We start from the raw sequence: 56108 nt of genomic DNA, 5'->3' as shown, positions 1-56108 counted from the left end.
GCTGGTGGCGGCAAGGCCTATGGCTTTATGGGCATCATCGTGCAGATCGCCATCATCGATATCATCTTCTCCCTGGACTCGGTAATCACCGCGGTTGGGCTGGTGGATAACGTGCCGGTGATGGTCGCGGCCATCGTCATCTCGGTGATCGTGATGATGCTTTCGGCCGGCACCATCAGCGACTTTATCGACAAGCACCCGAGCCTGAAGATGCTCGCCCTGTCGTTCCTGATCGTGGTGGGTACCGTGTTGATCGCCGAAGCCTTCGATGTGCATGTACCCAAGGGCTACGTGTACTTCGCCATGGCCTTCTCGTTGGCGGTGGAAGCCATCAATATCCGCCTGCGCACGGCCCGTGCCCGGGCGCGCAAGGAAGAGATGGATCCGGTGCAATTGCGCAAGGGTTCGCCGGACTGATTAGCAGGCTGGGCGAGTAACCCAACAAGGGGTAGGCTACGTGGCCTACCCCTTTTTTTGATCTTTTTATCGACCTGTCTGAGGTATCGCCGTGGCACTGGAAACTTGGCTCGCGTTCTTCGTCGCCTGTTGGATCATCAGCCTGTCGCCAGGTGCCGGGGCGATTGCCTCGATGTCCGCAGGGTTGCAGTACGGTTTTCTGCGCGGCTACTGGAACGCTCTGGGCCTGCAGCTGGGGCTGGCTTTGCAGATCGTTATCGTCGCCGCCGGTGTCGGGGCGATTCTCGCCGCTTCGGAGCTGGCCTTTAGCCTGATCAAATGGTTCGGCGTGGTCTATCTGGTGTACCTCGGCTATCGCCAGTGGCAGGCGCTGCCCAGCGACATGGCGGCACCCGCCGAGCGGCCTATCGGTCGGCCGCTGACCCTGGTGCTGCGCGGTTTTCTGGTTAACTTCAGCAACCCCAAGGCCATTGTCTTTATGCTCGCGGTGCTGCCGCAGTTCCTCAACCCGCAGGCCCCGCTGCTAAGCCAGTATCTGGTGATGGGCGTGACCATGATCTGCGTCGACCTGATCGTCATGGCCGGCTACACCGGCCTGGCCGCGCGGCTGCTGCGGGCGCTGCGTTCGCCACGTCAGCAGCGTCTGATGAATCGCACCTTCGGCGCGCTATTTATTGGTGCGGCGGCATTGCTGGCCACGGTGCGCCGCGCGCCGGTGTGAGTGGGAGTGCTTGGTTGTGAATGAGCAAAGCGCGCCGCTGCGGGTATGGATAGATGCCGACGCCTGCCCCAGGGCGGCCAAGGATCAGGTGGTCAAGTTCGCCCTCAAGCGCCGCTTCGAGGTGCTGCTGGTGGCTGGCCAGGCCCAGGTCAAACCGGCCTACAGCTGTGTGCGGCTTATTGTGGTGCCCAGCGGCCCGGACGCTGCCGACGATTATCTGGTGGAACACGCCCTGCCCGGCGAACTGGTGATCTGCAGCGATGTGCCCCTGGCCGATCGCCTGGTGAAAAAGGGCGTGGCTGCCCTCGATCCGCGCGGACGCGAGTTCGATGAACGCAATATGGGCGACAAGCTGGCGGTGCGAAACCTATTTACCGAGCTGCGCGAGCAGGGCCAGGTCGGTGGCGGTCAGCCGCCTTATAACGAGCGCGACAAGCAGACCTTTGCCAATGCCCTGGATCGTATTCTGACCCGCTTGCAGCGTCAGGCTGGCGGCTAACGCCTAGCCGCATAGATAGGTGCCGGTACCCACCGCCACCAGGGTGCCATCGTCGCTGTGCAATTCGCTGCGTACCACCGCCACCTTGTTGCCCGAGCGCAGCAGCACCGCCGTGGCGGTAAAGCGCTGGCCGCGGCCGGGGCGCAGGTAGTCGATGCGCAGGTCGATGGTGCCGAGCTTGGACAGCCGCGTCATGCGCTCGGCACTGGACAGGTGCTGGTGCTTGTCGAACGCGCCGATCAGCGCCATGGCACCGCCGGCCACATCCAGCAGCGAGGAGATCACCCCGCCATGCAGGATGCCGTGAACGAAGTTGCCGATCAGCTCGGGCTTCATCGGCAGGTGCATGGTGACCCGCTCCAGGCTCAGTTCATCCAGCTCGATACCGAGCATCTGATTGAAGGGGATGCGTTGGAAGAAGCCGGCCACGGCCTGCTGCAGTTCCGGGTCGAAGGCGGGTGTGGTGCTCATGCGGGCGACATCCTGGGAGGGAGGCAGTCAAACTGCCGCAGTGCGCAGCGCTTGGCCAGGGTCGCGGCGGGAGTGCCGCGACCATTGGCGTAAACAGCTTGCTAGAACGTGTTTACGATCTCGCGAGCTAGAGTCCTACAAGGCAAAAACAGGCGAGGACGCGGAGTTTACGAGCTGTAAATGAGCAGTCCGAGTCTGTTTTTAACGCAGTAGGGCCGACGCGCAGCAGATCGTAAGCGTGTTCTTAGTCGTGGTGAGCCAGCTCCAGCACTCGATCAACCAGCTTATTGATGCCCGAGGCCGCTTCGCTGATCGACTGGGCGAGCATATAGGCCGGGGTACTGACCAGTTTGCGCGCAGGGTCTTCAATGATGTCGCTGACTTCGCACTCATGGTGGACCGCGCCCATCTGGGTCATGGCCGCGGCGGTGTCGTGGTCGTTGCCGATGGTGCAGATCACCCCGTTGCCGAAGATTTTCGCCGCCAGGGCCGGCGCGATGCAGATCAGGCCGACTGGCTTGCCAGCCTTGACGAAGGCCTGGGCGGCGCTTAGCACGTCGGCTTGCACCGTGCAGTTGGCTCCGCTGATGGCGAAGTCGGAGAGGTTCTTCGCCACGCCAAAACCTCCGGGCAGGATCAGTGCGTCGAAATCGCCGACATGCAGCTCCTTGACGTCCTTGATCTTGCCGCGGGCGATGCGCGCCGACTCCACCAGCACGTTGCGCGTCTCGTCCATCTCGTCGCCGCTGTAATGGTCGACCACGTGCAGTTGCGCCACGTTGGGGGCATAGCACTGCACCTGGGCACCGCGCTGGTCGAGACGCAGCAGGGTGATCACGCTTTCATGGATTTCCGCGCCATCGTAGACGCCACAGCCGGAAAGAATCACCGCAACCTTTTTGTTCATTAAATGCTCCTGAATTGCCGAGTCGTAGCGGATTGAATGGGGTTGTTGTCTGTCGCCATATGCCACCCAGGTTGGCATGGTGCGCCGCGAAGCAGATGTGGCGCTCGGCTAGGATTCTCTTAGCAATCCTAGCTGCACATCGATATGGCGACACTATGAATTACATCCTCTACGCCGTACCTTTTTTCTTTGTACTGATCGCCCTGGAACTGCTGGCTGATCGCTGGCGTGGGGTCAGCAGTTATCGTCTGGCCGACGCTATCAACAGCCTTAGCGCCGGTGTGTTGTCGACCACCGCGGGCCTGCTGACCAGAACCATTGGCCTGCTTATCTATACCCTGGCCTGGCAGCAGCTGGCAGTTTTCGAGCTGTCCGCCGAACCGCTCTGGGTTTGGCTGCTGGCCTTCGTCTTCTACGACTTCTGTTATTACTGGAACCACCGCCTGGGCCACGAGCGCAATGTGCTTTGGGCGGCCCACTCGGTGCATCACCAGAGTGAGGACTACAACCTCTCCACCGCTCTGCGCCAGACCAGCACCGGGTTTATCTTCGGCTGGATTTTCTACCTGCCCATGGCCGTAGCCGGCGTGCCGCCGCTGGTGTTTCTGACGGTGGCGGCGCTCAACCTGCTTTACCAGTTCTGGGTGCATACCCGGCATATTCCCAAGCTGGGCTGGTTCGAGTGGCTGTTTGTCTCGCCGTCCAACCACCGCGTGCACCATGCGCAGAATGCTGTGTATATGGATCGCAACTACGGTGGAGTGTTCATTCTCTGGGACAGGTTATTCGGCACCTTTCAGGAAGAGCTGGATGAGCAGCCGGTAATCTTCGGCGTGACCACGCCGCTGGCCAGCTGGAACCCGCTGTGGGCCAATGCGCAGTTCTATGTGGCGCTATGGCGCGATGCGCAGCGGGCCGAGTCCTGGTGGGACAGGCTGCGCATCTGGTTTATGCCCACCGGCTGGCGGCCAGCCGATGTGGCGGCCAAGTATCCGCAGGCAAAGCCGGACCTCAGTCAGTTCGTCAAATTCGACGTGCCGCTGAGCCGTGGCCAGCAAGTGTATGCCGCGACCCAGTTCAGCCTCTATGTGCTCGCCGGCACCGGCCTGCTGGCGTTGGCTGCCGAGCTGAGCACGGCGGCATTGCTATTGGGGCTGGCCTGGATGGCCGGTGGCCTGTACGTGATCGGCACCTGGCTGGAGAACCGCCCGACGGCCAGGCGTCTGGAGCTGCTGCGTCTGGCGCTCAACCTGCCGGTGGTATGGCTGGCGCTGCAACTCGGTCTGTTGCCGGAGCTGCCGCTGCTCTGGCCGTTGCTGCTGGGCTACAGCCTGCTCAGCCTGGTGGCGTTGTACTACACGCCAGGTGAACGGAGCACGGTAGCAGTCCGTTGAAAAACTACCTGCGTTGGCAATACTGCGTTAAAAACGGCCCGGGACGCGGCGTCTCGGAATGCTCATTTACAGCCAGTAAACTCGTGTGCGAGCTCAGTCCGCTTCCTCGGCCGTTTTTGTGGGGCCGCCATCGGTATTGTCTTGCCCGCCTCGCCTACATTTTTCAACGGCCTGCTAGCGGCCTGAGCTTGAGGTGTTGAGTGCGGCCTGCCAGGGGCCGGACTGCTGAAATAAAGACGCTGCCCGCGGCGTGCCGCACTATGCCGCGGTTTTTTCGCCCGCTATCCTGAGCCTGCTTGCGGCAAGCGGTCGCAGCGCTGTCGTGTGCTGTCATACTTTGGTCATAATGGCCGCTTATAACTGTCACACTCGCCCGTCGATCCGGGCTCTGGAGCCTGTCGTGAGCTTTACCCCCGCCAACCGTCTGTTCCCCGCCACCCGCCTGCGTCGCAACCGCCGTGATGAGTTTTCCCGGCGACTGGTGCGTGAGCATCGTTTGAGCGTTGATGACCTGATTTTGCCGGTATTTGTCCTCGATGGTGAAAACCGCCGCGAAGCGATTGCCTCGATGCCGGGCGTCGAGCGCCTGTCCATCGACCTGCTGCTGCAGGAAGCGGAGAAGTGGGTGGCTCTGGGCATTCCCGCCCTGGCGCTGTTCCCTGTGACGCCGCTGGAGAACAAATCCCTGCTCGGCGAGGAGGCCTGGAACCCTGAGGGCATCGCCCAGCGCGCGATCCGTGCCCTGCGCGGCAAGTTCCCCGAGTTGGGGGTGATCAGCGATGTGGCTCTCGATCCGTTTACCACCCACGGTCAGGACGGCATCCTCGACGAAGATGGCTATGTGCAGAACGACATCACCGTCGATGCCCTAGTCAAGCAGGCCCTGTCCCATGCCGCCGCTGGTGCCCAGGTGGTCGCGCCCTCTGACATGATGGACGGCCGCGTGCAGGCGATTCGCGAGGCCCTGGAACTGGCTGATCACAGCAATGTGCGGATCATGGCCTATTCGGCCAAGTACGCCAGCGCCTACTACGGCCCGTTCCGCGACGCGGTGGGTTCGGCGGCGAATCTGGGCAAGGCCAACAAGGCCAGCTACCAGATGGACCCGGCCAACGGCGACGAAGCCCTGCATGAAGTGGCGGCGGATCTGGCCGAAGGCGCAGACATGGTTATGGTCAAGCCGGGCATGCCCTATCTGGACATCCTCTGGCGGGTCAAGGCGGAATTCAAGGTGCCGACCTTTGTCTATCAGGTCAGCGGCGAGTACGCCATGCATATGGCCGCAATCCAGAACGGTTGGCTGGGCGAGGCGGTGATCCTCGAATCGCTGACCGCCTTCAAACGCGCGGGTGCCGATGGCATCCTGACTTATTTCGCCGTACGTGCGGCAGAACTGCTTAAGCAGGGGCAATGACGCCCCCGGGACATTTGTGATGAACACCGAAGGACTCAGTAACAGCGAATTGCAGGACGCCCAGCCGGTCGTCGACGAGACCGTAGCCGCGGAGGCCCCGCCGGTCGACGTGGTGGTACCTGCGCCTGTGCCGGCCCCGCCACCGCCAGTGGCGATTCCGAATCTGGACGACAGCAGCCTGTATATCCACCGCGAGCTGTCGCAGCTGAAGTTCAATATCCGCGTGCTGGAGCAGGCGCTGGACGAGTCCTATCCGTTGCTGGAGCGGCTGAAGTTTCTGCTGATCTTCTCCAGTAACCTCGACGAGTTCTTCGAGATCCGCGTTGCCGGGCTGAAGAAGCAGATCAACTTCGCCCGCGAGCAGGCCGGTGCCGATGGCCTGCAACCGCACCAGGCGCTGGCACGGATTGCCGAGCTGGTGCACGAGCAGGTGGATCGCCAGTACGCGATTCTCAACGACAACCTGTTCCCGGCGCTGGCCAAGCACAACGTCAACTTTATCCGTCGCCGCTTCTGGACGGCCAAGCACAAGGCCTGGGTACGTCGCTATTTCCGCGACGAAATCGCGCCGATCATCACTCCGATCGGCCTCGACCCGACACACCCGTTCCCGCTGTTGGTGAACAAGAGCCTGAACTTTATCGTCGAGCTGGAAGGCATCGACGCCTTTGGCCGCGACTCGGGTCTGGCGATCATCCCGGCTCCGCGTCTGCTGCCACGCATCATCAAGGTGCCGGAGGATGTCGGCGGCCCCGGTGCCAACTTCGTGTTCCTTTCCTCGATGATCCATGCCCACGCCGATGATCTGTTCCAGGGCATGAAGGTCAAGGGTTGCTACCAGTTCCGCCTGACCCGTAACGCCGACCTGTCGGTGGATACCGAGGACGTCGAAGACCTGGCCCGCGCCCTGCGCGGCGAGCTGTTCAGCCGCCGTTATGGCGATGCGGTTCGCCTGGAAGTGGTCGACACCTGCCCACGGCCGCTGTTGGATTACCTGCTCAAGCAGTTCAACCTCAGCGAGAGCGAGCTGTACCGGGTCAACGGCCCGGTCAACCTGACCCGCCTGTTCAGCATCACCGGCCTGGACAGTCACCCGGAGCTGCAATACAAGCCCTTCACCCCGGTGATCCCCAAGCTGCTGCAGAACGCCGAGAACATCTTCAGTGTGGTCAGCAAGCAGGACATCCTCCTGTTGCACCCTTTCGAGTCGTTTACCCCAGTGGTCGACCTGCTGCGTCAGGCGGCAAAAGACCCGCACGTGCTGGCGATCAAGCAGACCCTGTACCGCAGCGGGGCCAACTCGGAAATCGTCGACGCCCTGGTGGAAGCGGCACGCAACGGCAAGGAGGTCACCGCGGTGATCGAGCTGCGTGCGCGTTTCGATGAAGAGTCCAACCTGGCTCTGGCCAGCCGCCTGCAGGCTGCCGGTGCGGTGGTGATCTATGGTGTGGTGGGCTACAAGACCCACGCCAAGATGATGCTGATTTTGCGCCGCGAGAGCGGCGATATCGTTCGCTATGCGCACCTCGGCACCGGCAACTACCACGCTGGCAACGCCAGGCTGTACACCGACTACAGCCTGCTCACCGCCGACGTGGCGCTGTGCGAGGACGTGTCCAAACTGTTCAGCCAGCTGATCGGTATGGGCAAGACCCTGCGCATGAAGAAGCTGCTGCACGCACCCTTCACCCTGAAAAAGACCCTGCTCGATATGATCGCCAAGGAGACCGCCCTGGCGGCCGACGGCAAGCCGGCGCATATCATTGCCAAGTTCAACTCGCTGACCGATCCGAAGATCATCCGCGCGCTGTACAAGGCCAGCCAGACTGGGGTGAAGATCGACCTGGTGGTGCGCGGTATGTGCTGCCTGCGTCCGGGCATTGCCGGGGTCTCGCACAATATCCAGGTGCGTTCGATCATCGGCCGCTTCCTTGAGCACACGCGGGTGTTCTACTTCCTTAATGGCGGCGAAGAGAAGATCTACCTCTCCAGCGCCGACTGGATGGAGCGCAACCTCGACAAGCGCGTCGAGACCTGCTTCCCGGTGGAAGGCAAGAAACTGATCCTGCGGGTGAAGAAGGAGCTGGAGGTTTACCTGACCGACAACACCCACGCCTGGCTGCTGCAGCCGGATGGGCGCTATGTACGTCTGCAGCCCACCGGTAATCAGAACCCGCGCAGCGCCCAGGCCGGGCTGCTGGACAAGCTGACGGTGCCGCTGGTCAGCGTACGATAAGAAATAGCCGGGCGCTATTGTCAACGTCGCATGGCGACGGCCCGTAGGGTGCTCGCCATGGAGGGTGGGCCACAAAGGCTGCTGCAGCTTCTCCTGTTTAGGGCGGTACGCCCTAGTGGAGAGGGTGCCCGAAGGGCGGGAGCGTCAGCGTACGCTCAGTTCGATATCGATGCGCTTGAGCCATTCCGCTTCCTGGGTGAAGTCCGCCTGGGTCAGCGGGTTGGCGGCTAGCCAATCCTGCGGAAAGGCGATTTCCAGGCGCTGCTGGCTGGCCTTGAGTTCCACCTGGGGCATTTCCTGAGTCCCACGGATATGGTGGAACAGGATGGCGAAGCGCAGCAGCACGCACAGGCGCATCAGTTTGACGCCTTCCTCGCCGAAGGCAGCGAACTTGTCCTTGGGAATATTGCGTCGATGGCCGCGCACCAGCAGCGCCAGCATCTGCTGGTCCTGGCGGGAGAAACCGGACAGGTCGGAGTGCTCGACCAGGTAGGCTCCGTGCTTGTGGTACTGGTAGTGGGCAATGTCCAGGCCGACCTCGTGTACCTTGGCTGCCCAGCTGAGCAGTTCGCGGTGCCAGTCGTCGTTCAGCTCCCAGTCGTCTGCGACCTTGTCGAGAGCCGAGAGCGCCTTGCTTTCCACCCGTGCGGCCTGTTCCAGGTCGACGTGGTAACGCTCCATCAGTGAGCTGAGGGTGCGTTCGCGCACGTCCTCATGCTGATGGCGGCCAAGCAGGTCATACAGCACGCCTTCACGCAGCGCCCCTTCGGAATGGCTCATGCGCTGGATATCGCAGGCATCGAAGATCGCTTCGAGAATCGCCAGGCCGGCGGGGAAGATGCTGCGGCGATCCGGCTTGATGCCGTCGAGGTCGAGCTTGTCGGCCTCACCCATCTTGAATATTTTGCGTTTCAGCCAGGCCAGACCTTCGGCATTGACCTCGCCGCTGCCGAGACCGGCGGCCTGGATGGTCAGGCCGATGGCCTTGATGGTGCCCGAGGCCCCCACCGCATCTTCCCAGCCCAGGCGGCGCAGGCCGTGCTCGATGCCCATGATCTCCAGCCGCGCCGCGGTGTAGGCCTGGGCGTAGCGAGCCGGGGTGATCTTGCCGTCCTTGAAGAAGCGCTGGGTAAAGCTCACGCAGCCCATCTGCAGGCTTTCGCGCAGCAGCGGTTCAAAGCGCTGGCCAATGACGAATTCGGTACTGCCGCCGCCGATATCGGCGACCAGGCGTTTGCCCGGGGTGTCGGCGATGCTGTGTGACACGCCGAGGTAGATCAGCCGCGCTTCCTCGCGTCCGGAGATCACTTCAACCGGGTGACCGAGGATGGCCTCCGCGCGCTGGATAAATACATCGCGGTTGCGCGCCTCGCGCAGGGCATTGGTGCCGACGATGCGCACCGCACCCTCGGGCAGGCTGGCGGTCAGCTGGGCAAAGCGGCGCAGGCAGTCGAGCCCGCGCTGCATGGCTTCTTCGCTAAGCAGGCGCTGCTCGTCGATTCCGGCGGCCAGCTGCACCTTGTCGCCGAGGCGTTCGAGGATGCGGATTTCGCCATGGTCGGCTTTGGCCAGCACCATATGGAAGCTGTTGGAGCCCAGGTCGATGGCTGCAATCAAGGGGAAGGACTCTGCAGGGGTATGCGGCATGACGGAGACATCTCAATGCGGAACCCGGCCATCCTGCCACGATAGCCCGGCCTCGCCAACGCATACTGATGTCGCAGGCCCTGCGCGTGTCCCTGAAAAAGCCTCGACGCTCTGCTGCGGACTGCTGCTCAAGGCGCATATCGGCCGTTCGTCGCGGGCGCATCACGCTTAGCTTGAGCGCGCCATCAGGCGGGTAAAAGGCTGGATTTACAGGTTCACCGAGCCGATAAACTGGCGTAGCTCTGCAGTCTGCGGCTCGGCGAACAGCAGCTTGGGATCGCCGACCTCATGCACCTTGCCCTGGTGCATAAACACCAGTTTGTCGCCGACCTCGCGGGCGAAGCGCATTTCGTGGGTGACCATAATCAGGGTCATGCCCTCGCTGGCCAGTTGCTTGACCACCGCCAGTACCTCGTTGACCAGCTCCGGGTCGAGCGCCGAGGTGATCTCGTCACACAGCAGCACCCGGGGCGACATGGCCAGGGCGCGGGCAATCGCCACCCGCTGTTGCTGGCCGCCGGACAACCGCTCCGGGTAGGCGTTGAATTTCTCGCCCAGTCCGACCCGTTCGAGCATTTGCCGCGCCAGTTGTTGCGCGTCGTCGCGGCCCATCTTCTTCACCACCTGGGGTGCCAGCATAATGTTCTCGCCAACGCTCAGGTGGGGGAACAGGTTGAACTGCTGAAACACCATGCCGACCTTCTGCCGCAGGCTGCGCAGGTCCGCGCGGGCGGCGTCGATATAGTCGCCATCAACCTCGATAACCCCGTCGTTGATCGATTCCAGGCCGTTGAGGGTGCGCAGCAGGGTGCTCTTGCCCGAACCGCTGCGGCCGATGATGGCGACCACTTCGCCTTCCTCGACCTTCAGATCGATGCCTTTGAGCACATGGTTGTCGCCGTAGTACTTGTGCAGGGCGGTGACGTTAAGCAGTGACATTCAGCCTCCTTTCCAGGCGGTATGCGGCAAGCGACAAGGGGTAACAGAGCAGGAAGTAGCCGAGCGCCACCAGGCCGTAGACCATGAATGGTTCGAAAGTGGCGTTGGCCAGCATGCCGCCGGTCTTGGTCAGTTCGGTAAAGCCGATGATCGAGGTCACTGCGGTGCCTTTCACCACCTGCACCGAGAAACCCACGGTGGGCGCGATGGCGATGCGCATGGCCTGCGGCAGCACCACGTGACGCAGCACTTCGAGGCGGCTCATGGCCAGGCTTTCGGCGGCTTCCCACTGGCCATGGCTGATCGACTCGACGCAGCCGCGCCAGATCTCGGCGAGAAAGGCGCTGGTGAATAGGGTCAGGGCGCAGGCCGCCGCCAGCCAGGGCGAGACGTCGATGCCGAGCAGGGCGATGCCGAAGAACACCATAAACAGCTGCATCAGCAGCGGCGTGCCCTGGAACAGCTCGATATAGCCGCGCGCCAGAACTCGCAGCGGTTGCAGCGGTGAAATCCGTGCCAGCAGAAGCAGCAATCCGGCTACGCCGCCGCAGGCGAAGGCCACCAGCGACAGCAACAGGGTCCACTGCAGGCCCACCAGCAGGTTGCGCAGGATGTCCCAGAAGGTGAAGTCCATCAGCGGCCTCCGACAACAAAGCGGCGGCCGACCCAGGCCAGCAGCTGGCGGATCAGAATCGCCATGGCCAGATAGAGCAAGGTGGTCACCAGGTAGGTTTCAAAGGCGCGGAAGTTGCGCGACTGGATAAAGTTGGCGGCGAACGACAGCTCCTCGGTGGAAATCTGCGAACACACCGCCGAGCCGAGCATGACGATGATGATCTGGCTCGACAGCGCCGGCCAGACCTTGGCCAGGGCCGGGCGTAGCACCACGTGGCGGAAGATCTCGATGCGGTTCATGGCCAGGGCCGCAGCGGCTTCCAGTTGCCCGCCAGGGATGGCTTGAATGCCGGCGCGGATGATCTCGGTGGAGTAGGCCCCCAGGTTGATCACCATCGCCAGCACCGCCGCCTCCCACTCGTTCATCCGTACGCCCAGGGCCGGCAGGCCGAAGAAGATAAAGAACAGCTGAACGATAAAGGGCGTGTTGCGGATCAGTTCGACATACAGGCCAAACAGCTGGTTGAAGGGCTTGATCCGCCAGGCGCGCATCACCGCACCGATGATGCCCAGGCCAACCCCCAGCAGGGTGCCGACGGCGGTCAGGCTCAGGGTGAAGAATGCGCCTTGCAGCAACAGGTCAACGTTCTGCAGAACCGGAATGAAGTCGAACTGATACGCCATCGTTACGCGCCTCCTGGCTGTGCGGGGTTACAGGCCAGCCGGCAGGGGTTGGTGCAGCCACTTTTCACTGATGGCGCTGAGGGTGCCATCGGCCTTGCCTGCGCTGAGGATGGCGTTGACCTTCTCCAGCAGGGCGGTTTCGTTCTTGTTCACGCCGACATAGACCGGGGAGTCTTTCAGCTTGATCTTCATCGCTGGCACGCGCTTCGGGTTGCGCTCGGCGATGGCCACCATGACCACGTTGCCGCTGGCGATCAGGTCAACCTGGTTGGAAAGGTAAGCGGCGATGGTCGAGTTGTTGTCCTCGAAGCGCTTGAGCGTTGCGCCCTTGGGGGCCACCTTGCTCAGTTCGATATCCTCGATCGAGCCGCGGGTCACGCTGATGGTCTTGCCATCCAGATCGGCGAGGCTGCTCACGGCGGCATCTTCCGGGCCGAATACGCCGAGGTAGAAGGGCGCGTAGGCGGCGGAGAAATCGATCACCGCTTCACGCTCGGGGTTCTTGCCCAGGCTGGAGATCACCAGGTCGACCTTGCCGGTGGTAAGGAAGGGGATGCGGTTGGTGCTGTTGACCGGGGTCAGTTCCAGTTTGACCGCCAGTTGGTCGGCCAGTAGCTGGGCGGTGTCGATATCCAGGCCGCGCGGCTGCATGTCTGGGCCGACTGAGCCGAAGGGCGGGAAGTCCTGCGGTACGGCGACTTTCAGCACGCCGCGCTCGGTGACGTCGCTAAGGCCGTCGGCGAAGGCGCTGGGCAGACCCAGGGCCAGGCCGGCGATAAACAGGTTGAGTAGGTGGCGCTGAATCTTGTGCATGGCGTGCTCCCGTTGGGTAATTAAAAACCGATAGGTTTGGTTGGTTGCCAGATTGCATTGCTCATGCCAATTTCATTTGATTCATGCACTTAGGCTTATTGCTTTTGTAAAACAAGGTCTTACTGGTATGAACAGTTGTAAAGCTGACTCGCTGGTCAATTGCGATGCTGCGCCATTCGGGTGCAAGGCCGTGAAATGGGCTTCAAAATGGCGCAATGCTTGCCTGCAAGGCCGCTCTGGCCGTACAAAGAGCACCTTTACTGGACCGACTGGCCTGAACAGTTATGCATGCTCCCGCTCCCCGCGCCGTCCCCGAATACGCCCTGCAGGCGATCCGCAAGTTGATCGCCGACGAGGACTATCGCCCAGGCGACGCCTTGCCTTCGCAACGCGACCTGGCTGAGCGCCTGGGGGTCAGCCGCACCTCCCTGCGTGAAGCGCTGTCATCCCTGAGTGCCCTGGGCATGATCAGCGTGCAGCCGGGCAAAGGCGTGTTCGTCCAGGCCACCTCCGCCCAGGCCACGGCCCCGACGGGCTTCTCCTGGCCCTTCGCCGAGCAGGTGTCGGCGGCGGATACCTTTCAATTGCGCTTCGCTCTGGAAGGTTTTGCCTGTGGTCTAGCGGCAGCCACCCTGACTGCGGCAGAGCTGGATGCGCTGCAGGACAATGTCGAGCAGATGCGCCTGGCCCTGCGCGGCGGTGATTTCGAGGGCGCTTCACGCCTGGATTTCGACTTTCATCGGCGCATCCTGCTGGCCAGTGGCAACCAGGCCATGTGCGGCATCGTCACCTCCAGTGCGGATATTTTTCTGGAAAGTCAGAAACTACCGTTTATCCGCCCGGAGCGCGCAATGGAGACCTGGCAGGAGCACCGCAAGATCCTCAAGGCCCTGGGCCGGCACGCCTCGGGGCCGGCGCAGAAGGCCATGCAGCAGCATATCCGCGCGGCTGCCCTGCGCACCGGCATCGCTTTTGTCACCCTCGGCGACTAGCTGCGAGGTAAATTCTTTGCGAGCCTCTTTTGCGAGGCCATAGAGAAGCTCAATTGCGCCCGCCTTCCTGTGCCGGGAAAGCCGGGCTATGATGTCGACCATCTTTTGCTTCCGAACACGGAGACTTCCATGAGCGAATTCATCACCAATGTCAGCGACGCCAGTTTCGACCAGGACGTCATTCAGGCCGAGGGTCCGGTGCTGGTCGACTACTGGGCTGAGTGGTGCGGTCCGTGCAAGATGATTGCCCCCGTACTCGATGAGATTGCCCAGACCTACCAGGGCAAGCTGAAAGTCTGCAAGCTGAACATCGACGAAAACCAGGACACCCCGCCCAAGTACGGCGTGCGTGGCATCCCGACCCTGATGCTGTTCAAGAACGGCAATGTCGAAGCCACCAAGGTCGGCGCGCTGTCGAAGTCGCAGCTGGCGGCCTTCCTCGACAGCAATATCTAACGACTGTGCTGTTGAATAAGCCCTGCAAATAGCGGGGCTTTTTTCTGCCCGGCGCGAAGCGCCTCCCTCATCCGGCGCTTCGCGCCACCTTCTCCCAGAGGGAGAAGGTCATCAGAAGGCGTCGCTGCGCGACTTTCGCCCTAGGGGCTGGACGTGCCGCTAAAACCGGTGTTACATTCGGCCTCGCTGCATTTCCTATGCCGCCCCCTGCAAGCCGTCGTCGACGCATTCCTACGCGAATACCTTCGAAGCACGCTAGCGATCCAATCGCCTTTATAGCGGCACGGCTTCCCAAGCTGAATAGCTTATTTCCCCCTCCTTCATGATTACGTCATTCCCTATGAATCTGACCGAACTCAAGCAAAAGCCGATCACCGAACTGCTGGAAATCGCCGAACAGATGGGCCTGGAAAACATGGCCCGTTCGCGCAAGCAGGACGTGATTTTCTCCCTGTTGAAAAAACACGCTAAAAGCGGTGAGGAAATCTCCGGTGATGGCGTGCTGGAGATTCTCCAGGACGGTTTCGGCTTTCTCCGCTCCGCGGATGCCTCGTACCTCGCTGGCCCCGATGACATCTACGTCTCGCCGAGCCAGATCCGCCGCTTCAACCTGCGTACCGGCGACACCATTGTCGGCAAGATCCGCCCGCCGAAAGAAGGCGAGCGCTATTTTGCCCTGCTCAAAGTTGACACCATCAACTATGACCGCCCGGAAAACGCCAAGAACAAGATTCTGTTCGAAAACCTGACGCCGCTGTTCCCCACCAAGCGTCTGGTCATGGAAGCCGGTAACGGCTCCACCGAAGACATCACCGGCCGCGTTATCGACCTCTGCGCGCCGATCGGCAAGGGCCAGCGCGGCCTGATCGTCGCACCGCCGAAAGCCGGTAAGACCATCATGCTGCAGAACATTGCGGCCAACATCACCCGCAACAACCCCGAGTGCCACCTGATCGTTCTGCTGATCGACGAGCGCCCGGAAGAAGTGACCGAAATGCAGCGCACCGTGCGCGGCGAAGTGGTTGCATCGACCTTCGACGAACCGCCGACCCGCCACGTGCAGGTTGCCGAAATGGTCATCGAAAAGGCTAAGCGCCTGGTCGAGCACAAGAAGGACGTGGTCATTCTGCTCGACTCCATCACCCGTCTGGCGCGTGCCTACAACACCGTGATCCCGAGCTCCGGCAAGGTACTCACCGGTGGTGTCGACGCCCACGCCCTGGAGAAGCCAAAGCGCTTTTTCGGTGCCGCGCGTAACATCGAGGAAGGCGGTTCGCTGACCATCATCGCCACCGCGCTGGTGGAAACCGGCTCGAAGATGGACGAAGTGATCTACGAAGAATTCAAGGGTACCGGCAACATGGAGCTGCCCCTGGATCGTCGTATCGCCGAGAAGCGCGTGTTCCCCGCGATCAACATCAACCGCTCCGGCACCCGCCGCGAAGAGTTGCTGACCGCCGAAGACGAGTTGCAGCGCATGTGGATTCTGCGCAAGCTGCTGCACCCGATGGACGAAATTGCCGCCATCGAGTTCCTCATCGACAAGCTGAAAGCGACCAAGACCAACGAAGAGTTCTTTATGTCGATGAAGCGTAAGTAAGAGGATCTACTGCGCTCGGTGATGCTGCGTTAAAAACAGACTCAGAATGCTCATGTACAAAAGCACGTAGGATGGGTGATAACCCATCGGCCAATGATGGGTTATCACCCATCCTACGGCTTCAGGTGCAAAGAATGCCGCTTCCCTGGTAAGGGGAAGCGGCATTTTTATTAAGTCCACGGCATTGGCTAAGCCCGGCTTTTGTGTTCCAGGGTATTGGCTTTCCCTTCTGAAAGACCGAGTTCGGCGCTAAACTTTGCGCCCTTATTTGGCCCGCTCGACACGAGGCTCGAACATGCAGTATCGCGACCTGCGCGACTTTATCCGCGGTCTGGAACAGCGCGGCGAACTCAAGCGCATCCAGGTGCCGGTTTCCCCTGTGCTGGAAATGACCGAAGTCTGTGACCGCACCCTGCGTAAGGGCGGGCCGGCGCTGCTGTTCGAGAACCCCACGGGCTTCGATATGCCGGTGCTCGGCAACTTGTTCGGCACGCCCAAGCGCGTGGCCTTAGGGATGGGCGCGGAAGAAGTCAGCGAGCTGCGCGAAATCGGCAAGCTGCTGGCGTTCCTGAAAGAGCCGGAGCCGCCGAAAGGCCTGAAAGACGCCTGGAACAAGCTGCCGATTTTCCGCAAGGTGCTGGCCATGGCCCCCAAGGTGCTGAAAGACGCGCCGTGTCAGGAAGTGATCGAGGAAGGCGACGACGTCGACCTGAGCAAACTGCCGGTGCAGACCTGCTGGCCAGGCGATGTCGGTCCGCTGATTACCTGGGGCCTGACCATTACCAAGGGCCCGAACAAGGAGCGGCAGAACCTCGGTATCTATCGCCAGCAGGTGATCGGCCGCAACAAGCTGATCATGCGCTGGCTCAGCCACCGCGGCGGTGCCCTGGATTTCCGTGAGTGGTGCCAGAAGTATCCGGATCGTCCCTACCCGGTGTGCGTCGCCCTCGGTGCCGACCCTGCGACCATTCTCGGCGCGGTCACTCCGGTGCCCGATAGCCTCTCCGAATATGCTTTTGCCGGCCTATTACGCGGTCATCGCACCGAGCTGATCAAAGCCCGTGGCAGCGACCTGCAGGTGCCGGCCAGTGCTGAAATCGTCCTCGAAGGGGTGATTCATCCGGGCGAGACCGCACCGGAAGGTCCGTACGGCGACCACACCGGCTACTACAACGAGGTCGATACCTTCCCGGTGTTTACCGTCGAGCGCATCACCCGTCGGCAAAAACCGATCTATCACAGCACCTATACCGGCCGTCCGCCGGATGAGCCGGCGATTCTCGGTGTGGCGCTCAATGAAGTCTTCGTGCCGATCCTGCAGAAGCAGTTTCCGGAGATCACTGACTTCTATCTGCCGCCGGAAGGTTGCTCCTACCGCTTGGCGGTGGTGACCATCAAGAAGCAGTACCCCGGCCACGCCAAGCGGGTAATGCTCGGTGTCTGGTCGTTTTTGCGACAGTTTATGTACACCAAGTTCGTTATCGTCACCGACGACGACATCAACGCACGGGACTGGAACGACGTGATCTGGGCGATTACCACGCGCATGGACCCCAAGCGCGACACGGTGCTGATCGACAACACGCCGATCGACTACCTCGACTTTGCCTCGCCGATCTCCGGCCTGGGCTCGAAGATGGGCCTGGACGCCACCCATAAATGGCCGGGCGAAACCACCCGCGAGTGGGGCCGGGCTATCGTTCAGGATGAGGCGGTCAAGCAGCGCGTCGATGCGCTGTGGTCTGAGTTGGGAATCGATTGATGAAAGTCACCCTGAATCCTTCGGGTGCTGTGCTGGAAGTACAGGCCGGCGAGCGCATCCTCGATGCCGCACGACGTCTGGGTTATGACTGCCCGCAGAGCTGTCGCAATGGCAACTGCCATATCTGTGCGGCGCTGCTGGTGGAGGGCCGCGTGCAGCAGGGCGCGAGCACGCTGGACCATGGTGAACTGTTCACCTGCCTGGCCGAGCCGCTGGAAGACTGTGTGCTGCACTGGGACGGCGTGCTGGCCCCCGGCGAGCTGCCGGTGCGCGAGTTGGCCTGCCAGGTTGTTGCGTGCGATGAGCTGGGCGGTGATGTGTTCCGCCTGCGCCTCAACGCCCCGGCCGGCAAGGTGCCGCGCTACCACGCTGGCCAGTATTTATTGCTACGGCGCGAGGATGACGATTACGCCGCTTTCTCCCTGGCCTCGGCACCCCACTGTGGGCGTGAGCTGGAGCTGCATATCCTGGCCCGTGACGAAGGCACCGTGAAGCTCATCGCACAGCTGCGCAGCCAGGGCCTGGCGCGGGTGAAAATGCCCTTCGGCGATACCCACCTGGCCGAGCTGCCGGATGGCCCGCTGGTGCTGATCGCGGCCGGTACCGGCATGGCGCAGATGCACAGCCTGATCGAGCACTGTCGCGCTGCTGGCTTTAGCCATCCGGTGCATCTGTACTGGGGCGCTCGCCGCCCGGAGGATTTCTACGCGCTGGAGCACTGGGCGCAGTGGCAGCAGGTACCCAATCTGTTTCTGCATCAGGTGGTCAGCGACCCGTGCGGTTGGCAAGGCCGCTGCGGCCTGCTGCACGAAGCCGTGCGCGAAGACTTCGCCGACCTCAAGGCGCTGCACCTGTACGCCAGCGGCTCGCCGGCCATGGTCTACGCGACCCTGGATGCGCTGGTGGACGCCGGCATGGACGCCCATCAGATGCGCGCCGATGTGTTTGCTTACGCGCCGCGTGGCTGAATGAAAGAAGCCGCTCTGGGGCGGCTTCGTAGGGTGGATCACGCTTCACCGATCCACCAATTTGGGCGTGAGTGGTGGATGAATAAGGCGTCATCCACCCTACATTTACCGCACCTGCACCACCACCTTGCCCACGGCCTTGCGCTGGCCCAGGGTGTCGATGGCTGCGCCGGCCTGTTCCAGTGGGAAGGTCTGCGACACCAGGGGCTTGAGCTTGCCTTCGGCATGCCAGGCGAACAGCTGCTGGAAATTGCTGGCGTTGTCCTGGGGCTGGCGCTGGGCGAAGGAGCCCCAGAATACGCCGACCACTGCCGCGCCCTTGAGCAGGGCGAGGTTGACCGGCAGCTCGGGGATGCGTCCGCTGGCGAAGCCCACCACCAGCAGGCGGCCGTTCCAGGCGATGCAGCGGATAGCGGCATCGAACAGGTCGCCACCCACCGGGTCGTAGATCACGTCCGCGCCCTGGCCGCCGGTCAGGCGTTTGACTTCGTCCTTGAGGCTGCCTTCGCTGTAGTTGATCAGCTCGTCGGCACCGGCCGCCCGGGCCACTTCCAGCTTTTCGGCGCTGCTCGCTGCGGCGATCACCCTGGCACCCATGGCCTTGCCGATTTCCACCGCCGCCAGGCCGACACCGCCGGATGCGCCGAGCACCAGCAGGGTTTCACCCGGTTGCAGATTGGCGCGCTGCTTGAGGGCGTGCATCGAGGTGCCGTAGGTCATACCGAAGGCGGCAGCGCTGGCAAAATCCATGCTCGCCGGGATCGGCATGACGTTATAGCCGGGTACCGCCACTTCTTCGGCAAAGCTGCCCCAGCCGGTCAGGGCCATGACCCGGTCGCCGACTTTCAGGTGGCTGACTTTTTCGCCCACCGCGCTGACCACGCCGGCTGCTTCGCCACCCGGAGAGAACGGGAAGGGCGGCTTGAACTGGTATTTGCCTTCGATGATCAGGGTGTCGGGAAAGTTGACCCCGGCCGCATGGACTTGCAGGAGCACTTCGTTCTTCTTCGCTTCGGGGCTGGCGACTTCTTCCAGTACCAGGGTTTCGGCGGGGCCGAAGGCTTTGCACAGCACGGCTTTCATCGGGCGATTCCTCTCGGGTTGATGGGGTTGCAGTGTAGGGGGGCACAGGTCGCGGTCAACGAGCATGCCTGCTCCTGATGGCCTTGCATAAGCATAGGGCTTGGGCCTGGCCGCCGCTGTGGCTATGCTAGGGGCTGCTAGCCGTACCGGCCCCTTGAGGAATACACCGTGAAAGTCTGGATCGCATTGCTGATGGCCCTGTCCCTGCCGCTGTTGGCGCAGGCCGAGGAGGACGAAAAAACTGCGGAGGAGGCGGTCCCTGTAGTGGCCTATGTCTCCCTGTTCCCGGCCCTGGTGGGCAATTTCGGCACGGGGCCGAAGCTCAAGTTCTTCAAGGCGGATATTTCCCTGCGGGTCGCCAGTGTCGAGGCCGAGACTGCGGTCAAGCACCACGATCCGCTGATCCGCAATCAGTTGGTGATGCTGTTTTCGGAGCAGACCGAGGCCAGCATGGCGGCGGCTGATTCCAAGGAGTTGCTGCGTCAGCAGGCGCTCAAGCAGGTTCAGGATGTGCTCACCGCGGAAGAGGGCAAGCCGCTGGTGGAGGACCTGCTGTTCAATAACCTGATTATTCAGTAGCCCGTACCTGCTGCCATTCGCAGGTGCAATTGCGGCCCTGATGTTTGGCCTGGTAGAGCGCCTGGTCGCTCTGAGCGATCAGCATATAGGGTTGGTTGTCTTGGCTCGGCTCGATACAGGCCAGGCCAATGCTCAGGGTTATCCGCCCGAGTGGGCTGCCTGGGTGGGGAATGTCCAGTTCAGCCAGCTGCTGGTGCACCCGGGCGGCCACCAGGGCCCCGCTGTGCAGGCCGGCGTTGGCCAGGATGATGGCGAATTCTTCGCCGCCATAGCGACAGGCGGCATCGTCCTCGCGCTGCATGCAGCGCTGCAGCAGTTCGGCGACCTGCTGCAGGACATCGTCACCGGCCAGGTGGCCGAGTTGGTCGTTATAGGCCTTGAAGTAGTCGATATCCAGCATCAGCAGGGTCAGCGAAGCGTTATGCCGGCGCATGCGCCGCCACTCGCTGGCCAGGCGGTTATCGAAGTAACGGCGGTTATACAGGCCGGTCAGGCCGTCCTGTTGCGACAGGCGCTGCAGTTGCGCCTCGATCTGCAGGCGTTCGTTGTTATCGCGGGAAACCCCGATCAGGTATTCATGGCCATTGAGGACCATTAGCTGGGCGCTGATTTCGGCGGCCTGCAGGCTGCCATCGCGGCGGCGCATCTGCCTTTGGAATATCTGTGACAGCTTGTCCTGTTGCGCCTGGCGCACGCCTTCCAGCCACTGGTGAAAGCCCGGCAGCAGCTGCTCAGGGTCTTCCTTGAGCAGCTGGCTGAAGGTCTCGGCGCTATAGCCCAGGCTGCTGTACATGGCTTGGTTCATATGCAGGATGTCGCGGGTCTGCGGGTCGATGATAAACAGGCCGTCGCGGCTGGAGTCGGTCAGGTCGAGCACCAGTTGCAGGCGTTCCCGGCTGTCACGCAGCACTCGCTCAATCTGTTCGCGCTGGCTGACCTGTTCGTTCAGCTGGCGATTGCTGTTGTGCAGGGCGTGGGCGCGGCGGGCATTTTCCAGGGCCAGGGCGAGGGCGGCGACCAGCAGCAGGCTGATAATCAGGCTGGCACCGAGGACGAACTCGGGCAATGGCGTGCTCAGGCGCTGTACCAGGTGTTCGCTGGGCTTGAGGCGCAGCGCGAAGTTGCTGTTATTCAGCAGCTGCAACGCCACCACCTGCTGCAGGGCTTCTACTGTCGGGCCGGGGGTACGACGGTAAATGGGTTGTCCGCCCTCCAGCAGGGAGGCGCTGAAGTCGCCGTTGTCGAGGCTGCTGAGCAGCTCGTCCATCAGTTGTTCGACGCGAAACACGCCTTGCAGAAAACCGTCGAAGACCGGTTGCTGTTGCGCATTGGCGATATACAGCGGGGTGTAGAGGATAAAACCGCGGCCACCCTGGACCAGAGCGAAGCTGTTGGAGAAGCGCGGTGCGCCGCTGGCCTTGGCCTGCATCGCCAGGTTGAAGTTGGGGTGGGCCGGGGTCAGGCGGAATTGCTGGGCGGCTTCGTTGCCTTGCAGGGGTTCGATCCAGCGCATGGCGAGATCGCTGCCCAGCCACTGGATGGCCTGATAGCCCTTGAAGTGGTTGAGGGAAAACTGGCTGTCGAGGGTCCACTCATCCCTGGGGATGCGGCCGCGATGGTTCCATGCCTGCGCCAGGCGCTGCAGGTCGTCGACCTGATAGATCAGGCTGGCTTCCAGCTGGCGGGCCAGGCTGTGGGCCTGATAACTCACGCGCTCGGCAATACGCTGCTGTTGCGCGCTCAGCAGTTGCTGCCAGACCAGCAGGCTGGCCAGGCATAGCGTCAGCAGCAGGGCTGCAAGCGCGAGGTGGGCTGGCCAGGGCGAGAGAGAGCGCTGTGACATAGATAGCCCCAAAAGGTTCCTCTACCTAATAGCACAGTGCTATTTCAGCGCATAGCCAGGATTGCCGCCCACTCCTGGCTGCTGACGGGCATCACCGACAGGCGGCTGCCTTTCTGTACCAGTGGTAGCTCCAGCAGGGCACTCTGCGCTTTCAGTTGCGCCAGCGGGATAACCTGCCGGAAGGCCTCGACAAAGGCCACATCGAGGGCGCTCCAGGGGTTCTTGGCGGTGCTGGCCTTGGCATCGAAGTAGTGGCTCTCTGGCTCTAGCGCCGTGGGGTCGGGGTAGTGCGCTGAGACAATCCGGGCGATGCCGGCGATACCTGGCTGCGGGCAACTGGAGTGATAGAAGAAGAACAGGTCGTCCGTTTGCATGCTGCGGATAAAGTTGCGCGCCTGGTAATTGCGCACCCCGTCCCAGCGGGTTTGCCCCAGACGCTGCAGGTCGTGGATCGAGAGTTCGTCGGGCTCCGACTTCATCAACCAATAAGGCATGAACTTTGCTCCTGTATGCCAGTCCTTAAACGGGCCGACCCGGTCGGCGCGACTCAGGCAGTGTCTGTACCGGCCTGGCTGTCAGGCCGCCGCGGGGTCAATAAGAATAAACGCCACGGGTCCACTGTGGGATCATGCCTGCAAGGGGGAGGCATTCCATGAAAAAACGTAAACCAGATGTGTTGTGGGTATTGGTGATTCTGTTCAGCCTGGGCGTGGTAACAACGGGTTATACCCAGAGTCTATGGGAGCGCCAGCCGGACGTGCCAGTCATTCAGCACGCCGCCGGTTGAGTCAGCCGAGTGCCGCAAGGAGTGCGGCACCATGCACCTTTTCAGTACCAGGCTTTGTCCGTCACTGTCGCTTGCAGCGGCACATCCCAGCTGGCCAGCGCCAGTCGATCCACCTGCTGACATTCGTGAGCCAGGCCGAGTAGCGTCGGTTTGTGCCAATTTTTGCGCATTTTCCGGTAGGCCAGGCTGCGGTCATAGAATCCGCCGCCCATGCCCAGGCGTCCGCCGTGGCGATCGAAGCCGACCAAAGGCAGCAGAATCAGATCCAGCGCCCAGATCTTGCGTTGCCGTGCGCGGTTGCGTCGCGGTTCGGCAATGCCGAAGCGGTTGGGTCGTAGCGCCTCGCCCGCAGTGATGCGTTGAAACACCATCTTGCTCTGCGACCAGGGACTGAGTACCGGCAGGTAGGTCGCCTTGCCGCAGCGCTGGGCGGCGCGCAGCAGGGGGCGGGGGTCGATCTCGCCGTCATTGGGCAGGTACAGGGCAATATGCCGGGCGCGGCGGAACAGCGGATGCTGCGCCAGCTGCCGGTACAGGCCGCGGGCGGCCTGGCGTTGGGCCTGGCGACCGAGCGCGCGCCGCTGCTGGCGCAACTGGCGACGCAGTTGCGCACGGCTGAGAGCGCTGGATTCGATCATGGTTGCTGGCGCTGGCCGTTACCGCGGAGGGGCAACGGGCTGGAAAGAGTGACTCCCCGACGTGCCGCTGTCGGTTTAGCCCTTGAACCCGAAAGTTCAAGGTGGAGGGTGCAGGAGGCGTTAAGGCTTTCCGTCAGGCGGACATGCACACCGGCCTCAACATGCAACCTCCGGGTTTGTGCGTATCGGCTCAGGGACATCACCAACTGGCGCACACTCCAGGGAGCGGTGGCCAGTATACCCGAAAGCGTCGGCGAATCAGCTGCCGCGTTCATCCGCGTCGCTGTCGAGGGCGTGATCGACCCGGCTGAGCAGGCTGCGCACCTGCTCGCTGTTGGCGCTGGCCTGTTGGTCAAGGTGTTGCTGTTTGTGTAACAGGTCGTGGGTGATGTTCAGGGCGGCCATGACCGCGACGCGGTCGGCTCCGATGACTTTGCCGCTCGAGCGAATCTCACGCATCTTGCCGTCTAGGTAACGCGCGGCGCTCTCCAGATTGCTGCGTTCATCGCTCGGGCAGGCGATGCAATATTCTTTGTCCAGGATCTGGACGGTAACCGTATTCGACTGAGTCATTAATCCTGCTCCAGGGCTTTCAGGCGCGAAATCATGGATTCGACCTTATGCCGGGCCATTTCGTTCTTTTCAATAAGATGGGCGCGTTCCTCGCGCCAAGCCTTTTCATTTGCCAGGAGAGCGCGGTTGTGGGCCTTGAGCTGCTCGACACGCTGGATCAGCAAGTCCAGCTTGGTCGTAAGGGCATGCAGGTCGGCATCTTCCATGGAATCTTCTACTCGTGGGTAAATGAGCGGGACTGAGAAGCGAAAAATAGCGTCTTTCAGTCGTCTTCGACAGTGTCGGAGGCGCTGTTGAAGCGTTTTCTAGCCAACCATTCAAGTCGTAATGCCTGCACATGTAAAACCTTGCGCAGGCCTTTCTGTACGCGGCGCTGGCTGATGATAAGCGCCAGCCGCGAGAGTGTCTGGGTGCGGCGAGCAATGCGGATGTCGGGGTGTTCGCGGATGTTGCGCACGGCGGCCGAAACAATGGTGCCGCTGTAGGCCTGGGGTGCGCTGATCTCGACTCGCGGGATGGGCGGCTCCTTTTCATTGAGAATGGCGCAAAATTTCGATGCGCCGATGGCCTGGCTGTAGATCAGGTGTTCAAGGGCATCGAGCTGAGCCTTGGCCTGGGCATCGCCTGGGGCGCATGACTCCAGATGCGGCATGGGGTAGACGACTATCTTATAGACCTCGAACGGGTCGAGCACGCTCATGGCCACCGCATCGGTGCGCTGGTTGGTCAGGTGCCTTTTGATGCGCGTGCGGATCGACTCTTTGGTCTGGCCGACATAGATAGGTTCATTGTCGTAATCATAAAAGGCATACACGCCCCACTTGTAGTTGCCGAGCTTGAGCGGCCTCTGGGTCAGTGGGTTGATCACTTCCTGGTTGAGAAAGTCGTCCAGCAGGCGGCGCAGCTCCCGGGTCTCCAGGGGCAGCTCGTTGGTGGACATGGAGGCCGCGGGGACGTCCTGGATCACCATGGTCAGCTGTTCGTGCAGGCTCACAGAGCCTCCCGCAGTTGCTGCTGGGCGCGTTGCAGGGGCAGCAGCAGGTGCTGGTTGAGGTGCGCCACCACCGCCACCACGACGCCGTCCCCCAGCAGGCGATAGGCGTCGTTGTAGTTGGTGGGCAGCCGATAGCTGTCGGCCAGGCCCATCAGCCGTGCGGCCTCGCGGGGGGAAATCAGCCGCGAGCGAATCGACTGGCCGTGAACGATCATGATGGTCTGCCGGCTGGAGCCGCCGGAAGGGGTGCGCAGGCAGCCGGCGATACCGTCGAAGCGCACTTCGGCGCGCTGCAGGTTATTGCGTGTGCGCTTGTAGATGGTGCCCACCTGCAGCCTGCCGAGCTGCTGGGCGGCCAGCACCTTCTGTCGGTTCAGTGGGCTCATCAGCGCCAGCAGCCGTTGCGTCTGCGCCTCGCTATGCCAGCTCACGCCGCTGGGCTCGGCCTCGATAATGTCGTCCAGGGTGTGCATGGGCGTGGCCGGTTCGGCCAGTTTCCACCAGCGCCATTGCTGTTGGACCTTCTTTGCCAGGTTGTTATGGCAGGCGATCAGCTTTTCCGGGTGCCAGGCCGGCGAAGGGCGCTGGCCGATCAGTTCGGCGGGGAGCTGCAGGGCCTGGTCGACGCAGAGGATAAACAGCCGTGGCCGCGATTGCGGCACGAACTGCACCGCGTCGATCACCAGGGCACCGAACACATAGCCTGCATCGGCAATGGCGGCGGCAATGGCTTCGAAGTCCTTGCCTTCGTGGGAGGTCAGGGTGCCGTAGACGTTCTCGATAACGATCATGCCCGGCTTGCGCCCGCCCTGCGCCAATTCGCGAATCAGGCGCATAAAGCCCCAGAACGAGCCCGAGCGCTGACCGCGCAAGCCGGCACCGTTGCCCGCCAGGGATAGGTCCTGGCAAGGGAACGAGGCCCAGGCCAGATCCGCGTGGCCGGGCAGGTCGTGGCCGCTCAGGGCATTGATATCGTCGACCCGCAGATGCTCGCCGCCCCAGTTGGCGACATAGGACTCGGCCTTCTTGGCGGAAAAGTCGTTGGCAAAGCTGCAGGTCCATTCTTCGCCAAGGCCTGCGCGGGCCATGCCGCCACCGGCAAAGAATTCATAGAAAAACGGCATGTGACGCTTACCTTGTGCACAGACTGAGGTCGGAACGCGGTGGGCTGGGGCGGATCCGTCGAGCACCTTGAATAGTCTTGGCGCGCTTGCCGGTGCTAGGATACAAGGCCTCCATTCTAGTGATTGCGCAGCTTTGCGCCTAGTTATCTATGCCAACTTCGAACTCTCCGTACGCCGCTTTCGCCGCCCTGCTCACCAGCAGCGGCCATTCCGTTTCCCCGGCCGAGTTGCATGGCCTGTTGCTCGGTCGCAGTTGTGCCGGTGCCGGTTTTGATATCGAGCCCTGGCTGATCGATGCCGCCGAGCTGCTCGGTACCGCCGCCGAAGACACCGTGCGCCAGGCCTTGATCGGTCTGCAGGAAATGGTCAAGAACGAGCTGTCGAGCAACGATGTCACCGTGGTGCTGCTGTTGCCCAGCGACGATGCGCCGCTTGGCGAACGCGCCGTGGCGCTGGGACAATGGTGTCAGGGCTTTCTCGGCGGCTTCGGTCTGACCGTGCGCGACAAGGCCCTGAGCGCCGAGGCCATGGAAGTGCTGCAGGACCTGTCGGCCATTGCCCAGGTGCAGAACGCCCTGGAAGAGTCCGAGGACGGCGAGAGCGATTACATGGAAGTGATGGAGTACCTGCGCGTTGCGCCGCTGCTGCTGTTTAGCGAGTGCGCCAAGCCCGAAGCGCCGGCGGTAAAACCTTCGCTGCATTGATTTTTATGTCAGCTCTTTTCATGTAACTGGAAGTGGACCCTATCTGCCCATGATCAGCATCCCCAAGTCGGAATACGCCCGTCGGCGCAAGGCGCTGATGGCGCAGATGGAACCCAACAGCATCGCGATTCTGCCGGCTGCGCCGGTGTATATCCGCAACCGCGATGTCGAGCATATCTACCGCCAGGACAGCGACTTCCAGTACCTCTCCGGCTTTCCCGAGCCGGAGGCGGTAATTGCGCTGATTCCCGGGCGCGAGCATGGCGAGTACGTATTGTTCTGCCGCGAGCGCGATCCGCTGCGGGAAATGTGGGACGGTCTGCGCGCCGGCCAGGATGGTGCGATCAGCCAGTACGGTGCCGATGATGCTTTCCCGATTGGTGATATCGACGACATCCTGCCGGGGTTGATCGAGGGCCGCGACCGGGTCTATTCCTCCATGGGCACCCACCATGAGTTCGACCGCCAACTGATGGAGTGGATCAACGTGATCCGCTCCAAGGCGCGCCAGGGGGCCTCGCCGCCCAACGAATTCATCACCCTCGAACACCTGCTGCACGACCTGCGCCTGTACAAGTCGGCGGCCGAAGTCAAAGTCATGAAGGAAGCGGCGGAGATCTCCTGCCGCGCCCACGTGCGCGCCATGCAGGCCAGCCGCGCCGGCTTGTTCGAGTACCACCTGGAAGCCGAGCTGGATTACGAGTTCCGCAAGGGCGGGGCGAAGATGCCGGCCTATGGCAGCATCGTCGCCGCCGGCAAGAACGCCTGCATCCTGCATTACCGCGAGAACGACGCGCCGCTGAAAGACGGCGACCTGGTGTTGATCGACGCCGGTTGCGAGATTGACTGCTACGCCAGCGACATCACCCGCACCTTCCCGGTCAGTGGCAAATTCTCCCCCGAACAGAAGGCCATCTACGAGCTGGTGCTGGCTTCCCAGGAAGCCGCGTTCAAGGAAATCGGCCCTGGCAAACACTGGAACCAGGCCCATGAAGCCACGGTGCAGGTAATCACCGCCGGGCTGGTTGAGCTTGGCCTGTTGCAGGGCGATGTCGCCGAGCTGATCGCCACTGAGGCCTACAAACCCTTCTATATGCACCGTGCCGGCCACTGGCTGGGTATGGATGTGCACGATGTCGGCGAGTACAAGGTCGGCGGCGAATGGCGCGAGCTGGAAGTCGGCATGGCCATGACCGTTGAGCCGGGCATCTATATCGCCATGGACAATCAGGACGTGGCGAAGAAGTGGCGCGGCATCGGTGTGCGCATCGAGGACGACGTGGTGGTGACCAAGACCGGTTGCGAGATTCTCACCAGCGGCGTGCCGAAAACCGTCGCCGAGATCGAAGCGCTGATGGCCGCCGCACGCAGCGTGGCTGCCTAAATCATGCAACGCGTCGACATTGCGATTATCGGTGGCGGCCTGGTCGGTGCCAGCCTGGCCGTGGCCCTGCAGGCCGAGGCCAAGCAGCGCGGCTGGAGCATTTGCCTGATCGAGCCATTCACCCCGGGCAACGGTTATCAGCCCAGCTACGATGCGCGCTCCACTGCGCTGTCGTTTGGTTCGCAGCAGATCTACCAGCGCCTCGGCCTGTGGCAGCAGATCAGCCAGCGCGCCGAACCGATCAAGCAGATTCATGTCTCCGACCGTGGCCGTTTCGCCGCCGCGCGCCTCAGCGCCGAGGAAGAAGGCGTGCCGGCGCTGGGTTATGTGGTGGAAAACGCCTGGCTCGGCGAATGTCTGTGGCAGGCGCTGGACCAGCAGGTGGTGAGCTGGCGCAGCCCGGCGCAGGTTACGCGTATGCAGGCCCTGGCCGATGGCTACCGCCTGAGCCTGGACGATGGCAGCGAGCTTGAATGCAACCTGGCGATTCTCGCCGAGGGCGGCCGTTCTGGGTTGCGTGAGCAACTGGGTATCGCCGTCAGTAGTACGCCGTATGGACAGAGCGCGCTGATCGCCAATATCAGCCCGCAAGAGGCGCATAACGGTCTGGCCTTCGAGCGCTTTACCGAAGAAGGGCCGATGGCCATGCTGCCGCTGGCGGATAACCGCTGCGCTCTGGTCTGGACCCGCGCCACCCTGGAAGCCGAACGGCTTTCTGAGCTGGGCGATGCGGCGTTTCTCGCCGAGCTGCAGCAGGCCTTCGGTTATCGCCTGGGCAGTCTGCGTCAGGTCGGTGCGCGCCATCTCTATCCGCTGGCACTGACTGCGGCCAAGGAGCAGGTGCGTCAGCATCTGGTGGTACTCGGCAATGCCGCGCACAGCCTGCATCCGATTGCCGGCCAGGGCTACAACCTGTCGCTGCGCGACACCCTGGTGTTGGCGGAAACCCTGTTGGCCAGCAGCGCGCCGTTGGGCGATCTAGCGACCCTGCAGCGTTATCTGAATAGTCAGCAGATGGACCAGCAGCTGACCGTGGGTTTTTCCGACCAGGTCACCCGCTTGTTCAGCACCGGCCAGCCGCTGTTGGCCGCTGGGCGCAATCTCGGCCTGCTTGGCCTGGATCTGCTACCCCCGGCGAAACGCTGGTTTGCCCGCCAGGCCATGGGCCTGGGCACCCGGCCGCAGTAGCAGCCAGGCACTCTCTTAAGGAAGCATGATGCAAGCGGATCTGATTATCGTTGGTGCTGGAATGGTGGGCAGTGCCCTGGCGCTGGCCCTGCAGGATCAGGGGCTGGAAATTCTGCTGATCGATGGCGGCCCGCTGAGCGTCAAACCCTTTGACCCGCAGGCTGCCTTCGAGCCACGGGTCAGCGCCCTGTCGGTGGCCAGTCAGCGCATTCTCGACCGCCTCGGCGTATGGGACGGCATCGCCGTGCGGCGCGCCTGCCCCTATGGCGAGATGCAGGTGTGGGACGGCTCCGGCACCGGGCAGATTCATTTCAGCGCCGCCAGCGTGCATGCCGAATCGCTTGGCCATATCGTCGAGAACCGGGTAGTGCAGGATGCCCTGCTCGAGCGCCTGCACGACAGCTCGATTGGCCTGCTGCCGGGCGCGCGCCTGGAGCAGTTGCGCCGCTCCGGCGATGGCTGGCTGCTGAGCCTGAATGACGGCCGCGAACTGCGTGCGCCATTACTGATTGCCGCAGACGGGGCCAACTCGGCGGTGCGTCGCCTGGCCGGTTGCGCCACCCGCGAATGGGATTACCTGCACCACGCCATCGTCACCAGCGTGCGTTGCAGCAAGCCGCACCAGGCCACCGCCTGGCAGCGCTTTACCGATGACGGTCCATTGGCCTTTCTGCCGCTGGCTGGCCCCGAAGGCGAGCATTGGTGCTCGATTGTCTGGTCGGTCACCCCAGCTGAAGCCGAGCGCCTGATGGCCCTGGACGAGGCCGATTTCCGTCGCGCCCTCGGTTTTGCCTTCGAACACCGGCTGGGCGATATCCTCCACGCCGATCCACGCCTGTGCATTCCACTGCGTCAGCGTCACGCCAAACGCTATGTCGAAGAGGGCCTGGTCCTGGTCGGCGATGCGGCCCACAGCATCCATCCGCTGGCCGGTCAGGGCGTCAACCTGGGCTTTCTCGATGTCGCGGTGCTGGCCGATGTGCTGCAGCATGCCGCACAGCGCGGCGAGCGCCTGAGCGATGTGAAGGTGTTGAGCCGCTACGAGCGCCGGCGCATGCCGCACAACCTGGCGATGATGGCGGCGATGGAAGGCTTCGAGCGGCTGTTCCAGGCCGACCCGCTGCCCGTGCGCTGGCTGCGCAATGCCGGGCTCAACTGGGTCGACGACCTGCCCGAGGCCAAGGCGCTGTTTGTGCGTCAGGCCCTGGGCCTGGCCGGCGATCTGCCGGAGCTGGCGCGGGCCTGAGGCCGGGCCTGTTGCCTTCGGCGCACCCAGGCCGCCCAGCAGTATTTCGATTGTTCCCGACGGTCCGGGCTCGGTGCCGCGCCGCGCCCGGCTTTTGCGCCGGGCTTGATCTGGATCATGGCGGATTGATCTTGCGAAGCGAACAATGGTTGAGAAACTAAATGCTATTCACTAGTATTTGGCTCCTTAATCAGTCCTTAGCAAGAGGCAGTCTCCATGCAGGTCAGCAAATCGTTGTTTGCCGCTCTTACCCTCACCGCGCTGGCTGGCGCTGTGCAGGCCGCCGATGAAGTGGTGGTGTACTCCGCGCGTATCGACGAGCTGATCAAGCCGGTCTTCGATGCCTACACCGAAAAAACCGGGGTCAAGGTCAAGTTCATCACCGACAAGGAAGCGCCGCTGCTGGCCCGCCTCAAGGCCGAGGGTGCCAATACCCCAGCCGATATGCTGATCACCGTGGACGCCGGCAACCTCTGGCAGGCCGAGCAGGAAGGCGTGCTCAAGCCGCTGGACTCCAAGGTCATCCAGGCCAATATCCCTGCCCAGTACCGCTCCAGCACCGGCAGCTGGACTGGCCTGTCGCTGCGTGCGCGGACCATCGTCTACTCCCCTGAGCGGGTCAAGGCGGGCGAGCTGACCACCTACGAAGCCCTGGCCGACAAGAACTGGGAAGGCCGCCTGTGCCTGCGTACCAGCAAGAAGGTCTATAACCAGTCGCTGACCGCCACCCTGATCGAGACCCACGGTGCCGACAAGGCCGAGGCGATCATCAAGGGCTGGGTTGGCAACCTGGCCACCGACGTATTCCCGGACGACACCGCGCTGATCCAGGCCGTCGATGCCGGTCAGTGTGATGTTGGCATCGTCAACACCTACTACTTCGGCCGTCTGCACAAGCAGCAGCCGGATCTGAAAGCCAAGCTGTTCTGGCCGAACCAGGCCGACCGTGGCGTGCACGTCAACCTGTCCGGTGCCGCCGTTACTTTGCATGCGCCGCACGCCGATGCCGCGCAGAAGCTGTTGGAGTGGATGACCACCGAAGAGGCCCAGGGCCTGTTCGCCGGTCTCAATCAGGAGTTCCCGGCTAACCCGCAGATCGCGCCTTCCGCCGAAGTGGCTGCCTGGGGCAGCTTCAAGGCCGACGCTATCCCGCTGGAAGTGGCGGGCAAGCGCCAGGCCGAAGCGACCATGCTGATGGATCGCGCCGGCTGGAACTAATCGGCACGTGTCGGATGGGTCGGGCCGCGCAGGTCGGGCCGCGTAGCGTCGTACCCATCGCTGCTGGATCGATGGGTATCGCTGCGCTCAACCCATCCTACGGCTGCAGTTATACTCGACGCCCCGGCCCAGTCCGGGGCGTTGTGTTTTTCGTCTTGAGGATAGTGCGTGGCCCTTCCTGCCCAGCGTCGCTGGTACCCCATCGCCTTTGCCGCCGCCTTGCTGGTCCTGCTACCGCTGAGCGTATTGCTGTTCAGCTGGCATGAGATCGACCGGCAGATCTGGTCGCACCTGTGGCAGACCCAGTTGCCGCGGCTGATCGGCAATACCCTGGTATTGGTGTTCGGGGTGGGCGTGGGGGTGACGGTGCTGGGCGTCAGCCTGGCCTGGTTGACCAGCCTCTGCGAGTTTCCCGGCCGGCGCTGGCTGGACTGGGCGTTGATGCTGCCCTTTGCCATTCCCGCCTATGTGCTGGCCTTTGTCTTCGTTGGCCTGCTGGATTTTGCCGGGCCGCTGCAGACCCTGCTGCGCGACTGGTTTGGGCCCGATTTGCGCCTGCCGCGGGTGCGCTCCACCGGCGGGGTGATCATCGTTCTGGTGCTGGTGTTCTATCCCTATGTCTACCTGCTGGCGCGCAACGCCTTTCTGGCCCAGGGCAAGGGCCTGATGGAGGCGGCGCGGGTGCTTGGGCTAAGCCCCTGGCGGGCGTTCTGGCGCGTCGCCCTGCCGATGGCGCGCCCAGCTATCGGTGCCGGCCTGGCCCTGGCAATTATGGAAACCCTTGCCGATTTCGGCGCGGTTTCGGTGTTCAATTTCGACACCTTTACCACGGCCATCTACAAGACCTGGTACAGCTTCTACAGCCTGACCAGCGCCACTCAGCTGGCTAGCCTGCTGCTGCTCGCGGTGATGCTGGTGCTCTATGGCGAGCGCCGCGCCCGCGGTGCGGTGCGCCCGGCCAACGAGCGGCCGCGGGGCAAGGCGCTGTATCACCTCAAGGGTGGCCAGGCGCTGGCAGCGAGCGCCTGGTGCGGCCTGGTGTTCGCCTGCGGTTTCGTGATTCCCGTGCTGCAGTTGATCGTTTGGTTCTGGCAACGTGGCCGTTTCGATCTGGATGAGCGTTACACGGCGCTGATCCTGCACACCCTCTACCTGGGCGGCATGGCGGCGCTGATCACCGTCAGCGTGGCGCTGCTGCTGGCCTTCGCCCTGCGTCTGGCCCCGACCCGGCTGATGCGCGGGACGGTCGGCCTGGCCAATGTCGGCTATGCCTTGCCGGGTTCGATGCTGGCGGTGGCGATCATGCTGGCCTTCAGTTACCTCGACCGCGAACTGGTGATTCCGCTATCCGCCTGGCTGGGCGGGGCCGGTAAGCCGATCCTGCTCGGCAGCCTGTCGGCGCTGCTGCTGGCCTACCTGGTGCGCTTTATGGCGGTGGCCTTCGGCCCACTGGAAAACAGCCTGGCGCGGGTGCGTCAGTCGCTGCCGGAGGCCTCGCGTAGCCTGGGGGTCGGCGGTATCGGCCTGTTCTTCCGGGTTTACCTGCCGTTGTTGCTGCCGGGGGCCCTGTCGGCGGCGCTGCTGGTATTCGTCGATGTGCTCAAGGAAATGCCGGCGACGCTGCTGATGCGTCCCTTCGGCTGGGACACCCTGTCGGTGCGGGTGTTCGAGATGACCAGCGAGGGCGAATGGGCGCGTGCCGCGCTGCCGGCCCTGACCCTGGTGCTGGTCGGGCTGCTGCCGGTGATTCTGCTGATTCGCCGTTCGGCTCGGCGGGTGGGGTAGCAGGCCGGGCGGCAGGCGAAGCAGCCTAGGCTTTGCGAGTACGCCCTACGGCCAAGATGACCCGTCGCAGTCTTGCGGCTACAATGCGCGCCATTCGCAGCGGCCCATCATCTCGATAGCCCGTGCCAGCACCCGATTTTTGTGGGTTCAGCCGAGTTGCCGCCGCACTGCCCAGCCCGCAAGGAGACACTTATGGGACAGCGCACACCCCTCTACGACCTGCACCTCGCTTTGGGTGCCAAGATGGTCGACTTCGGCGGTTGGGACATGCCGTTGCACTATGGCTCGCAGGTCGAGGAGCACCATCAGGTGCGTCGCGACTGCGGCGTGTTCGATGTGTCGCACATGACCGTGGTGGATGTCAGCGGCAGCCAGGCCAAGGCCTATCTGCAACACCTGCTGGCCAACGATATCGAGCGTCTGCAAAGCATCGGCAAAGCCCTCTACAGCGGCATGCTCAACGAGCAGGGCGGGGTGGTGGATGACCTTATTGTCTATCTGACCGACTTTGGCTATCGCGTGGTGGTGAATGCTTCGACCCGCGACAAGGACCTGGCCTGGATGCACTTGCAGAGCGTCGATTTCGACGTGCAATTGCACGAGCGTGCCGAGCTGGGCATGTTGGCGATTCAAGGCCCGCACGCACGCAGCAAGACCGCCGAGCTGGTCAGCCAGTCGCGTGCCAACCTGATTCAGAGCCTCAAGCCTTTTGAAGGCCGGCCCGATGGCGACTGGTTTATCGCCCGCACCGGTTACACCGGCGAAGATGGCCTGGAAATCATGCTGCCGGCCAGCGAAGTGGTGGCCTTTCTCAATGAACTGGTCGGTGCCGGTATTTCCCCGATCGGTCTTGGCGCGCGTGACACCCTGCGCCTGGAAGCCGGAATGAACCTCTACGGCCAGGACATGGACGAAAGCGTCACCCCGTTGGCCGCCAATATGGCCTGGACCATCGCCTGGGAGCCGGCCAGCCGTGGCTTCGTGGGCCGCGCCGCGCTGCAGAAGCAGAAAGCTGAAGGCGTCGCCTCCAAGCTGGTCGGCCTGGTGCTGGAAGAACGCGGCGTGCTGCGCGCCCATCAGGTGGTGCGGGTTGAAGGGGTGGGCGAAGGTGAGATCACCAGCGGCAGCTTCTCGCCGACCCTGGGTAAATCCATTGCCCTGGCCCGCGTGCCGGCGGCTACCAACGAACGCGCCGAAGTAGAAATTCGCGGCAAGTGGTACCCGGTGCGGGTGGTCAAGCCGACTTTTGTGCGTAACGGCAAAGCTCTGATCTGAGTGTTGATTTGGCCATGGATGGTCGAGAGCGCCCGTGTTGGAGCGGCTCGCTAGGTTTTTAAAGACTTTCTTTCGCTATGGCCAAGGCCTGCTAAATTTCCATGACGGCGTGGTCGCCGTCATGTCTGATGAGGAACGACACATGAGCAATATCCCCGCCGATCTGCGTTACGCCGCCAGCCACGAGTGGGCGCGCCTGGAAGCCGATGGCAGCGTTACCGTAGGCATTTCCGATCACGCGCAGGAAGCTTTGGGCGATGTGGTATTTATCGAGCTGCCGGAAGTCGGCAAGACCCTGAGTGCCGGTCAGGAAGCCGGGGTGGTGGAATCGGTCAAGGCCGCGTCCGACATCTATGCACCGGTCTCCGGCGAAGTAATCGCCATCAACGAAGGCCTGGCCGACAGCCCGGAAAGCGTCAACAGCGATCCGTACGGCAGCTGGTTCTTCAAGCTCAAGCCGAGCGATGCCAGCGAGCTGGACAAGCTACTCGACGCCGCCGCCTACAAGGCCGCTTCCGACAGCGACGCCTGATTCGCTCGGCTGCAACTAGCCACCGCTAGCCAGCACGGCCTGCGCCAGCTCCATATCGCTGGCCTGCAGCTGCGGGTCGTTTTCGCGTAGCTGCTGCAGCAGGGCTTGCAGATAGGGCCCGCGAATCTGCCCGTCGCTGGCGACAAAGCTGCTGGCATCGTCGCGTAGCGGGACGATCATTTTTCTGTCTTTGACGGTCAGGTAGGTCGAGGCCGTGGTGGCTCCGGATGAGAGTACGTCACGCCAGTCCGCTGCGAGTAGCTGAGTGCTGCTCAGGCACAGCAGCGCGAGCATGGCTAGATTGAGTGGGCGCATAGCGGTATCTCCATAACATAGGGCCTACCTGAAATCGGATCGCGTCACGCGCTCACGGTTCCGGGCGATTCGTCATGGTTTCAGCTGGCGCTGTCCGTCGCGGTGTCGTGGTTTTCCAGATAGTGCTGCAGCAAGCCGGGGAATTGCCGGCGGGCGCTCAGCTGAAAGCCATGCCGCTGATACAGCGCTAAGTTGCGTGGCGCGCCGGTTTCCAGGGCGATGCTCAAGCAGCCGCTGGCGCGCAGTTGCGCCAGGCTTTGCCTTAGCAGGGCGCTGCCCAGGCCCATGCCCTGATGTTCCGTGGCTACTGCAATAAATTCGATGCGACCGCTTTCGGCCGGGGCATGCTGGTCGAACGCCTCCAGCAGCAGGTCCAGGCGCTCCAGGCAGTCAGCCCCGCACTGGCTGCGGATAACTTCGCCGAAGTGTTCCAGGCTGGCGGCGCTGGGCTGATGCCCGGCGGGGCTGAAGTAGCTCAGGCCGAGCAACTGCTGGTTTTGCCAGGCGGCCAGAATCGGCAGCCGGTTGGCACGGTGAAAGGCCTGGTAGCCGGCCAGGTAGGCGCGCCGCCTGGCCTCGTAGCCGGGGCGCTGGCCGAACAGGTACCAGGCCAGCGTCGGGTCGTCGGCAAAGGCCTGATCGAGCAGGGCGAGCGCCTCTGCCTCCTGCGCCGCGGGCAGCGGCGCAAGTTGCAGCGGGCTCATTGGCTGGCTTCGACCTTGAGGATCACGCCATCCTGACCGGTGACCCGCACCGTGGTGCCGGCCGGCAGATCCGGGCCGCTGACCAGCCACAGCGAGTCGCCCGCCTTGACCTTGCCGCGGCCTTCATGGATGGCCTCATGGAGGACAAGCTGACGGCCGAGCAATTCGCTGCCGCGGCGGTTCAGCCCCGGCTGGTCGGAAGGCTTGGCCGCACTGCGCTGGCGTCGCCACCAGAGCACCGCGGTCAGTACCGAGAGCACCCCAAACAGGATGAACTGCAGGGCCCAGGGCAGCTCGGGGAAGATAAAGGTCAGCACGCCGACGCTGGCGGCGGCCAGGCCGATCCACAGCAGGTAGCCGCCAGCGCCGAAGACCTCGAGGATCAGCAGCAGGGTGCCGATCGCCAGCCAGTTCCAGTGCGACAGATGTTGCAGGCTGTCCCACATGGCTTAACCCTTCTTCTCGCTGCCAAAGGTGGCTTTGACGATTTCGCCGATACCGCCCACCGCGCCGATCACCTGGCTGGCTTCCAGCGGCATCAGGATCACCTTACTGTTATTGGCGCTGGCCAGCTGGCCGAGGGCGTCGATGTATTTCTGCGCGACGAAGTAGTTGATCGCCTGCACGTTACCGCTAGCGATGGCGTCGGAAACCACCCGGGTGGCTTCGGCTTCGGCACCGGCGGCACGTTCGCGGGCTTCGGCTTCGAGGAAGGCGGCCTGACGTTGACCTTCGGCCTCGAGGATCTGCGCCTGCTTCTTGCCTTCGGCGGTGAGGATGGCGGCGGCGCGCAGGCCTTCGGCTTCGAGGATTTGCGCGCGCTTGATACGTTCTGCCTTCATCTGCCCGGACATGGCCGCCATCAGGTCGGCGGGCGGGCTGATGTCCTTGATCTCGATACGGGTGATCTTGATGCCCCAGGGCGCGGTTGCCTCATCCACGGTGCGCAGCAGTTTCTCGTTGATCGCGTCGCGCTGGCTAAGCATGGCGTCCAGCTCCATGGAGCCGAGCACGGTACGGATATTGGTCTGCAGCAGGTTGCGGATCGCGTGGGTGAGGTTGTTTACCTCGTAGGCGGCCTGGGCGGCGTTGATCACCTGGAAGAAGCACACGGCGTCAATCTGCACGGTGGCGTTATCGGCAGTGATGACTTCCTGCGGCGGAATATCCAGCACGGTTTCCATCACGCTGAGCTTGTGGCCGATACGGTCCATCACCGGCACGATGATGTTCAGGCCCGGGGTCAGGGTGTTGGTGTAGCGGCCGAAACGCTCCACCGTCCACTGCGAACCCTGGGGTACCACCTTGAAGCCCATAAACACCACGGCGACCGCGAGGCCGACGAAGAGAAAGATCACACTGCCGATTTCCATATGTAGCAACTCCAGTTGTCTGAATTATCTGAACATCTAAGCACAGTTGTAGTCGCGCGGAGGGTACATAAGCGTTACCGCGTCTGTTTGCCGACCACAGCTGTGCTGCCGTTGGCCATTTTGCGTTGTGGCGGCGGCTTTCAGTTGGCCTCTAGGGCGCTTGGCAGCGCCGCGATCAGTCGGGCATCAAAGCCATAAATGTCGGGCGCATAGCGCAGCGTGCCGTTGTCCAGAGCCTCGGCCGTCCAGTAGGCGATCAGCAGCGGGGCGGGTTGCTGCAGACGGTACTCCTGGGTTTTACCGCTGGTGATGCGGGTCTGCACCGTGGTCAGCTCCTCGGCAGGCAGCAGCCAGGTGAGCAGGGTGTCCACGGCTTCGACCCGCACGCAGCCGGAGCTGAAGGGCCGCGGGGCCTTGGCAAACAGATGCTGGCTGGGGGTGTCGTGCAGGTAGACCGAGAAGGGGTTGGCGAAGCGCAGGGCCACGCGGCCCAGAGGATTGCGGCTACCGGCGGCCTGACGCAGGAGGATGACTCCGGGGTTGTCCCAGTCCACCAGATGCGGATCGAGGGCATTGCCGTGACGGTCGAGAACGCTCAATTCCTGGCGCTCAAGGTAGGCCAGGTCTTCACGGATCGCCGGTAGCTTGTCCTCGCGCAGGATGGTCGGCGGTACGGTCCAGGTCGGGTTGAGGGTCAGCCGCGCGATGCGCGAGGCGAGCAGCGGCGTCTGTCGTTCCGCGCGGCCGACCTGGGTGCGGCTGCGCCAGAGCGGCTGGCCCTGGCGCATGACCTGCAGCTCGGCGCTGGCCACGTTGATCAGCACTTCGGCGCTGTGCATGTCGTCGGCCAGCCAGCGCAGGCGCTCCAGGTTGGCGCGCAACTGGTCGCGGCGGTTTTGCGCGCTGAGGTTCAGCTCGGCCAGGCTGCCTGCGCCGAGAATGCCGTCGTCCTGCAGGCCGTGAGCGGTCTGAAAGGCTTGCAGGGCGGTGACCGTCGCCGCGTCGAAGAGCAGGCCTGGGTCGTCCGTCAGGGCACCCAGATAGCCTTCGGCGATCAGTCGCGCGCGCAGGGCCGGCACCCGGGCATCGCTGCGTTCGGGCTTGAGCAATGGGCCCGCGGGCAGTGCCGCCCAGTGCCCCAGCGGTTGCTGGCGCTGTTGCGCGTAGGCGCTGCGCAGGCGTTGATACTGCGGCGTGCCCGGGCGCGCGCTGGCGAATGCCTCGGCCGGGCTATGTAGATGCAGCAGGGCCAGTGACAGGATGGCCAGTTGCGAATCGGACATGGGCCAGTCGGCGGGCCGCCAAAGGGGTTCGAAGCGCTGCTGCAGCAGGCGGCCGCGGCGTAGATGGAGCAGGGCCTGCAGGTAGCTGTGGCTGGTCAGCAGGTCGGTGCAGTCGGGCTGCCCAGCCTGGGCGACGGTCGTCAGGCTGGCGGGTAACGGGTATTCCCCGGGGTGCAGGCCGTCGTCCGCCAGCTGTTCGATTTGCACGTGCAGCTGTTGCAGCTGCGCCTCGTCGCGCCAGGCAGGACTGTGCTCGCGCTGGGCGTAAAAGTCCGTGAGGAGTTTGCGTGCATTCTCGTCTAGGCTTGCCGGAAGGGGCGCGCAGGAGTCCAGCAGCGCCTCTAGCACCGGGGTTGGCTCGCTGATGGTAACGGCCGGCGGCTCTACGGCATTCACGACCAGTGGCAGGGTGAGCAGGGCAGCGCTCAGGTAAGATGTACGTTTATTGAACAATTAAGCTGGCTCCGATCCTTGGTTTGCGTTGCACCTCTATAGATGCGGTGTACCACGAGCGGCAGGGACGGGTCGAACGGGATCTGCTGACAGGACGTCCTGGATTCGTGCTTTGGAGGTATTTGCGCACATGTTGGGACGTATTGCTCGCTCGTGTCTGGCCGGCCTGTGGCTGCTGGGCGTACCGCTGGCGGCCACGGCTGCTCAGGCGGATGGATTGGCCAGAGACCTGGCGCGTATCGCACCCAGCCTTAATAAGCAGGCCCTGCAGCATGCCCTGGCGGCCATGCAATGTGCGGTCAACCATGGTGCCGCGCCAGCGCGGCGTCTGGCGGTGATCGACTATTCGCAACCTTCCACCGAGCGCCGTTTGTGGATTTTCGATCTGCAGCGCAAGAGCCTGCTGTTGCGCGATTTCGTCGCCCACGGCCGGCAGTCGGGGGAAAACTTCGCCGATCGCTTCTCCAATACCCTGGGCAGTCACCAGACCAGCCTGGGGCTGTTCCGCACCGCGGAGAGCTACCGGGGCAAACACGGCTATTCCTTGCGCATGGATGGTCTGGAGCCGGGCCTCAACGATCTGGCCCGCGAGCGCGCCATCGTTATCCACGGGGCCGGTTATGTGAACCCGCGTTGGGCGCAGAAGCATGGCCGTATCGGCCGTAGCCTGGGTTGTCCGGCGGTGCGTCCGGAAGTGGCGCGGATGGTGGTCGATCAGCTCAAGGGCGGGCAGTTCCTCTTCGCCTGGCACTCCGACCAGCGCTGGCTGCAAAACTCGGCTTACCTGGATTGCCAGCCGCAGCGGATGGCGGGCATCCTGGCTCGCCAGCAGCGTTTGCCGCGCAGCTAAGCCGTTCGCGCAACCAAGACTGCAGGTAACCCGCAGCACGTCTTTGATGCTGGTCAAGCCTGCCGCAACCTTCTGCGCGCCCTGGGGGCGATGACGCCTGTCTTATCCATCACGCGATTTGGTGGATGGATAAAGCGTCATCCACCCTACGAGATTGTGGGCCTTGCAGAGAAACCTAATCGCGGCGCTATTTCTGCTCGCTTTGCGGAGTCACCCGCAGCACTTCCTCGATGGTGGTCAGGCCGGCGGCGACCTTTTGCGCGCCGGACAGGCGCAGGCTGCGCATACCTTCCTTGAACGCGTGTCGGCGCAGCGCAATCAGGTCGGTGTCGGCGCTGATCAGGGGCTTCATCGCATCGTTGATCAGCATGATTTCGTAGACCCCGGCGCGGCCGCGGTAACCGGTATCGCGGCATTCCAGGCAACCCACGGCGTGACACGCCTGGGTCGGTAGCGGTGCGTTCCAGGGCTTGGTCAGGCTCTGCCAATCATCCTCGCTCAGGGTGTGGGGAGCCTTGCAGTGCGGGCACAGGGTGCGCACCAGGCGCTGGGCCATAACCCCGAGCAGGGTGGCCTTGAGCAGGTAGTGCGGCACGCCCAGTTCGAGCAGGCGGGTGATGGCGCTGGGGGCGTCGTTGGTGTGCAGGGTGGACAGCACCAGGTGCCCGGTAAGCGCCGCCTGGATCGCCATCTCGGCGGTTTCCAGGTCGCGAATTTCGCCGACCATGATGATGTCCGGATCCTGGCGCATTAACGCGCGCACGCCGCTGGCGAAGGTTAGGTCGATATTGCTCTGCACCTGCATCTGGTTGAAGGCCCCCTCGATCATCTCGATCGGGTCTTCGATGGTGCAGACGTTGACCTCGTCGGTGGCCAGCTGCTTGAGCGTGGTGTAGAGCGTGGTGGTCTTGCCCGAACCGGTGGGGCCGGTGACCAGGATGATGCCGTTGGGCTGGCCGGTCATGCTTAGCCAGCGCTTCAGGTCATCGGGAGAGAAGCCCAGCTGGTCGAAGCTTTTCAGCAGCACTTCCGGGTCGAAAATCCGCATCACCATCTTTTCGCCAAAGGCGGTGGGCAGGGTCGACAGGCGCAGCTCCACCTCGCCGCCTTCCGGGGTCTTGGTCTTAACCCGGCCGTCCTGGGGTTTGCGCTTCTCCGCGACGTTCATCCGGCCCAGGCTTTTCAGGCGGCTGACTACCGCCATGGTTACCTGCGGCGGGAACTGGTAGACGGTGTGCAGCACGCCGTCGATGCGAAAGCGCACGCTGCCCTGCTCGCGGCGCGGTTCGATATGGATATCGCTGGCGCGCTGCTGGAAGGCGTACTGGAACAGCCAGTCGACGATATTGACGATATGCGCGTCGTTGGCGTCCGGCTCCTGGTCCTGGGCACCGAGGTTGAGCAGTTGCTCGAAGTTGCCGACGCCGCTGATCTTCTGATCGGTGTTGGTGGCACCGCTGACCGATTTAGCCAGGCGATAGAACTCCACCGTCAGGCGCTGGATATCCACGGGGTTGGCTACCACCCGCTTGATCGGGCGCTTGAGCACGTGGGTCAGGTTGGCTTCCCAGCTATTGACCAGGGGCTGCGCGCTGGCGATGGTGACGCTGTCGCTGTCCACCGCCACGGCGAGGATCTTGTGGCGCTGGGCGAAGGCATAGGACATCAGCGGGGTGACGGCGGCGACATCGATCTTCAGCGGGTCGATGCGCAGATAGGCTTGCCCGCTTTGTTCCGCCAGCCACACGGTGAGGCTTTCCAGGTCGAGCTTCTTGCCTGGACGGCTGAGGTCGTCGAGCTGCTGGGCGGCGAGAAATTCCAGGGGATGTTGCTGGGTATTCAGCGCGCTGCGGCGGATGGCCAGGCACTGCTCGGCGCTGTCCTGGGCGACCCGGCACTGGGCGACCAGCTCGCGCAGCAGGTCGCTGAGCTCCAATGGGCGGTCATGGTCGGTTGCAGCAAAGGCGGGCATGCGGGCTCCTCGGTCACTCTTGGCCTACAGCATGCCCGAAACTGGCTCCGAGGGTGAAGCACCGAGCGTGACCGGGCGCACGGCCTGCGCTGCCCGCGGTGCGCCGACGGTCATTCCTGGTGTGCGGGTTGGCGGAGCGGCAGTTCCATACGGAAGGTGGTGCCCACGCCCACTTCGCTGTGCGCCGTGAGCGTGCCGTTATGCTTTTGCACGATGCCGTAGGCGAGCGACAAGCCGAGCCCCGTGCCCTGGCCTATGGGTTTGGTGGTGAAGAAGGGGTCGAAGATCCGCGGCAGGGTGTCCGGGGCGATGCCCTGCCCGGTATCCGCCACCTCTATCCAGACCCGCTGATCCAGCGTGCCGGTGCGTATGTGGATAGTGCCGCGAGCGGCTCCCATCGCCTGGGCGGCGTTGACCAGCAGGTTCAAGACCACCTGGTTGAGTTGAGCCGGCAGGCATTCGATCTGGGCAATGCCGCCGTATTCCTTGATTACCTCGGCCTTGTACTTGAGTTCGCTGGCGACGATGTTGAGGGTCGAGTCGATGCCCCGCTCCGGGTTGGCCAACTGCCACTCCTGGCTCGAGTCGACCCGCGAGAAATCCTTCAGGTCCGCGACTATCTGCTGGACCCGGGCGATGCCTTGCTTGGACTCGCGCATCAGTTGCGGTATGTCTTCCTTTAGGAAGTCGATTTCCACGCGCTCACGCAAGCGTTGCAGCTTGGCCGCGACCTCCGTTGTGCCCACGGTCTGTTCCACGGCCTCGTAGGCCGTGAGCATCTCCAACAAGCCGGCGTAATAACCCTCGAGCGTGCCGAAGTTGGAGGAGATATAGCCGAGCGGATTATTGATCTCATGGGCGACGCCCGCCGCTAGTTGGCCGATGGAGGCCAGTTTCTCGGCTTGCAGCAGCTGGCTTTGCAGTTGCTTGCGTTCGACGATTTCCACTTGCAGCGCTTCGCTGGCCTGCTTGATCTCAACCGTGCGCTCCTGCACCTTCTCCTCGAGCTCGCTCATCTGCACGGCCAGCTGCTGGGTCATCTCCCACTTGGCCGTCAGCGTATTGGCCAGTTGGCAGACCTCTATATTGTCGAAGGGCTTCTTCAGAATCAGCAGGCGGTCGCGGCTGTCGAGGCGGTCCAGCACCTCTTCCCAGGAGTAGTCGGCGTAAGCGGTGCAGATCACTATCTGCAGGCGCGGGTCTTCTTGCCAGAGTTGTTCGATGGTCTCGACGCCGTCCCAGCCCAGCGGCATGCGCATGTCGACGAACGCCATGGCGTAGGGGCGGTTGTGCGCAATCGACTCACAGACCATGGCCAGACCCTCCTGGCCCCGATAGGCCGAGTCGAGTTCGAAGGGGGCTGCGCTGATTTTGACCTCATGGTCGAACAGGGCCGCTTCGATCGCATCCAGTTCGGCCTCTGCCCGGGTATCGAGCAGCAGGATCTTGCGGAAATCCTCATGAATCGAGGGCGTGTCGTCGATCAGCAAAATGCGCCGGTTGGGCAGCCTATTCATAGGTTATCCCCTGCTGTTCTAAAGGGTAGCTCGAGGGTGAAGAGCGCGCCCTTGCCCGGTCCGTCGCTGTGGGCCGTCAAGCGCCCCCCCATCTCCAGCGCCGCCACCGCACAACTGTGCAGGCCAAAGCCATGGCCCTCTTTACGGGTGGTGAAACCGTGGGCAAAGATCATAGTCAGGTTCTCTGGCGCAATGCCTTCGCCCTCATCCTTCACGCAGATGCGCAGGGTGCTGTCGGGTAGCATCTCCACGCTCAGGGTCATGGTTTGGGAATGGTCATCCAGGCCCGACATCGCATACTTGGCATTACTGATCAGGTTGATCAGGATCAGTAACAGCCGGTGCTTATCCAGCAACAGCACGGGAACCTCGGCATACGCCTTCACCACCTGCACCTGATGTCGCACCAGCGCTCCAGCGTGCATGCACAGGGCGTCCTCGAGCAAGTCGGTTATCTGCACGGGCTCGACCATGCTGGCCGCGCCCGCATAAGACTGCTGGATGGCGACTATTTCCTTGATGTGGTCAATGCTCTTGGTCAGCTGTGCGAGCTCTTCGACTATGCCTTGTTGTTCGCTCGCGAGCACCGCCACCAGTTGGTTCAGGTAGCCTGGCAGCAGCTTGCCCTTCTCGTCGTGGGTCATAAAGTTGCCCAGATCGCCGCTGTGCTCATTGATCAGTTGCACCGCCTTGGCCAGGCCTTGGGCCTTGGAGCCGCGCACCTGGCGGCTGACCATATCGGCCGAGACGTTCACGCTATTGAGCACGTTGCCGACGTTGTGCAGTACGTTACTGGCGATTTCGGCCATGCCGGCCTGGCGCGCGGTGCTCACCAGTTCGCTTTGCGCCTCGCGCAGTTCGCGGGTGCGCTCTTGCACCCGCTGTTCCAGGCTTTCGTTGGCGCCCTGGAGCGCCTTGTTGACCCGGTGGATCACCGCGTAGCTGCGCACCAGGCGGTTGGCCACGTACAGCAGCAAGCCCGCCAGCACCGCCGAGAAGGTCAGCAGGTACTGGCGATATCGTTGGGCCTGCGCAGCGGCCAGGAGCTGTTCCCGACTGAGCACCTCGTTGAGGTCGTCGATCCGCGCGGCCACCGGCACGGCGGCGATGCTGTTCAGCAGCCCGTTGACCACGCTTTGCTCGCGCAAGAGGGTGCGCACATGCGCCCTGAAGATGTCCAGGGCAGTGTCGAGGGCGTTCGCCGGCTGCCCGCTTTCCCTGGGCAGACGCTCCAGCCCGGCGGCGATGTCAGCCGCCAAGTCGGCGGCGGTCGTTTGGTTGTACCTCATGCTGGCCAGCAGCAGTGTGTTCACCGCCCCCTCCACTGAGGTTAGCGCGCGGCGTTCACTGCCCTGGGTCTGTTCGATCAAGCGGTGGATGTCGTCCGCCGCCGTGGGCAGAAACGCCAGCGAGTTGCGCAGCACCGCGCTATGCGACTTGAAATGCTCGATTAGCCGGGTTTTCTCCTCGATGGCTTGCTGGTACGCCGCGCGTCCATCGTTCCAGGCCCTGGCGTCGTCGCGCGTCTGCGGGGTGCCGAGGGTGGCCACTTGCGCGTGCAGCTTGTGCAGATTGCTCAACGGGTTCACCAGCTGGTCGTAGCTTTGATTAAGGCCGATTTTCGACTTCAGCACGTCCAGTTCCCACTGCGCGTCCAGCTGTTTGTTCTGCCGGAGCAGGGCGACCTTCTCGAAGTAATTGGCCGGGTCGTAGGCCTGGGTCTTGATATAGAGGAAGAGCAGAGCTGCGGCGAAGACCAGGGTTAACCCGAGCATGGCGGGCCAGCTTAGTTGTCGGGGCAGGTTCATTGCGCTTTGCCCTCCAATTCGCCGGTCAGGGTGTTGAGGAATTGAATGATGGCGTGCTTGTCTTCCTGCGAGGCGCTACGCCCGAGCTGGTACCTGAACATGACATCGACCGCTTCTTCGAGGGTCTTGGCCGTGGCGTCGTGGAAGTAGGGCGCGGTGAGGGCGACGTTGCGCAGGCTGGGCACCTTGAATACGTGTTTGTCGTCTTCCTCTTGGGTGACCAGATAGCGGCCCAGATCGGCCTCGGTCGGGTTGCCGCGCGTGGCGAAGTAGTCGCCCATCACGCCAAATTTCTGGAACATATTGCCGCCGATGTTCACCCCCTGGTGGCAGGCGATGCAGCCGTATTGTTTGAACTTCACATAGCCGGCTTGCTCCTCCGCGGTGATCGCCTCGGCGTCGCCCTGCAAATATTGGTCGAAGCGCGAGTTGGGCGTGAGCAGGGTATGCTCGAAGGTCGCGATCGCGTTCTGGATACTGGTCTGGGTGATGCCCTCAGGATAGGCTGCCGCAAAAGCCGTGCGGTAGCTGGCATCTTGAGCCACTTTGCGTATCACATCCGGCCACTTCGAGCCCATTTCGAGGGGGTTTTGCACGACGGCGTCGATCTGCGCCTCCAGCGAGTCCGCCCGACCATCCCAGAACTGCCTGAAGTTGAGCGCGGCATTGAGCACGGTAGGCGCGTTGACGGCCGTCGGCTGGCCGCTAAGGCCCAGCGAAAAGGCCAGCCGGTCGGCGCCGCCGCTCTGCAGTTGGTGGCAGCTGGCGCAAGAGCGGCTGTTGTTGGCGGATAGGCGCACATCATGAAACAGCCGGCGACCCAGTTCGACTCGGGCAGGATCCTGTGCCTCAACCTGGGGAATCGGCCGGATAGGTTCGTCGAGTGGCGTGCCGGCGAGTAGAGCGGCCGCCGCGAACGGCCCGGCCATGGTGCCCAGCAAGGCGAGCAGCGGCAGTTGCCGGCGTTTTGGCCCGACGGGCCTGAGCAACGCAGCGTTGCTGTGCGCTCCATCCTCGGCCCCACGCGGGGCGCTGTTGGGCGCGCGGCTCATGAGCGATCCTGCGGTGGCTCAAGGAAGCTGGCGTAGGCCAAGCCGGCTTCGTCATTCGGTGCCTGCGGTGTGATGTGGCCGCGGCGCAGCAGTTCGCCGGCGCGCCGGTTGTCCATCGCCATGCTGAAATAGAAACCCTGGGCCTCGGTGGTGGAGCCGGCCGAGATCAGCGGGGCGCGCTGCTCGCGGGTTTCCACGCCTTCGGCGATGATGGCGCGGAGCGTCGTTGCGTCGGTGGCCGAGTTGATAAAAGACTGAGCGATCTTCACTCCACGCTCACGAAGCTGGGGCAGCACGTCGTTGCGTGTCCATTTGGTCTGGGCCAGCACGCCCGCGTTCGCCGGCTCGCCCATGTTGGTCTGTGCTATGGCGAATTCATCGCCGCCCAGGCGGGCGACCAGATCGCTCTCGCGGGTACAGCTGCCGATGCGTCTGGCGACTTTTTGCAGGAGCAGGTCGCCCACCGGGTGGCCGAGGCTATCGTTGACCTCCTTGAAGTGGTCGAGATCCAGGTAAAAGATCGCGAACGAGGGCGCTCCGCGCTCGGCCGCGGCGAAGACTTGCCGCAGGCGCTCGATAAAGGTCGCCCGGTCAGCCAAGCCGGTGAGGCTGTCGGTACGGGCGAGCAGGGCGATTTTCTCCTCCGCCAGCTTGCGCTCGGTGATGTCGAGAACGATCCCTTCGATCTCGATTAACCGCCCCTCTTTGTTGCGCACCGGGATGTAGCGGTTCTCGACCCAGCGGTAAGCTTCAGCGCCGGTCAGCAGGCGGAACTCGATCGAAGCGCCCTGTGCGCTTTTCTCCAGTACCCGCGCCATTGCCGTGTCGAACATCTCCTGATCGTCGGGATGGACGAGTTCTTGCGCCCAGTTCGGCGACGCCAGCAGTTGGGCGGCATCGTGGTCGAACTTAGTGATGTTGTGCGAGATATACATCAGCGGAAATGAGGGCTCGCCGCGCAGGCAGTAGAGGATCGTCGAGCTGTTGCGGACGATGATGTTGGCGTCGGACAGCTCCTTGGTTCTTTCCTCGACCGCCTGCTCCAGGGCGCTCATCTTCATGGCCGCGTCTTGCGTCATCTGCCACTTTACGGTCAGCGCTTCCTGGCCCAGATAGGCGGAGTCGAGCTCAAAGCTGGGACCGGCAAGCGGGGCGTCGCCGAACAGCGCCGCCTCGGTGTCGGCCAGCAGGGCTTGGCCGTCCTGGCCGGGGTCGAGAGTCTTGCGAAAATCCTGGTGAATAGCCGGGGTGTCGTCGATCAGAATGCGCCGGTTGCCGGCATAGGGTGGCCTGATCATTGCTGGAGCCTCCGGGGAGGGGCCGTGCGACGCAGGAGGTCGCGGCCAGGTCGATGTCGTTGCCTTTGCGTCCCAGCGATCCGCCCCGTTCCTTCACGGCCCAGGCTCCGCTGTGCAGCTCTCAGCCAGTGTAGGTGTTTTGTTCGAATGTGCAGGCGCGCGGCGGCTCTGGGCTGGCGGCCTGGTTTCAATCAGGGGGGGCATGGATTCGCTGCTGCCCGCCCCGGTTGGGCCAGGCATCGAGCCGGTAATTCCACCGCATCCGTATTTACGGACAGGCCGCAAGGCGCTGGCATGGCGTCAGCGCGGCGGTTTTGTTGGTTCAGGGAACGGCCGGGTGCCGGCCGCGCTTTAGCGCGTGAGGCGTTGCACCCCGGTGGCGGTGCCGAGCAGCAGCAGGTCGGCCGGACGCGCGGCGAACAGGCCGTTGGTGACTACGCCGACTATGGCATTGATCTGTGCTTCCAGCTCGCGTGGATTGACGATCGACAGGTTGTGCACATCGAGAATCACGTTGCCGTTATCGGTCAACACGCCTTCGCGGTACACCGGATCGCCGCCCAGGCGTACCAGTTGGCGGGCGACATGGCTGCGGGCCATGGGGATTACCTCAACCGGCAGCGGAAAATTCCCCAGTACCGGCACCAGCTTGCTGGCGTCGGCGATGCAGATAAAGGTCTGGGCCACCGCCGCGACGATTTTCTCGCGGGTCAGGGCCGCGCCGCCGCCCTTGATCAGGTTGAGGTGCTCATCGCTCTCGTCGGCACCGTCGACATAGAACTCCAGGTCGCTGACGTTGTTCAGCTCGTACACCGCAATGCCGTGGCCCTTGAGCCGTGCAGCGGTGGCTTCGGAGCTGGCCACGGCTCCATCGAACTCCATCTTGTGCTTGGCCAGGGCGTCGATAAAGCAGTTGGCGGTGGAGCCGGTGCCGACCCCGATCACACTCTTGGCGTCGAGTTTGGGAAGAATAAAGTCGACGGCAGCCTGGGCAACGGCTTGCTTGAGTTGATCCTGGTTCATCATGGAGGCCTGGCGTGGGAGTGGGGAAAGGCGCGAATTATAGCGCGGGAACGCGGCAAAACCTTATCCGTCATCGGTGTTTGCTGGGCAAGGCCTGCGGGTGCGGGGAACGATGCAATGCGGGCCTCTTGCGTTCGTCGCCGGCCACTGTGCGCGGCGCGCAATCCCCGTAGGGCGGACATGCCGAAGGCTTGTCCGCCATCAGGTTGGCAGCGGTGGACAAGGCTTCGCCATGTCACACCCTACAATTGCGCTGTCATGAGCCCCCGCAGATCATGTGGTCGTGCGGCGCAGCCCTGGGGTAGACTCGCGGACTCCCCGAAAAGCTGCCTGCGATCTCGCCATGCTCGAACAGTACGTCAAGAAGATCCTCACCTCGCGCGTCTATGACGTGGCGGTGGAAACCCCGCTGCAAGCCGCCAACCAGCTTTCCGAGCGTCTGGGCAACCAGATTCTGCTCAAGCGCGAAGACCTGCAGCCGGTGTACTCGTTCAAGATTCGCGGGGCCTACAACAAGCTGGCGCAGCTCTCGGCCGAAGAGCAGGCCCGCGGCGTGGTCACTGCCTCGGCCGGCAACCATGCCCAGGGCCTGGCCCTGGCGGCCAAGGTGCTGGGGGTCAAGGCCACCATCGTGATGCCCAAGACCACTCCGGAGATCAAGGTCCAGGGCGTGCGCTCCCGTGGCGGCAAGGTGGTGCTGCACGGCGACAGCTTCCCCGAGGCGCTGGCCTATTCGCTGAAACTGGTGGATGAGAAGGGCTACATCTATATCCACCCCTACGACGATCCGCACACCATCGCCGGCCAAGGCACGGTGGCCATGGAAATCCTCCGTCAGCACCCTGGCCAGCTCGATGCGATCTTCGTGCCGGTGGGCGGCGGCGGCCTGATTGCCGGTATCGCGGCCTATGTGAAATACCTGCGTCCGGACATTCGGGTGATCGGCGTTGAGCCGGATGACTCCAACTGCCTGCAGGCCGCCATGGCCGCTGGCGAGCGGGTGGTGCTAAGCCAGGTCGGCTTGTTCGCCGACGGCGTGGCGGTGGCGCAGATCGGCCAGCACACCTTCGAGGTGTGCAAGGACTATGTCGATGAGGTGATCACCGTCAGCACCGACGAGATCTGCGCGGCGATCAAGGACATCTACGACGACACCCGCTCGATTACCGAGCCGGCTGGCGCGCTTAGCGTGGCCGGGATCAAGAAGTACGTGGAGCGCGAAGGTTGCAGCGGCCAGGTGCTGGTGGGTATCGACTCGGGTGCCAACGTCAACTTCGACCGCCTGCGCCATGTCGCCGAGCGCGCCGAGCTGGGCGAGAAACGCGAGGCGATCATCGCCGTGACCATCCCCGAGCAGCCGGGCAGCTTCAAGGCCTTCTGCGAGGCCATAGGCAAACGCCAGATCACCGAATTCAACTACCGCTATCACACCGATCGTGAGGCGCACATCTTCGTCGGTGTGCAGACCCACCCGGAAACCGACCCGCGCGCCGCGCTGGTGGAAAGCCTGCGTAGTCAGGGTTTCCCGGTGCAGGACCTGACCGACAACGAACTGGCCAAGTTGCATATCCGCCATATGGTGGGCGGGCATGCCGCGGCGGTGCCGGATGAAGTGGTACTGCGCTTCGAATTCCCCGAGCGGCCGGGCGCACTGTTTAATTTCTTACAAAAACTCGGTGGCCGCTGGAACATCTCGATGTTCCACTACCGCAACCACGGCGCTGCCGATGGTCGTGTGGTTGCTGGCCTGCAAGTGCCCAGCGACGAGCGCCATCTGCTGCCGGCTGCGCTGGAGGCCATCGGCTATCCCTACTGGGATGAGAGCGACAATCCGGCCTACAAACTCTTTTTGGGCTAAAAACCTGTTCAATGTCTGCTGCGCGTCGGCCCTGCGGCGTTAAAAACCGGCTCGGAATGCTCATGTACAACAGTACACTCCGCTTCCTCGCCTGTTTTTGCCTTGCAGGACTCTAGCTCGCGAGACCTTGAACAGATCTTGAACGGCAGGAGCTGCACCGATGGAACATTACCAATTGCTGAAAATCGCCCACAGCGCACCGGGCATTCTGGTGCTGCTGGGCGTGCTGGCCCATATCTTTATGCTGTGGAAGGCGGCGCGCGGCAGCGATGCCGCAGTGCTGCAGCGCAAGCTCAAACGCACCCGCCTGATCAGCCTGCCGGTGCTCGGCCTGCTGGCCCTGAGCCTGCCGGTTAGCGGCTGGTGGCTGGTCGACCTGGCGGGCTTCCCGCTGGGGCAGACCTGGCTGCTCGCCAGTAGCGTGCTGTTCGGCGTGCTGGTGTTGATCGGCCTGCTGCTCAATGGCCGTCTGGCCGCCTGGCAAGCGTTGGCTGGCAGCCCTGCGCCGGCGAGCCTGCTGCGCTTCTGCGCGGTCTATGCCGGGCTGATTGTGCTGCTGTTGCTGGTGATCATGGGGTTGATGGGGGCCAAGCCGGCTTAAGCGACAGGTTAAAGGCTCGGCCCCCGGGCCCTGTTGCGTTCATACGGGCTGGCCTGATGCCGTAGGGTGCACCGTGCGCACCGGGAACCCGTAGTTTGAGCTGGTGCGCGGCGCACCCTACCCAGTATTGGGGCTCCCCCGAACGTCTTATGCAATACAAGGCGGCAGCATCGCCAAATAAAAACGCCGCCTGATCAGGCGGCGTTTTTCGTTGTGGTGGTTCTTAGCGCAGCGAGATCACCGGCCAGCCGCGCTTTTCGGCCTCGGCGCGCAGGTTCGGGTCGGGGTCGACTGCTACCGGGCGGGTGACCTGCTCCAGCAGGGGCAGGTCATTCATCGAGTCGCTGTAGAAGCAGCTGCCTTCCAGGTTCATGCCGTTTTCCGCTAGCCAGCGGTTAAGCCGGGTGACCTTGCCTTCCTTGAAGCACGGCACGTCGGTGGTGCGCCCGGTGTAGCGGCCGTCCTGCATTTCGCATTCGGTGGCCAGCAGGGTGTCGACGCCCAGGCGCGCGGCAATCGGCGCGGTGACGAAGCGGTTGGTGGCGGTGATGATCAGCAGCTTGTCACCGGCGGCGCGGTGTTCGGCCAGCAGGGCCTCGCCCTTGGCCAGGATGATCGGCTCGACGCAGTCGCGCATAAACTCGCGGTGCCACTGGTCCAGCTGGGTCATCTCGCTGCGGCCGAGAATCTCCAGGCTGAAATTCAGGTAATCGGTGATATTCAGCTGGCCCGCCAGGTAGTCCTGGTAGAAAGCGTCGTTGCGCGCCTTGTAGGCGATGCCGTCGAGGATGCCGCGCTCGCACAGGTAATCGCCCCAGGCGTGGTCGCTGTCGCCGCCGAGCAGGGTATTGTCGAGATCGAATAAAGCCAAACGCACGGGGCACCTACCGGAGCAAAGGTCGAAGGACGGCAGAATACCGGCTTTTATTCGCCATTCCCAATAACCGCAACGCGCTAAGGTTGCAGTGCCTGGGCAGGGCAGGTTTACGCCTGGCACCCGCTCGCGTTGCCGCTGCCGCGACCTTTGTGGAACAATGCCGGAACATGCGTTTACGAGGTTGTGCGCCGTGATCGATCCTGATGGTTTTCGCCCCAACGTCGGCATCATTCTGACCAATGATGTTGGCCAGGTGCTTTGGGCGCGTCGGATAAACCAGGACGCCTGGCAGTTCCCGCAAGGCGGGATCAATGACCATGAGTCGCCGGAAGAAGCGCTTTATCGCGAATTGAACGAAGAAGTGGGCCTTGAGCAGCAGGATGTGAAAATTCTCGCCTGCACCCGGGGCTGGTTGCGTTATCGTCTGCCTCAGCGCCTGGTGCGCACCCATAGCCAACCGTTGTGTATCGGCCAGAAACAGAAGTGGTTCCTGCTGCGCCTGACCTCGGATGAGCAGCGGGTGCGCATGGATCTGACTGGCAAGCCGGAGTTCGATGGTTGGCGTTGGGTCAGTTACTGGTACCCGTTGGGCCAGGTCGTCACATTCAAGCGCGAAGTCTACCGTCGCGCCCTTAAGGAACTCGCTCCGCGCCTCTTGGCGCGGGACTGACACTGATTAGAGCCGAGCCATGCTCAATACGCTGCGCAAGATCGTCCAGGAAGTCAACGCCGCCAAGGACCTCAAGGCGGCGCTGGGGATTATCGTGCAGCGGGTGCGCGAGGCCATGGGCAGCCAGGTCTGCTCGGTGTATCTGCTTGATCCGGAAACCAACCGCTTCGTCCTGATGGCCACCGAGGGCCTGAACAAGAAGGCCATCGGCAAGGTCAGCATGGCCCTGAACGAGGGCCTGGTTGGCCTGGTCGGCACCCGCGAGGAGCCGCTCAACCTCGAACACGCCTCCGAACACCCACGCTACCGCTACTTCGCCGAAACCGGCGAGGAACGCTACGCCTCCTTCCTAGGGTCGCCGATTATCCACCACCGTAAGGTGATGGGCGTGTTGGTGATCCAGCAAAAGGAGCAGCGCAGGTTCGACGAGGGCGAAGAGGCCTTCCTTGTCACCATGAGCGCGCAGCTCGCCGGGGTTATAGCCCACGCAGAGGCCACAGGCTCTATCCGCGGCCTGGGCAAACAGGGCAAGGGCATTCAGGAAGCCAAGTTCGTCGGCGTGCCAGGCTCGCCCGGCGCAGCCGTGGGCACGGCGGTGGTGGTGTTGCCGCCAGCCGATCTGGACGTGGTGCCGGACAAGGCAGTCGACGACATTGCCGCAGAGTTGCTGCTGTTCAACACCGCCTTGGAAGGCGTTCGTTCGGATATGCGCGCGCTTTCGGCGAAGATGGCCACTCAGTTGCGCCCAGAAGAACGCGCGCTGTTTGACGTGTACTTGATGATGCTGGAAGACGCCGCCCTGGGTAACGAGGTGGTCAAGATCATCCGCACCGGTCAGTGGGCCCAGGGTGCCTTGCGCCAGGTGGTGACCGAGCACGTCAATCGCTTCGAACTGATGGATGACGCCTACCTGCGCGAGCGCGCCAGCGACGTCAAGGATCTCGGCCGGCGCCTGCTTGCCTATCTGCAGCAGGCTCGTCAGCAAACCCTGGTGTATCCGGACAACTGCATCCTGGTTAGCGAAGAACTGTCGCCGGCCATGCTCGGCGAGGTGCCGGAAGGCAAGCTGGTCGGCCTGGTCTCGGTGCAGGGTTCGGGCAACTCCCACGTGGCGATTTTCGCCCGCGCCATGGGTATTCCCACGGTCATGGGGGCGGTCGACCTGCCCTATTCGAAGATCGACGGCATCCAGCTGATCGTCGACGGCTATCACGGCGAAGTCTTTACCAACCCCAGTGAAATGCTGCGCAAGCAGTATGCCGAGGTGGTCGAGGAGGAGCGCCAGCTGACCCAGGGCCTGACGGCTCTGCGCGGCCTGCCGTGCGAGACCCTGGACGGCCACCGTATGCCGCTGTGGGTCAACACCGGCCTGCTCGCCGATGTGAAGCGCGCTCAGGAGCGTGGCGCCGAGGGCGTCGGTCTGTACCGCACCGAAGTGCCCTTTATGATCAAGGAGCGCTTCCCCAGCGAAAAGGAACAGCTGGCCATCTACCGTGAGCAACTGGCGGCCTTCCACCCGCTGCCGGTGACCATGCGCAGCCTGGATATTGGTGGCGACAAGGCCCTGAGCTACTTCCCGATCAAGGAAGAAAACCCCTTCCTCGGCTGGCGCGGTATTCGCGTCACCCTCGACCACCCGGAAATCTTCCTGGTGCAGACACGCGCCATGCTCAAGGCCAGCGAGGGGCTGGACAACCTGCGCATCCTGCTGCCGATGATCTCCGGTACCCAGGAGCTGGAAGAGGCCCTGCACCTGATTCACCGCGCCTGGGGCGAGGTGCGCGATGAAGGCACCGATGTACCCTTGCCGCCGATCGGCGTGATGATCGAGATCCCCGCCGCGGTCTACCAGACCCGCGAACTGGCGCGCCAGGTGGACTTCCTCTCGGTCGGCTCGAATGACCTGACCCAGTATCTGCTGGCGGTGGACCGCAACAATCCGCGGGTCGCCGACCTCTACGATTTCCTTCATCCGGCGGTGTTGCAGGCCCTGTGCAAAGTGGTCGAAGGGGCCCATGCCGAAGGCAAGCCGGTGAGCATCTGCGGTGAAATGGCCGGCGATCCGGCTGCCGCCGTGCTGCTGATGGCCATGGGCTTCGATGGCCTGTCGATGAACGCCACCAACCTGCCCAAGGTGAAGTGGCTGCTGCGCCAGATCAGCCTGGGCAAAGCCAAGGAATTGCTTGCCCAGGTGCTGACCATCGACAGCCCTCAGGTGATCCACAGCACCCTGCAACTGGCCCTGCGCAACCTCGGCCTGGGCCGCATGATCAATCCCGCGTCGGATATCCAGACGTGAGGGTGCGGAGCTTGTGCTGAACCCCGTGGTTAATGTCCTGGCATTGCGTCAACTCGCCACTTTGCGTCTGTCGGCGGCCAGTGCTCTGGTGTGTCAGGGCCAGAGCCTATGGGTGTTGGCCGACGATGCGCTGGTGCTGCAGCGCTACAACCTGAGTGGCGACTGGCAGGCCGAGCAGATCCTGCTACCGGGCGAGTTACCCAGCGACCCAAAACAACGCAAGCGCCTCAAGCCGGACTTCGAGGCGTTGCTGTTATTGCCTGAAGGCAGCCTGCTGGCCCTGGGCTCGGGTTCGACCAAGCGGCGTTGTCGCGGTTGTCTGATTGAGTCTGGGAGTGTGTGCGTTATCGATCTCGGCCCCTTGTATCGGGCGCTCGCCGAGCACTTTCAGGACCTGAATATTGAAGGCGGCGTGGTTTATCACGGGCAGTTGCTGCTGGCGCAGCGCGGCAATGGTCGAGGCCGGGAAAATGCTCTGGTGCTGCTCGACTTGGCCCAGGTGCTACGTGACCTGCAGGATGGGCAGCTGAGCGGTGCCGCGCTGCAGCGGATTGTGCCGTTGTCATTGCCGGAGCTGGATGGCGTGCCGTTGAGCCTGACCGATCTCAGTGTGGCACCCGGTGGCGCGCTGTATTTCACCGCGACAGCGGAAGCCACCGACTCCAGC

53 protein-coding genes, 1 other RNA gene and 1 pseudogene (2 of these 55 running past the window's edge) are annotated in these 56108 nt (G+C 63.1%); 27 read left to right on the top strand and 28 right to left on the bottom strand.

All coding sequences use genetic code 11. The annotated features are described in order from the left end of the window. The 3 genes from VMP31_RS02870 to VMP31_RS02860 form a co-directional block, all read left to right on the top strand. A protein-coding gene (locus VMP31_RS02870; RefSeq protein ID WP_325504009.1) for a TerC family protein crosses the window boundary here: on the top strand, positions 1-417 show its 3' portion. It extends 348 nt beyond the left edge of the window; the window shows 417 of its 765 coding nt (coding positions 349-765); the start codon falls outside the window, past its left edge; the stop codon is at positions 415-417. 91 nt (positions 418-508) lie between these two features. Then, the gene (gene rhtB / locus VMP31_RS02865; protein WP_325503857.1) at positions 509-1138 is read left to right on the top strand and encodes a homoserine/homoserine lactone efflux protein; all 630 of its coding nucleotides are present in this window, start codon (positions 509-511) and stop codon (positions 1136-1138) included. Positions 1139-1175: 37 nt separating this feature from the next. Further along, on the top strand, positions 1176-1637 hold the full coding sequence (locus VMP31_RS02860; RefSeq protein ID WP_325504007.1) for a YaiI/YqxD family protein: 462 nt from the start codon (positions 1176-1178) through the stop codon (positions 1635-1637). Positions 1638-1640: 3 nt separating this feature from the next. Here the strand turns inward: VMP31_RS02860 and VMP31_RS02855 are convergent, their stop codons facing one another. Further along, complete coding sequence (locus VMP31_RS02855; protein WP_325503855.1) at positions 1641-2108, bottom strand: thioesterase family protein; 468 nt, start codon at positions 2106-2108, stop codon at positions 1641-1643. 244 nt (positions 2109-2352) lie between these two features. Beyond that, a complete protein-coding gene (gene elbB, locus VMP31_RS02850; RefSeq protein ID WP_325503853.1) occupies positions 2353-3015 on the bottom strand; it encodes an isoprenoid biosynthesis glyoxalase ElbB in 663 nt (220 codons plus the stop codon). Between the two features lie 155 nt (positions 3016-3170). Here elbB and VMP31_RS02845 point away from each other — a divergent pair, with 155 nt between their 5' ends. The 3 genes from VMP31_RS02845 (at position 3171) to ppk1 (ending at position 8059) form a co-directional block, all read left to right on the top strand. Next, on the top strand, positions 3171-4409 hold the full coding sequence (locus VMP31_RS02845) for a sterol desaturase family protein (RefSeq protein ID WP_325503851.1): 1239 nt from the start codon (positions 3171-3173) through the stop codon (positions 4407-4409). Positions 4410-4809: 400 nt separating this feature from the next. Continuing rightward, on the top strand, positions 4810-5823 hold the full coding sequence (hemB, locus tag VMP31_RS02840; RefSeq protein ID WP_325503849.1) for a porphobilinogen synthase: 1014 nt from the start codon (positions 4810-4812) through the stop codon (positions 5821-5823). 19 nt (positions 5824-5842) lie between these two features. Then, positions 5843-8059, top strand: coding sequence for a polyphosphate kinase 1 (ppk1, locus tag VMP31_RS02835; RefSeq protein WP_325503847.1), 2217 nt, complete (start codon positions 5843-5845; stop codon positions 8057-8059). A gap of 144 nt (positions 8060-8203) precedes the next feature. Here the strand turns inward: ppk1 and ppx are convergent, their stop codons facing one another. The 5 genes from ppx to VMP31_RS02810 all read right to left on the bottom strand — a co-directional run bounded on the left by ppx (position 8204) and on the right by VMP31_RS02810 (position 12757). Beyond that, on the bottom strand, positions 8204-9706 hold the full coding sequence (gene ppx, locus VMP31_RS02830; protein ID WP_325503846.1) for an exopolyphosphatase: 1503 nt from the start codon (positions 9704-9706) through the stop codon (positions 8204-8206). Between the two features lie 207 nt (positions 9707-9913). Next, a complete protein-coding gene (locus VMP31_RS02825; protein WP_325503844.1) occupies positions 9914-10645 on the bottom strand; it encodes an amino acid ABC transporter ATP-binding protein in 732 nt (243 codons plus the stop codon). Further along, positions 10632-11282, bottom strand: a complete 651-nt coding sequence (locus tag VMP31_RS02820) for an amino acid ABC transporter permease (RefSeq protein ID WP_325504005.1) — start codon at positions 11280-11282, stop codon at positions 10632-10634. The genes VMP31_RS02825 and VMP31_RS02820 overlap by 14 nt, the downstream gene beginning before the upstream one ends. Then, positions 11279-11944 (bottom strand): amino acid ABC transporter permease, encoded by a 666-nt coding sequence (locus VMP31_RS02815; protein WP_325503842.1) that lies wholly within the window; start codon positions 11942-11944, stop codon positions 11279-11281. Before VMP31_RS02815 ends, VMP31_RS02820 begins: the two co-directional genes overlap by 4 nt. A gap of 27 nt (positions 11945-11971) precedes the next feature. Next, entirely contained in the window at positions 11972-12757 is a 786-nt protein-coding gene (locus VMP31_RS02810) for a transporter substrate-binding domain-containing protein (protein ID WP_325503840.1), read from the bottom strand. A gap of 284 nt (positions 12758-13041) precedes the next feature. Between VMP31_RS02810 and VMP31_RS02805 the strand changes: the two genes are divergently transcribed. From VMP31_RS02805 to VMP31_RS02785, 5 genes are all read left to right on the top strand, one after another. Beyond that, positions 13042-13749 carry a FadR/GntR family transcriptional regulator gene (locus VMP31_RS02805; RefSeq protein ID WP_325503838.1) on the top strand — a complete coding sequence of 236 codons (708 nt, stop codon included), beginning with the start codon at positions 13042-13044 and terminating at the stop codon, positions 13747-13749. A 129-nt stretch (positions 13750-13878) separates the two neighbouring features. After that, positions 13879-14205, top strand: coding sequence for a thioredoxin TrxA (gene trxA / locus VMP31_RS02800; RefSeq protein WP_079203790.1), 327 nt, complete (start codon positions 13879-13881; stop codon positions 14203-14205). Positions 14206-14545: 340 nt separating this feature from the next. Next, positions 14546-15805 carry a transcription termination factor Rho gene (gene rho, locus VMP31_RS02795; protein WP_325503836.1) on the top strand — a complete coding sequence of 420 codons (1260 nt, stop codon included), beginning with the start codon at positions 14546-14548 and terminating at the stop codon, positions 15803-15805. 295 nt (positions 15806-16100) lie between these two features. Beyond that, entirely contained in the window at positions 16101-17567 is a 1467-nt protein-coding gene (gene ubiD, locus VMP31_RS02790; protein WP_325503834.1) for a 4-hydroxy-3-polyprenylbenzoate decarboxylase, read from the top strand. After that, complete coding sequence (locus tag VMP31_RS02785; RefSeq protein ID WP_325503832.1) at positions 17567-18535, top strand: CDP-6-deoxy-delta-3,4-glucoseen reductase; 969 nt, start codon at positions 17567-17569, stop codon at positions 18533-18535. The genes ubiD and VMP31_RS02785 overlap by 1 nt, the downstream gene beginning before the upstream one ends. 105 nt (positions 18536-18640) lie before the next feature. Here the strand turns inward: VMP31_RS02785 and VMP31_RS02780 are convergent, their stop codons facing one another. Continuing rightward, positions 18641-19618 carry an NADPH:quinone oxidoreductase family protein gene (locus VMP31_RS02780; protein WP_325503830.1) on the bottom strand — a complete coding sequence of 326 codons (978 nt, stop codon included), beginning with the start codon at positions 19616-19618 and terminating at the stop codon, positions 18641-18643. Positions 19619-19786: 168 nt separating this feature from the next. Between VMP31_RS02780 and VMP31_RS02775 the strand changes: the two genes are divergently transcribed. After that, the gene (locus tag VMP31_RS02775) at positions 19787-20197 is read left to right on the top strand and encodes a flagellar basal body-associated FliL family protein (RefSeq protein ID WP_325503828.1); all 411 of its coding nucleotides are present in this window, start codon (positions 19787-19789) and stop codon (positions 20195-20197) included. Here VMP31_RS02775 and VMP31_RS02770 read toward each other — a convergent pair. Continuing rightward, on the bottom strand, positions 20187-22040 hold the full coding sequence (locus tag VMP31_RS02770; protein ID WP_325503826.1) for a diguanylate cyclase: 1854 nt from the start codon (positions 22038-22040) through the stop codon (positions 20187-20189). The genes VMP31_RS02775 and VMP31_RS02770 overlap by 11 nt on opposite strands. A gap of 44 nt (positions 22041-22084) precedes the next feature. Further along, positions 22085-22534, bottom strand: a complete 450-nt coding sequence (locus tag VMP31_RS02765) for an EVE domain-containing protein (RefSeq protein ID WP_325503824.1) — start codon at positions 22532-22534, stop codon at positions 22085-22087. A gap of 158 nt (positions 22535-22692) precedes the next feature. Here VMP31_RS02765 and VMP31_RS02760 point away from each other — a divergent pair, with 158 nt between their 5' ends. Beyond that, positions 22693-22827 carry a hypothetical protein gene (locus VMP31_RS02760; protein WP_325503822.1) on the top strand — a complete coding sequence of 45 codons (135 nt, stop codon included), beginning with the start codon at positions 22693-22695 and terminating at the stop codon, positions 22825-22827. A 41-nt stretch (positions 22828-22868) separates the two neighbouring features. Here the strand turns inward: VMP31_RS02760 and VMP31_RS02755 are convergent, their stop codons facing one another. The 6 genes from VMP31_RS02755 to VMP31_RS02730 form a co-directional block, all read right to left on the bottom strand. Further along, the gene (locus VMP31_RS02755) at positions 22869-23465 is read right to left on the bottom strand and encodes a 5-formyltetrahydrofolate cyclo-ligase (protein WP_325503820.1); all 597 of its coding nucleotides are present in this window, start codon (positions 23463-23465) and stop codon (positions 22869-22871) included. A gap of 49 nt (positions 23466-23514) precedes the next feature. After that, a non-coding RNA gene (gene ssrS, locus VMP31_RS02750) (6S RNA) lies at positions 23515-23693 on the bottom strand. A 30-nt stretch (positions 23694-23723) separates the two neighbouring features. Then, positions 23724-24038: a cell division protein ZapA gene (locus VMP31_RS02745; protein WP_325503818.1), complete on the bottom strand. Its 315-nt coding sequence runs from the start codon at positions 24036-24038 to the stop codon at positions 23724-23726. After that, positions 24038-24244, bottom strand: a complete 207-nt coding sequence (locus VMP31_RS02740; protein ID WP_325503817.1) for a TIGR02449 family protein — start codon at positions 24242-24244, stop codon at positions 24038-24040. The genes VMP31_RS02745 and VMP31_RS02740 overlap by 1 nt, the downstream gene beginning before the upstream one ends. Before the next feature lie 56 nt (positions 24245-24300). Further along, positions 24301-25032: a GIY-YIG nuclease family protein gene (locus VMP31_RS02735; protein WP_325503815.1), complete on the bottom strand. Its 732-nt coding sequence runs from the start codon at positions 25030-25032 to the stop codon at positions 24301-24303. Next, on the bottom strand, positions 25029-26156 hold the full coding sequence (locus VMP31_RS02730; RefSeq protein WP_325503813.1) for a DNA cytosine methyltransferase: 1128 nt from the start codon (positions 26154-26156) through the stop codon (positions 25029-25031). The genes VMP31_RS02735 and VMP31_RS02730 overlap by 4 nt, the downstream gene beginning before the upstream one ends. A gap of 149 nt (positions 26157-26305) precedes the next feature. Here VMP31_RS02730 and VMP31_RS02725 point away from each other — a divergent pair, with 149 nt between their 5' ends. From VMP31_RS02725 to gcvH, 8 genes are all read left to right on the top strand, one after another. Beyond that, complete coding sequence (locus VMP31_RS02725) at positions 26306-26860, top strand: YecA family protein (RefSeq protein WP_325503811.1); 555 nt, start codon at positions 26306-26308, stop codon at positions 26858-26860. Between the two features lie 49 nt (positions 26861-26909). After that, entirely contained in the window at positions 26910-28244 is a 1335-nt protein-coding gene (gene pepP, locus VMP31_RS02720; RefSeq protein ID WP_325503810.1) for a Xaa-Pro aminopeptidase, read from the top strand. A gap of 3 nt (positions 28245-28247) precedes the next feature. Then, positions 28248-29432, top strand: a complete 1185-nt coding sequence (gene ubiH / locus VMP31_RS02715) for a 2-octaprenyl-6-methoxyphenyl hydroxylase (RefSeq protein ID WP_325503808.1) — start codon at positions 28248-28250, stop codon at positions 29430-29432. A gap of 28 nt (positions 29433-29460) precedes the next feature. After that, positions 29461-30678 carry a 2-octaprenyl-3-methyl-6-methoxy-1,4-benzoquinol hydroxylase gene (locus VMP31_RS02710; protein ID WP_325503806.1) on the top strand — a complete coding sequence of 406 codons (1218 nt, stop codon included), beginning with the start codon at positions 29461-29463 and terminating at the stop codon, positions 30676-30678. A gap of 216 nt (positions 30679-30894) precedes the next feature. Next, positions 30895-31896: an extracellular solute-binding protein gene (locus VMP31_RS02705; RefSeq protein WP_325503804.1), complete on the top strand. Its 1002-nt coding sequence runs from the start codon at positions 30895-30897 to the stop codon at positions 31894-31896. Positions 31897-32064: 168 nt separating this feature from the next. Continuing rightward, on the top strand, positions 32065-33681 hold the full coding sequence (locus tag VMP31_RS02700) for an iron ABC transporter permease (RefSeq protein WP_325503802.1): 1617 nt from the start codon (positions 32065-32067) through the stop codon (positions 33679-33681). Between the two features lie 192 nt (positions 33682-33873). Continuing rightward, positions 33874-34956 (top strand): glycine cleavage system aminomethyltransferase GcvT, encoded by a 1083-nt coding sequence (gene gcvT, locus VMP31_RS02695; RefSeq protein WP_325503800.1) that lies wholly within the window; start codon positions 33874-33876, stop codon positions 34954-34956. A 142-nt stretch (positions 34957-35098) separates the two neighbouring features. After that, complete coding sequence (gene gcvH, locus VMP31_RS02690) at positions 35099-35488, top strand: glycine cleavage system protein GcvH (RefSeq protein ID WP_325503798.1); 390 nt, start codon at positions 35099-35101, stop codon at positions 35486-35488. A gap of 15 nt (positions 35489-35503) precedes the next feature. Here the strand turns inward: gcvH and VMP31_RS02685 are convergent, their stop codons facing one another. The 5 genes from VMP31_RS02685 to VMP31_RS02665 form a co-directional block, all read right to left on the bottom strand. Next, entirely contained in the window at positions 35504-35803 is a 300-nt protein-coding gene (locus VMP31_RS02685) for a DUF2388 domain-containing protein (protein WP_414705419.1), read from the bottom strand. An 80-nt stretch (positions 35804-35883) separates the two neighbouring features. Further along, complete coding sequence (locus VMP31_RS02680) at positions 35884-36507, bottom strand: GNAT family N-acetyltransferase (RefSeq protein ID WP_325503796.1); 624 nt, start codon at positions 36505-36507, stop codon at positions 35884-35886. After that, the gene (locus VMP31_RS02675) at positions 36504-36953 is read right to left on the bottom strand and encodes an NfeD family protein (RefSeq protein WP_325503794.1); all 450 of its coding nucleotides are present in this window, start codon (positions 36951-36953) and stop codon (positions 36504-36506) included. Before VMP31_RS02675 ends, VMP31_RS02680 begins: the two co-directional genes overlap by 4 nt. Positions 36954-36956: 3 nt before the next feature. After that, positions 36957-37880: an SPFH domain-containing protein gene (locus tag VMP31_RS02670; protein WP_325503792.1), complete on the bottom strand. Its 924-nt coding sequence runs from the start codon at positions 37878-37880 to the stop codon at positions 36957-36959. A gap of 140 nt (positions 37881-38020) precedes the next feature. Continuing rightward, positions 38021-39616, bottom strand: coding sequence for a L,D-transpeptidase family protein (locus VMP31_RS02665; protein ID WP_325503790.1), 1596 nt, complete (start codon positions 39614-39616; stop codon positions 38021-38023). Positions 39617-39746: 130 nt separating this feature from the next. Here VMP31_RS02665 and VMP31_RS02660 point away from each other — a divergent pair, with 130 nt between their 5' ends. Continuing rightward, a complete protein-coding gene (locus tag VMP31_RS02660; RefSeq protein ID WP_325503788.1) occupies positions 39747-40466 on the top strand; it encodes a murein L,D-transpeptidase catalytic domain family protein in 720 nt (239 codons plus the stop codon). Between the two features lie 187 nt (positions 40467-40653). Here VMP31_RS02660 and VMP31_RS02655 read toward each other — a convergent pair whose 3' ends face one another. From VMP31_RS02655 to rpiA, 6 genes and pseudogenes are all read right to left on the bottom strand, one after another. Next, complete coding sequence (locus VMP31_RS02655; protein ID WP_325503786.1) at positions 40654-42438, bottom strand: GspE/PulE family protein; 1785 nt, start codon at positions 42436-42438, stop codon at positions 40654-40656. Positions 42439-42548: 110 nt separating this feature from the next. Then, positions 42549-43955, bottom strand: a complete 1407-nt coding sequence (locus VMP31_RS02650) for an ATP-binding protein (protein WP_325503784.1) — start codon at positions 43953-43955, stop codon at positions 42549-42551. Next, positions 43952-45763, bottom strand: a complete 1812-nt coding sequence (locus tag VMP31_RS02645) for a DAHL domain-containing protein (RefSeq protein ID WP_325503782.1) — start codon at positions 45761-45763, stop codon at positions 43952-43954. Before VMP31_RS02645 ends, VMP31_RS02650 begins: the two co-directional genes overlap by 4 nt. Continuing rightward, positions 45760-46692, bottom strand: coding sequence for a cytochrome-c peroxidase (locus VMP31_RS02640; RefSeq protein ID WP_325504001.1), 933 nt, complete (start codon positions 46690-46692; stop codon positions 45760-45762). Before VMP31_RS02640 ends, VMP31_RS02645 begins: the two co-directional genes overlap by 4 nt. 443 nt (positions 46693-47135) lie before the next feature. After that, positions 47136-47915, bottom strand: a pseudogene (locus VMP31_RS23330) (diguanylate cyclase domain-containing protein); the annotation flags it as partial. A gap of 549 nt (positions 47916-48464) precedes the next feature. Beyond that, a complete protein-coding gene (gene rpiA, locus VMP31_RS02630; RefSeq protein WP_325503778.1) occupies positions 48465-49136 on the bottom strand; it encodes a ribose-5-phosphate isomerase RpiA in 672 nt (223 codons plus the stop codon). Positions 49137-49419: 283 nt separating this feature from the next. Here rpiA and ilvA point away from each other — a divergent pair, with 283 nt between their 5' ends. Both ilvA and VMP31_RS02620 read left to right on the top strand, forming a co-directional pair. Continuing rightward, positions 49420-50994, top strand: coding sequence for a threonine ammonia-lyase, biosynthetic (gene ilvA / locus VMP31_RS02625; RefSeq protein ID WP_325503776.1), 1575 nt, complete (start codon positions 49420-49422; stop codon positions 50992-50994). A gap of 160 nt (positions 50995-51154) precedes the next feature. Then, on the top strand, positions 51155-51595 hold the full coding sequence (locus VMP31_RS02620) for a DUF2269 family protein (protein ID WP_325503774.1): 441 nt from the start codon (positions 51155-51157) through the stop codon (positions 51593-51595). A gap of 223 nt (positions 51596-51818) precedes the next feature. Here VMP31_RS02620 and VMP31_RS02615 read toward each other — a convergent pair whose 3' ends face one another. Next, complete coding sequence (locus tag VMP31_RS02615; RefSeq protein ID WP_325503770.1) at positions 51819-52472, bottom strand: HAD family hydrolase; 654 nt, start codon at positions 52470-52472, stop codon at positions 51819-51821. Positions 52473-52662: 190 nt separating this feature from the next. On the opposite strand from VMP31_RS02615, the gene VMP31_RS02610 reads away from it, so the two are divergent. The 3 genes in view from VMP31_RS02610 to VMP31_RS02600 are tightly spaced (at most 19 nt apart) and all read left to right on the top strand, a layout consistent with a single transcriptional unit that may run on beyond the window. Next, positions 52663-53142, top strand: a complete 480-nt coding sequence (locus VMP31_RS02610; RefSeq protein WP_325503768.1) for an RNA pyrophosphohydrolase — start codon at positions 52663-52665, stop codon at positions 53140-53142. A 19-nt stretch (positions 53143-53161) separates the two neighbouring features. After that, positions 53162-55441, top strand: coding sequence for a phosphoenolpyruvate--protein phosphotransferase (gene ptsP / locus VMP31_RS02605; RefSeq protein WP_325503766.1), 2280 nt, complete (start codon positions 53162-53164; stop codon positions 55439-55441). A 13-nt stretch (positions 55442-55454) separates the two neighbouring features. Next, positions 55455-56108 carry the 5' portion of a DUF6929 family protein gene (locus VMP31_RS02600; RefSeq protein ID WP_325503764.1) on the top strand. It continues 216 nt past the right edge of the window, so the window shows 654 of its 870 coding nt (coding positions 1-654); it begins with the start codon at positions 55455-55457; its stop codon lies off the right edge, out of view.

Source organism: Pseudomonas sp. (genome assembly GCF_035512415.1).
Taxonomy (GTDB): Bacteria; Pseudomonadota; Gammaproteobacteria; order Pseudomonadales; family Pseudomonadaceae; genus Aquipseudomonas.
The sequence above is the reverse complement of the archived record's forward strand: the minus strand, read 5'-3'. Positions and strand labels throughout refer to the sequence as shown.

Bases quoted from the DNA above. Each gene is read 5' to 3' on its own strand.
- VMP31_RS02845 (WP_325503851.1), top strand. From the start codon at position 3,171: ATGAATTACATCCTCTACGCCGTACCTTTTTTCTTTGTACTGATCGCC.
- VMP31_RS02655 (WP_325503786.1), bottom strand. From the start codon at position 42,438: ATGCCCGCCTTTGCTGCAACCGACCATGACCGCCCATTGGAGCTCAGC.
- VMP31_RS02725 (WP_325503811.1), top strand. From the start codon at position 26,306: ATGCCAACTTCGAACTCTCCGTACGCCGCTTTCGCCGCCCTGCTCACC.
- VMP31_RS02810 (WP_325503840.1), bottom strand. From the start codon at position 12,757: ATGCACAAGATTCAGCGCCACCTACTCAACCTGTTTATCGCCGGCCTG.
- VMP31_RS02670 (WP_325503792.1), bottom strand. From the start codon at position 37,880: ATGGAAATCGGCAGTGTGATCTTTCTCTTCGTCGGCCTCGCGGTCGCC.
- VMP31_RS02680 (WP_325503796.1), bottom strand. From the start codon at position 36,507: ATGAGCCCGCTGCAACTTGCGCCGCTGCCCGCGGCGCAGGAGGCAGAG.
- ubiD (WP_325503834.1), top strand. From the start codon at position 16,101: ATGCAGTATCGCGACCTGCGCGACTTTATCCGCGGTCTGGAACAGCGC.
- VMP31_RS02645 (WP_325503782.1), bottom strand. From the start codon at position 45,763: ATGAACCTGCCCCGACAACTAAGCTGGCCCGCCATGCTCGGGTTAACC.
- VMP31_RS02650 (WP_325503784.1), bottom strand. From the start codon at position 43,955: ATGAATAGGCTGCCCAACCGGCGCATTTTGCTGATCGACGACACGCCC.
- VMP31_RS02745 (WP_325503818.1), bottom strand. From the start codon at position 24,038: ATGACTCAGTCGAATACGGTTACCGTCCAGATCCTGGACAAAGAATAT.
- VMP31_RS02765 (WP_325503824.1), bottom strand. From the start codon at position 22,534: ATGCCTTATTGGTTGATGAAGTCGGAGCCCGACGAACTCTCGATCCAC.
- VMP31_RS02640 (WP_325504001.1), bottom strand. From the start codon at position 46,692: ATGGCCGGGCCGTTCGCGGCGGCCGCTCTACTCGCCGGCACGCCACTC.
- gcvH (WP_325503798.1), top strand. From the start codon at position 35,099: ATGAGCAATATCCCCGCCGATCTGCGTTACGCCGCCAGCCACGAGTGG.
- VMP31_RS02815 (WP_325503842.1), bottom strand. From the start codon at position 11,944: ATGGCGTATCAGTTCGACTTCATTCCGGTTCTGCAGAACGTTGACCTG.
- VMP31_RS02660 (WP_325503788.1), top strand. From the start codon at position 39,747: ATGTTGGGACGTATTGCTCGCTCGTGTCTGGCCGGCCTGTGGCTGCTG.
- VMP31_RS02780 (WP_325503830.1), bottom strand. From the start codon at position 19,618: ATGAAAGCCGTGCTGTGCAAAGCCTTCGGCCCCGCCGAAACCCTGGTA.
- VMP31_RS02855 (WP_325503855.1), bottom strand. From the start codon at position 2,108: ATGAGCACCACACCCGCCTTCGACCCGGAACTGCAGCAGGCCGTGGCC.
- trxA (WP_079203790.1), top strand. From the start codon at position 13,879: ATGAGCGAATTCATCACCAATGTCAGCGACGCCAGTTTCGACCAGGAC.
- ptsP (WP_325503766.1), top strand. From the start codon at position 53,162: ATGCTCAATACGCTGCGCAAGATCGTCCAGGAAGTCAACGCCGCCAAG.
- VMP31_RS02675 (WP_325503794.1), bottom strand. From the start codon at position 36,953: ATGTGGGACAGCCTGCAACATCTGTCGCACTGGAACTGGCTGGCGATC.
- ubiH (WP_325503808.1), top strand. From the start codon at position 28,248: ATGCAACGCGTCGACATTGCGATTATCGGTGGCGGCCTGGTCGGTGCC.
- VMP31_RS02770 (WP_325503826.1), bottom strand. From the start codon at position 22,040: ATGTCACAGCGCTCTCTCTCGCCCTGGCCAGCCCACCTCGCGCTTGCA.
- VMP31_RS02760 (WP_325503822.1), top strand. From the start codon at position 22,693: ATGAAAAAACGTAAACCAGATGTGTTGTGGGTATTGGTGATTCTGTTC.
- VMP31_RS02620 (WP_325503774.1), top strand. From the start codon at position 51,155: ATGGAACATTACCAATTGCTGAAAATCGCCCACAGCGCACCGGGCATT.
- VMP31_RS02730 (WP_325503813.1), bottom strand. From the start codon at position 26,156: ATGCCGTTTTTCTATGAATTCTTTGCCGGTGGCGGCATGGCCCGCGCA.
- ppk1 (WP_325503847.1), top strand. From the start codon at position 5,843: ATGAACACCGAAGGACTCAGTAACAGCGAATTGCAGGACGCCCAGCCG.
- rpiA (WP_325503778.1), bottom strand. From the start codon at position 49,136: ATGAACCAGGATCAACTCAAGCAAGCCGTTGCCCAGGCTGCCGTCGAC.
- elbB (WP_325503853.1), bottom strand. From the start codon at position 3,015: ATGAACAAAAAGGTTGCGGTGATTCTTTCCGGCTGTGGCGTCTACGAT.
- VMP31_RS02785 (WP_325503832.1), top strand. From the start codon at position 17,567: ATGAAAGTCACCCTGAATCCTTCGGGTGCTGTGCTGGAAGTACAGGCC.
- VMP31_RS02805 (WP_325503838.1), top strand. From the start codon at position 13,042: ATGCATGCTCCCGCTCCCCGCGCCGTCCCCGAATACGCCCTGCAGGCG.
- VMP31_RS02825 (WP_325503844.1), bottom strand. From the start codon at position 10,645: ATGTCACTGCTTAACGTCACCGCCCTGCACAAGTACTACGGCGACAAC.
- VMP31_RS02755 (WP_325503820.1), bottom strand. From the start codon at position 23,465: ATGATCGAATCCAGCGCTCTCAGCCGTGCGCAACTGCGTCGCCAGTTG.
- rho (WP_325503836.1), top strand. From the start codon at position 14,546: ATGAATCTGACCGAACTCAAGCAAAAGCCGATCACCGAACTGCTGGAA.
- VMP31_RS02685 (WP_414705419.1), bottom strand. From the start codon at position 35,803: ATGCGCCCACTCAATCTAGCCATGCTCGCGCTGCTGTGCCTGAGCAGC.
- VMP31_RS02740 (WP_325503817.1), bottom strand. From the start codon at position 24,244: ATGGAAGATGCCGACCTGCATGCCCTTACGACCAAGCTGGACTTGCTG.
- pepP (WP_325503810.1), top strand. From the start codon at position 26,910: ATGATCAGCATCCCCAAGTCGGAATACGCCCGTCGGCGCAAGGCGCTG.
- VMP31_RS02705 (WP_325503804.1), top strand. From the start codon at position 30,895: ATGCAGGTCAGCAAATCGTTGTTTGCCGCTCTTACCCTCACCGCGCTG.
- VMP31_RS02710 (WP_325503806.1), top strand. From the start codon at position 29,461: ATGCAAGCGGATCTGATTATCGTTGGTGCTGGAATGGTGGGCAGTGCC.
- ppx (WP_325503846.1), bottom strand. From the start codon at position 9,706: ATGCCGCATACCCCTGCAGAGTCCTTCCCCTTGATTGCAGCCATCGAC.
- gcvT (WP_325503800.1), top strand. From the start codon at position 33,874: ATGGGACAGCGCACACCCCTCTACGACCTGCACCTCGCTTTGGGTGCC.